Origin of the sequence: Parvularcula dongshanensis (assembly GCF_014199615.1) — a bacterium.
Classification (GTDB): domain Bacteria; phylum Pseudomonadota; class Alphaproteobacteria; order Caulobacterales; family Parvularculaceae; genus Parvularcula; species Parvularcula dongshanensis.
Genome location: NZ_JACHOB010000002.1, coordinates 410,001 through 467,189, shown reverse-complemented (window position 1 = coordinate 467,189; position 57,189 = coordinate 410,001). Strand labels below are relative to the sequence as shown.

General features: G+C 68.5%; 44 protein-coding genes (1 of these 44 cut by a window edge). 20 read left to right on the top strand and 24 right to left on the bottom strand.

Features of this window, described 5'->3' with window-relative positions:
- The 4 genes from purU to GGQ59_RS07905 form a co-directional block, all read right to left on the bottom strand.
- Positions 1-517, bottom strand: partial view of a formyltetrahydrofolate deformylase gene (gene purU, locus GGQ59_RS07920; protein ID WP_183817260.1) — the 5' portion only. 329 nt of this gene lie to the left of the window's left edge; only the first 517 of its 846 coding nucleotides appear in the window; its start codon is at positions 515-517; its stop codon lies beyond the left edge, outside the window.
- 13 nt (positions 518-530) lie between these two features.
- A complete protein-coding gene (serS, locus tag GGQ59_RS07915) occupies positions 531-1,805 on the bottom strand; it encodes a serine--tRNA ligase (protein ID WP_183817258.1) in 1,275 nt (424 codons plus the stop codon).
- 69 nt (positions 1,806-1,874) lie between these two features.
- A complete protein-coding gene (folD, locus tag GGQ59_RS07910; protein ID WP_183817255.1) occupies positions 1,875-2,756 on the bottom strand; it encodes a bifunctional methylenetetrahydrofolate dehydrogenase/methenyltetrahydrofolate cyclohydrolase FolD in 882 nt (293 codons plus the stop codon).
- Positions 2,753-3,097 carry a YggT family protein gene (locus GGQ59_RS07905; protein WP_221400933.1) on the bottom strand — a complete coding sequence of 115 codons (345 nt, stop codon included), beginning with the start codon at positions 3,095-3,097 and terminating at the stop codon, positions 2,753-2,755. Before GGQ59_RS07905 ends, folD begins: the two co-directional genes overlap by 4 nt.
- Positions 3,098-3,199: 102 nt before the next feature.
- On the opposite strand from GGQ59_RS07905, the gene GGQ59_RS07900 reads away from it, so the two are divergent.
- Together GGQ59_RS07900 and trxB are read left to right on the top strand one after the other, a co-directional pair.
- Complete coding sequence (locus GGQ59_RS07900; RefSeq protein WP_183817251.1) at positions 3,200-4,183, top strand: mitochondrial fission ELM1 family protein; 984 nt, start codon at positions 3,200-3,202, stop codon at positions 4,181-4,183.
- Positions 4,184-4,230: 47 nt separating this feature from the next.
- The gene (trxB, locus tag GGQ59_RS07895) at positions 4,231-5,187 is read left to right on the top strand and encodes a thioredoxin-disulfide reductase (protein WP_183817249.1); all 957 of its coding nucleotides are present in this window, start codon (positions 4,231-4,233) and stop codon (positions 5,185-5,187) included.
- Between the two features lie 360 nt (positions 5,188-5,547).
- On the opposite strand, the gene GGQ59_RS07890 is transcribed toward trxB, so the two are convergent.
- Positions 5,548-5,898 carry a hypothetical protein gene (locus tag GGQ59_RS07890; RefSeq protein ID WP_183817247.1) on the bottom strand — a complete coding sequence of 117 codons (351 nt, stop codon included), beginning with the start codon at positions 5,896-5,898 and terminating at the stop codon, positions 5,548-5,550.
- 148 nt (positions 5,899-6,046) lie between these two features.
- Between GGQ59_RS07890 and GGQ59_RS07885 the strand changes: the two genes are divergently transcribed.
- Positions 6,047-6,994, top strand: a complete 948-nt coding sequence (locus GGQ59_RS07885) for a calcium/sodium antiporter (protein WP_183817245.1) — start codon at positions 6,047-6,049, stop codon at positions 6,992-6,994.
- On the opposite strand, the gene surE is transcribed toward GGQ59_RS07885, so the two are convergent.
- From surE to glgX, 5 genes are all read right to left on the bottom strand, one after another.
- On the bottom strand, positions 6,985-7,746 hold the full coding sequence (gene surE / locus GGQ59_RS07880) for a 5'/3'-nucleotidase SurE (RefSeq protein WP_183817243.1): 762 nt from the start codon (positions 7,744-7,746) through the stop codon (positions 6,985-6,987). The two genes, GGQ59_RS07885 and surE, sit on opposite strands and share 10 nt — an antisense overlap.
- 78 nt (positions 7,747-7,824) lie before the next feature.
- Positions 7,825-10,065 carry a malto-oligosyltrehalose synthase gene (gene treY / locus GGQ59_RS07875; RefSeq protein ID WP_183817241.1) on the bottom strand — a complete coding sequence of 747 codons (2,241 nt, stop codon included), beginning with the start codon at positions 10,063-10,065 and terminating at the stop codon, positions 7,825-7,827.
- Positions 10,062-11,825: a 4-alpha-glucanotransferase gene (malQ, locus tag GGQ59_RS07870; protein ID WP_183817239.1), complete on the bottom strand. Its 1,764-nt coding sequence runs from the start codon at positions 11,823-11,825 to the stop codon at positions 10,062-10,064. Before malQ ends, treY begins: the two co-directional genes overlap by 4 nt.
- On the bottom strand, positions 11,822-13,609 hold the full coding sequence (gene treZ / locus GGQ59_RS07865) for a malto-oligosyltrehalose trehalohydrolase (protein WP_183817237.1): 1,788 nt from the start codon (positions 13,607-13,609) through the stop codon (positions 11,822-11,824). Before treZ ends, malQ begins: the two co-directional genes overlap by 4 nt.
- On the bottom strand, positions 13,606-15,750 hold the full coding sequence (gene glgX / locus GGQ59_RS07860; RefSeq protein WP_221400932.1) for a glycogen debranching protein GlgX: 2,145 nt from the start codon (positions 15,748-15,750) through the stop codon (positions 13,606-13,608). The genes treZ and glgX overlap by 4 nt, the downstream gene beginning before the upstream one ends.
- Before the next feature lie 167 nt (positions 15,751-15,917).
- Here glgX and GGQ59_RS14760 point away from each other — a divergent pair, with 167 nt between their 5' ends.
- From GGQ59_RS14760 to GGQ59_RS07835, 5 genes are all read left to right on the top strand, one after another.
- Positions 15,918-19,187, top strand: a complete 3,270-nt coding sequence (locus tag GGQ59_RS14760; RefSeq protein WP_221400931.1) for a maltotransferase domain-containing protein — start codon at positions 15,918-15,920, stop codon at positions 19,185-19,187.
- On the top strand, positions 19,187-22,393 hold the full coding sequence (gene treS, locus GGQ59_RS07850) for a maltose alpha-D-glucosyltransferase (RefSeq protein ID WP_183817235.1): 3,207 nt from the start codon (positions 19,187-19,189) through the stop codon (positions 22,391-22,393). The genes GGQ59_RS14760 and treS overlap by 1 nt, the downstream gene beginning before the upstream one ends.
- Positions 22,394-22,438: 45 nt before the next feature.
- On the top strand, positions 22,439-24,610 hold the full coding sequence (gene glgB, locus GGQ59_RS07845; protein ID WP_183817233.1) for a 1,4-alpha-glucan branching protein GlgB: 2,172 nt from the start codon (positions 22,439-22,441) through the stop codon (positions 24,608-24,610).
- 104 nt (positions 24,611-24,714) lie between these two features.
- A complete protein-coding gene (locus tag GGQ59_RS07840; protein WP_183817231.1) occupies positions 24,715-27,432 on the top strand; it encodes a S8 family serine peptidase in 2,718 nt (905 codons plus the stop codon).
- An 80-nt stretch (positions 27,433-27,512) separates the two neighbouring features.
- The gene (locus GGQ59_RS07835; protein ID WP_183817228.1) at positions 27,513-29,987 is read left to right on the top strand and encodes an ATP-binding protein; all 2,475 of its coding nucleotides are present in this window, start codon (positions 27,513-27,515) and stop codon (positions 29,985-29,987) included.
- Positions 29,988-30,046: 59 nt separating this feature from the next.
- Here the strand turns inward: GGQ59_RS07835 and GGQ59_RS07830 are convergent, their stop codons facing one another.
- From GGQ59_RS07830 to GGQ59_RS07815, 4 genes are all read right to left on the bottom strand, one after another.
- On the bottom strand, positions 30,047-31,045 hold the full coding sequence (locus tag GGQ59_RS07830; protein WP_221400930.1) for a ParB/RepB/Spo0J family partition protein: 999 nt from the start codon (positions 31,043-31,045) through the stop codon (positions 30,047-30,049).
- A gap of 82 nt (positions 31,046-31,127) precedes the next feature.
- Entirely contained in the window at positions 31,128-32,345 is a 1,218-nt protein-coding gene (locus GGQ59_RS07825) for an AAA family ATPase (RefSeq protein WP_183817226.1), read from the bottom strand.
- Positions 32,346-32,502: 157 nt separating this feature from the next.
- A complete protein-coding gene (locus GGQ59_RS07820) occupies positions 32,503-32,667 on the bottom strand; it encodes a hypothetical protein (RefSeq protein WP_183817224.1) in 165 nt (54 codons plus the stop codon).
- 69 nt (positions 32,668-32,736) lie between these two features.
- Positions 32,737-33,738: an LLM class flavin-dependent oxidoreductase gene (locus GGQ59_RS07815; RefSeq protein WP_183817222.1), complete on the bottom strand. Its 1,002-nt coding sequence runs from the start codon at positions 33,736-33,738 to the stop codon at positions 32,737-32,739.
- 710 nt (positions 33,739-34,448) lie between these two features.
- On the opposite strand from GGQ59_RS07815, the gene GGQ59_RS07810 reads away from it, so the two are divergent.
- The gene (locus GGQ59_RS07810) at positions 34,449-35,555 is read left to right on the top strand and encodes a replication initiator protein A (RefSeq protein WP_183817220.1); all 1,107 of its coding nucleotides are present in this window, start codon (positions 34,449-34,451) and stop codon (positions 35,553-35,555) included.
- A gap of 2 nt (positions 35,556-35,557) precedes the next feature.
- Here the strand turns inward: GGQ59_RS07810 and GGQ59_RS07805 are convergent, their stop codons facing one another.
- Entirely contained in the window at positions 35,558-36,670 is a 1,113-nt protein-coding gene (locus GGQ59_RS07805; RefSeq protein WP_183817218.1) for an FAD-dependent oxidoreductase, read from the bottom strand.
- Between the two features lie 353 nt (positions 36,671-37,023).
- Here GGQ59_RS07805 and GGQ59_RS07800 point away from each other — a divergent pair, with 353 nt between their 5' ends.
- The 8 genes from GGQ59_RS07800 to gor all read left to right on the top strand — a co-directional run bounded on the left by GGQ59_RS07800 (position 37,024) and on the right by gor (position 45,904).
- Positions 37,024-37,635: a hypothetical protein gene (locus tag GGQ59_RS07800; protein ID WP_183817216.1), complete on the top strand. Its 612-nt coding sequence runs from the start codon at positions 37,024-37,026 to the stop codon at positions 37,633-37,635.
- A 194-nt stretch (positions 37,636-37,829) separates the two neighbouring features.
- Positions 37,830-39,290: a cell division protein FtsZ gene (gene ftsZ / locus GGQ59_RS07795; RefSeq protein ID WP_183817214.1), complete on the top strand. Its 1,461-nt coding sequence runs from the start codon at positions 37,830-37,832 to the stop codon at positions 39,288-39,290.
- Between the two features lie 171 nt (positions 39,291-39,461).
- Entirely contained in the window at positions 39,462-40,220 is a 759-nt protein-coding gene (locus tag GGQ59_RS07790; protein ID WP_183817212.1) for a HEAT repeat domain-containing protein, read from the top strand.
- A gap of 48 nt (positions 40,221-40,268) precedes the next feature.
- Positions 40,269-40,952, top strand: coding sequence for a ribose-5-phosphate isomerase RpiA (gene rpiA, locus GGQ59_RS07785; RefSeq protein ID WP_183817210.1), 684 nt, complete (start codon positions 40,269-40,271; stop codon positions 40,950-40,952).
- Entirely contained in the window at positions 40,942-41,907 is a 966-nt protein-coding gene (bioB, locus tag GGQ59_RS07780; RefSeq protein ID WP_183817208.1) for a biotin synthase BioB, read from the top strand. The genes rpiA and bioB overlap by 11 nt, the downstream gene beginning before the upstream one ends.
- Positions 41,908-41,917: 10 nt before the next feature.
- Positions 41,918-42,430 carry a hypothetical protein gene (locus GGQ59_RS07775; protein WP_183817206.1) on the top strand — a complete coding sequence of 171 codons (513 nt, stop codon included), beginning with the start codon at positions 41,918-41,920 and terminating at the stop codon, positions 42,428-42,430.
- An 89-nt stretch (positions 42,431-42,519) separates the two neighbouring features.
- Positions 42,520-44,469, top strand: coding sequence for a S9 family peptidase (locus GGQ59_RS07770; protein WP_183817205.1), 1,950 nt, complete (start codon positions 42,520-42,522; stop codon positions 44,467-44,469).
- A gap of 64 nt (positions 44,470-44,533) precedes the next feature.
- Entirely contained in the window at positions 44,534-45,904 is a 1,371-nt protein-coding gene (gene gor, locus GGQ59_RS07765; protein WP_183817204.1) for a glutathione-disulfide reductase, read from the top strand.
- Here gor and GGQ59_RS07760 read toward each other — a convergent pair.
- From GGQ59_RS07760 to GGQ59_RS07740, 5 genes are all read right to left on the bottom strand, one after another.
- Positions 45,901-46,857, bottom strand: a complete 957-nt coding sequence (locus GGQ59_RS07760) for a DUF4238 domain-containing protein (RefSeq protein ID WP_183817203.1) — start codon at positions 46,855-46,857, stop codon at positions 45,901-45,903. The two genes, gor and GGQ59_RS07760, sit on opposite strands and share 4 nt — an antisense overlap.
- Before the next feature lie 72 nt (positions 46,858-46,929).
- Entirely contained in the window at positions 46,930-48,156 is a 1,227-nt protein-coding gene (locus tag GGQ59_RS07755; RefSeq protein ID WP_183817202.1) for a M24 family metallopeptidase, read from the bottom strand.
- On the bottom strand, positions 48,153-48,794 hold the full coding sequence (locus GGQ59_RS07750) for a gamma-glutamylcyclotransferase (protein ID WP_183817201.1): 642 nt from the start codon (positions 48,792-48,794) through the stop codon (positions 48,153-48,155). Before GGQ59_RS07750 ends, GGQ59_RS07755 begins: the two co-directional genes overlap by 4 nt.
- Before the next feature lie 27 nt (positions 48,795-48,821).
- Complete coding sequence (locus tag GGQ59_RS07745; RefSeq protein WP_183817200.1) at positions 48,822-49,643, bottom strand: inositol monophosphatase family protein; 822 nt, start codon at positions 49,641-49,643, stop codon at positions 48,822-48,824.
- Complete coding sequence (locus GGQ59_RS07740) at positions 49,627-50,508, bottom strand: diacylglycerol/lipid kinase family protein (RefSeq protein WP_183817199.1); 882 nt, start codon at positions 50,506-50,508, stop codon at positions 49,627-49,629. The genes GGQ59_RS07745 and GGQ59_RS07740 overlap by 17 nt, the downstream gene beginning before the upstream one ends.
- Positions 50,509-50,616: 108 nt before the next feature.
- Here GGQ59_RS07740 and GGQ59_RS07735 point away from each other — a divergent pair, with 108 nt between their 5' ends.
- Together GGQ59_RS07735 and GGQ59_RS07730 are read left to right on the top strand one after the other, a co-directional pair.
- Positions 50,617-51,420 (top strand): hypothetical protein, encoded by an 804-nt coding sequence (locus GGQ59_RS07735; RefSeq protein WP_183817198.1) that lies wholly within the window; start codon positions 50,617-50,619, stop codon positions 51,418-51,420.
- A gap of 107 nt (positions 51,421-51,527) precedes the next feature.
- Positions 51,528-52,937: an outer membrane protein assembly factor BamB family protein gene (locus GGQ59_RS07730; RefSeq protein WP_183817197.1), complete on the top strand. Its 1,410-nt coding sequence runs from the start codon at positions 51,528-51,530 to the stop codon at positions 52,935-52,937.
- Here the strand turns inward: GGQ59_RS07730 and GGQ59_RS07725 are convergent.
- From GGQ59_RS07725 to GGQ59_RS07710, 4 genes are read right to left on the bottom strand one after another with little or no spacing between them, the layout of a single operon-like run.
- Complete coding sequence (locus GGQ59_RS07725) at positions 52,921-54,237, bottom strand: ATP-binding protein (protein ID WP_183817196.1); 1,317 nt, start codon at positions 54,235-54,237, stop codon at positions 52,921-52,923. The genes GGQ59_RS07730 and GGQ59_RS07725 overlap by 17 nt on opposite strands.
- Positions 54,238-54,243: 6 nt before the next feature.
- Complete coding sequence (locus GGQ59_RS07720; RefSeq protein WP_183817195.1) at positions 54,244-54,954, bottom strand: response regulator; 711 nt, start codon at positions 54,952-54,954, stop codon at positions 54,244-54,246.
- 58 nt (positions 54,955-55,012) lie between these two features.
- Positions 55,013-55,537, bottom strand: coding sequence for a GYF domain-containing protein (locus GGQ59_RS07715; RefSeq protein ID WP_183817194.1), 525 nt, complete (start codon positions 55,535-55,537; stop codon positions 55,013-55,015).
- Positions 55,538-55,545: 8 nt separating this feature from the next.
- Positions 55,546-56,157 carry a PilZ domain-containing protein gene (locus GGQ59_RS07710; RefSeq protein WP_183817193.1) on the bottom strand — a complete coding sequence of 204 codons (612 nt, stop codon included), beginning with the start codon at positions 56,155-56,157 and terminating at the stop codon, positions 55,546-55,548.
- Positions 56,158-56,203: 46 nt separating this feature from the next.
- On the opposite strand from GGQ59_RS07710, the gene GGQ59_RS07705 reads away from it, so the two are divergent.
- Positions 56,204-57,085: a rhomboid family intramembrane serine protease gene (locus tag GGQ59_RS07705; protein ID WP_183817192.1), complete on the top strand. Its 882-nt coding sequence runs from the start codon at positions 56,204-56,206 to the stop codon at positions 57,083-57,085.
- The last annotated feature ends 104 nt before the right edge of the window (positions 57,086-57,189 follow it).

The window sequence follows — 57,189 nt, the reverse complement described above, 5'->3', positions numbered from 1 at the left end:
ACAGGATCTGCATGTAGCGCGCGAGGACGACGAGCTCGGCGCCCGTCTCTTCGATCAGCGTACGGATCTGCGCTTCTTGCTTTTCCTTCGTCGCCGCCGTGACCGGCAGGTGGTGGAACGGGACGTCGTCCGCGAGGCTATGCGCCAGCGCGTCCTTCGGATGGTTCGACGCGATGGCGACGACGTCCATCTTCAGCTCGCCGATCCTCTGGCGGTAGAGGAGGTCGATCAGGCAGTGGTCGAACTTCGAGACGAGGATCAGGACGCGGGCCGGGACGGACGGGTCGCGCACCGTCCAGTCCATCGAGAACCGCTCGGCGACCGGCGCGAAGGCGCCGCGGACCGCGGAGAGGTCGCCCGCGAAGACGACGCGCAGAAAGAAGCGGCCCGTCTCCTCGTCGCCGAACTGCTGCGCCTCGAGGATGTTCGCGCCTTCGCGCGATAAGGTGCCTGCGACCTCGGCGACGATGCCGGGCCGGTCCTCGCAAGAGAGGGTGAGAAGCCCCTGCGCGGTCATCCCCCGGGCCGCCTCACCGTGCCGCTTCGATGCGGTCCTTGCCCATGAGGGGCTGAAGGACGGCCGGGACGGCGATCGAGCCGTCTTCGTTCTGGTAGTTCTCGAGCACGGCGACGAGCGTGCGGCCGACCGCGAGGCCCGAGCCGTTCAGCGTGTGGACGAATTGGGGCTTCTTGCTGCCCTCGGCCCTGTACCGCGCGTCCATGCGCCGGGCCTGGAAGTCGTGCGTGTTCGAGCAGGAGCTGATCTCGCGGTACTTGCCCTGCGCGGGCAGCCAGACCTCGAGGTCGTAGGTCTTGGCCGCCGAGAAGCCCGTGTCGCCCGCGCAGAGGAGCATGGTGCGGAAGGGAAGCTCCAGGCGCTTCAGGACCTCCTCGGCGCAACCCGTCATGCGCTCGTGCTCCTCTGAAGAGGCGTCCGGTGTCGTGATCGAGACGAGCTCGACCTTGGAGAACTGGTGCATACGGATCATGCCGCGCGTGTCGCGGCCCGCGCTGCCGGCCTCCGCGCGGAAGCACTGCGTCCAAGCGGTCATGCGCTTGGGGAGTTCGGTCTCGGAGAGGATGGCCTCGCGGACGAGGTTGGTTAGGGTGACTTCGGCGGTGGGGGAAAGCCAGAGGTCACCTGCCGCAAAGAGGTCTTCGGCAAACTTGGGAAGCTGGCCGGTCCCAACGAGGGGATCGCCGAGCACCAGAACCGGCGGCGCCACCTCCTCGTAGCCGAACTCCTCCGTGTGCAGGTTCAGCATGAAGGTCGCGAGGGCGCGCTCTAACTTGGCGAGGTCGCGCTTGAGGACCACGAAGCGGGAGCCCGAGAGCTTCGCCGCCGCCTCGAAGTCCATCATGCCGAGCGCCTCGCCGAGGTCGACGTGGTCGCGGGCGCCCGCGATCTCCTTGGGCGTGCCCCAGCGGCGGACCTCGACGTTCTCGCTCTCGTCGGCGCCGTCCGGCACGTCCTCCGCGAGGACGTTGGGGATCGGCAGCAGCGCCTCGCGCAAGTCCTCGGTCAGGCCCCGGTCGGCTTCTTCGAGGCGCTTCACCTCGTCCTTGAGGCCTGCGACCTCGGCCAGGATCGCCTGCGCGCGCGCCTCGTCGCCCGAGGCCTTGGCGGCACCGATCTGCTTGGAGAGCGTCTTTTGCTGCGCCTGCGCCTCGTTCATGGCGCGGGTGTTGGCGACGCGGCCCTCGTCGAGCGTCAGGATCTGCTCGGCGGTGACGTCCGATCCGCGGCGGCGCATCGCGCGGTCGAAGGCTTGCGGGTCGTCTTTGATCGCGCGGAGGTCGTGCATGTCTCAGGTCCTGTTCCGCGCGCGCCCTACCCTTGCGGCGCGCTCGGCGGCAAGGCCAGAGACCCCCGATCAGAGGCCGCGCGGGTCTTCGAGCCCCCTGCGGCGGGCTGCGGCGAGGACGGTGTTCCGAAGCAGGCACGCGATGGTCATCGGGCCGACACCGCCGGGGACGGGGGTCATCCAGCCCGCGACCTCCGCCGCCTCGGGCGCGACGTCGCCGACGAGCTTCGTCTTGCCCTCGCCCTTCTCGGGCGCGTCCACGCGGTTGATGCCGACGTCGATGACGACCGCGCCGGGCTTCACGTGCTCCGCCGTCAAGAGCCCCGGCCGCCCGACGGCGGCGCAGAGGACGTCCGCCGTGCGGCAGACGGCGCCTAGGTCCTTTGTCCGCGAGTGCGCCATGGTGACGGTCGCGTTCGCGGCCTGAAGGAGGAGCGCGAGGGGCTTTCCGACTAGGATTGAGCGGCCGACGACGACCGCCGTCTTGCCGGTCAGGTCCGGCAGCGCGAGGCCCGCGAGCAGCATCGAGCCCTGCGGCGTGCAAGGAACGAGGCCGCGCCTGCCGAGGAGGAGGCGGCCGGCATTGGTCTCGGTCAGCCCGTCCACGTCCTTGTCCGGGTCGATCGCCGCGATGACGCGCAGCGCGTCGATCCCTTCTGGCAGCGGCATCTGGACGAGGATGCCGTCGACCGCCTCGTCGGCGTTGAGCCGTTCCACGAGCGCGACGACGTCCGCCTCGGGGGTGTCCGCGGGCAGGCGGTGGACGAAGCTCAAGAGGCCCGCGGCCTCGGCCTCCCTATGCTTGTTGCGGACGTAGACCTGGCTCGCCGGGTCCTCTCCGACGAGCACCACGGCGAGGCCGACCTGGCCCGGCAGGGTCTTCGCCGCCTCGCCCGCCCGAGCGCGGACCTCCGCGCCCAGCGCCTTGCCGTCGAGAAGACGCGCGCTCATCGCACGTAGCCGCTATGGACCGGCGAGAAGATCGTGTTGTCGAGGAGGACGACCAGGAACTGAAGGCCGATCAGGACGATGATCGGCGAGATGTCGATCCCGCCCATGTTCGGCAGGATGTTTCTGATCGGCCGCAGCAAAGGCTCCGTCAGGGCGTAGCAGGTGCGCAGGACCGCATCGACGAACTGGTTGTGGCGGTTCACGACGCCGAACGCGATCAGCCAGCTGGCGATCACGGTCGCGATCAGGATGAAGATGTAGAGCTGGACGACGGCGTGAACGAGGAAGTCGAGGGCTGCTAGCACGGGCGTGTCCTTTGGGGCGTCTGCTGCAGCGGACATATCCATGGGCTTCGGTTGTCACAAGGTTAGGGCAGGGGCGGGGAGGGCGCCCGCGGCTGCGACGGCCTTCTGATCTTCGCGCTTTCTTCCTACACCGGCGCGATGACACCGCCTCTTACCCTCTGGGCGCTCTCCGACGGGCGGGCCGGGATGCGCAACCAGGCGCTCGGCCTCGCAGAGGCGGTCGGACGGCGCGTGCCCTCCCGCGTCGTCGAGAAGCGGATCGCGGTCCGGCAGCCCTGGGACCGCTTGCCGCGCGCCCTGTGGGGCGACCCCTTCGCGCGGCTCTCCGCGTCGTCCGATCCGTTGGAGCCGCCCTGGCCGGACGTCCTCGTCGCCTGCGGGCGCAGGACGGTGCCGTTCGCGCTGGCGCTCGGGGACCGCTGCTTCACCGTGCAGACCCAGGACCCGCGCGTCTCGCCGGGCCGGTTCGGCCTCGTCGTACCGCCCGCCCATGACGGGCTCGAAGGGGCGAACGTCGTGCCGATCCTCGGCAGCCCGAACCGGCTGAGCGAAGCGCGGCTGGCGGGGGAGGGGGCGGCGCTCGAAGCGGCGCTGCCGCCGCTGCCCCGGCCGCTCGCCGCGGTCCTGATCGGTGGGCCGTCCAAGGCCTATCGGATGACGCCCGCCGCCGTGGACGGCATCGCCGCGCGGCTCGAGGAGGCGGCTGCAGCGGGCTTCGGCCTTCTCGTCACCTTCTCGCGCCGCACGCCCAAGGATACCGAGGAGGAGTTGCGAAGCAGGCTCGCGGACCTGCCCGCCTGGGTTTGGGACGGCGCACCGATCGGCGGCGTCGAGAACCCTTATCCCGGCCTTCTCGGGCTCGCCGAGGTCGTCCTCGTCACCGAGGAGTCGGCCAACATGCTGACCGAAGCGGCCTTTACGGGGCGCCCCGTCCACCTTCTGCGCCTCGAAGGCGGATCGCCCAAATGGCGGCGGCTGCACGAAGACCTCGAAGGGCGCGGCGCGCTGCGACCCGGCGCCCCGCTTTCACAGCGCTGGTCCTACGAGCCCCTTCGCGAGACCGACCGCGCGGCCGAGGCCGTGCTCGCGGCCCTTCGCCTCTCAGGGAAAGTCCGCGGTTGAACCCTCGGCGGCGCTCAATACATTGCCCTCTCCCAAACGAGGCCGCCATGCACACCCACACCAAGCTCCTCATCATCGGCTCCGGCCCCGCAGGCTACACCGCCGCGATCTACGCGGCGCGCGCCATGCTGGAGCCTGTCATGGTGCAGGGCCTGCAGCCGGGCGGGCAGCTGACGATCACGACCGACGTCGAGAACTATCCGGGCTTCGCCGACGTGATCCAGGGCCCCTGGCTCATGGAGCAGATGCAGAAGCAGGCCGAGCACGTCGGCACCACGATGATCCAGGACATCATCACCGAGGCCGAGCTGACCGAGCGCCCCTTCCGCTTCACCGGGGATTCGGGTCGTACCTACACCGCCGACGCGGTCGTCATCGCGACCGGCGCTCAGGCGAAATGGCTGGACCTTCCCTCCGAGCAGAAGTTCCAGGGCTTCGGCGTCTCGGCCTGCGCGACCTGCGACGGCTTCTTCTACCGGAACAAGACGGTGGCGGTCGTCGGCGGCGGCAACACCGCCGTGGAAGAGGCGCTGTTCCTGACCAACTTCGCCAAGAAGGTGATCCTGGTGCACCGCCGGGACTCGCTTCGCTCCGAGCGTATCCTGCAGGAGCGCCTCCTCAAGCACCCTAAGGTCGAGGTGATGTGGAACCGCGAGGTCGAGGAGGTCTTGGGCACCAACCAGCCCCTCGGCGTCACGGGCGTGCGCCTGCGCTCGACGGCGGGGGCGGAGACGGTGGACGTCGACATCCACGGCCTCTTCGTCGCCATCGGCCACGCGCCGGCGACCGAGCTCTTCCGCGGCAAGGTCGACATGAAGGACTCAGGTTACATCCTCACCGCGCCCGACTCGACGGCGACCTCGGTCCCCGGGATCTTCGCGGCGGGCGACGTGACGGACGAGACCTACCGCCAGGCGATCACCGCGGCGGGCATGGGCTGCATGGCCGCACTCGAGGCCGAGCGCTACCTCGCCACGCTGGAGATCGCGGAGGCGGCGGAGTAGGTGGGTGTCAGCCGCGTACCGGAACTCGGACCATGACGCGCCGGCGACACCGTTCGCCCGCTAGAGCGAAGAGATCGTCCGATAGCTTGCCCAGACCGAGGTAAACTTCGTCGGTTTCCGCTTCCGGAACGGCTTCAAGGACCGCTGTTTCCCGCTCTTCCTCCGGTCTTGGAAGAGCCAGGATAGTCTCCGTCAACGCCTCGCCGTGAAGGCGCTCTCGCAGCCAAAGACCCTGCAAGAAGGTGGCGTCCAGCGCCGCCTGACATAAGCGATCGGTCTTGGAAGGCTCAGTCTTCGCGGTTACTTCGGGCGATGTTGTGCAGGATGCCAGGAGCATCGCTGCCACCGCCAGGGCAAGCCTCATATGATCCCGAAGGTCGCCCAGCCGAGGCCGAAGAACAGGACGGTCGTCACGGCGCCGACGCCGAGGACGTAGATCCACTCCTTCTCCTTGTCCGCGAAGAGCGCGAGCGTGATCACCCGCGCGAGCGAGCCCGCCGCGAAGGGCAGGACCGAGAGGCAGAGGACGGCGAGGAAGTTGAGCGGCGGGCCTTCCGCGGCAACGCCCGACAGCATCAGGCCGCCGATGAAGAGCACGATCGAGGCGACGAGGAAGACGATCGCGACGGGCATCCGCTTGGTCGCGAACGGCAGGCCGAAGCCGCACAGGAAGATCATCGCGAAGCAGACGACGTAGAGGAAGACGGCCATGGGCACTCCGGATCGGAAACGGTCGAGGGGCCTCTAGCGCGGCTTTCGCGCGAGGGCGAGACCCGGCGGGGCTTGTGGACGCACCGAGGGCTCTCCATCTCGGCGCGCACCGGCCCGCTTCTCGTGTCCGGGTCCGGGAGCGCCCTTCTTGTCCTTCCTCCTCATCGCGGTCGGCCTCGTCGGCCTCCTCTTCGGCGGCGAGATGCTCGTTCGCGGCGCGGTCAGCCTGGCAAAGCGCTTGGGAATCTCTCCGCTCGTCATCGGGCTGACCCTTGTCGGCTTCGGCACCTCGACGCCGGAGCTGGTCACCAGCATCCAGGCTGCGCTCGCAGGCTCGCCGGGCGTCGCCGTCGGCAACGTCGTCGGCAGTAACATCGCCAACGTGCTCCTGATCTTGGGCATGGCGGCCTTGATCGCGCCCGTCGCGGCCGACCCGCGCGCGTTCAGGCGGGACGGCGGCGCGCTGATCGCCGCGACGATCCTCGGCGTCCTCACCATCCTCCTCGGCACGATCGAGTGGGAGCTCGGCCTCGTCCTCATCTGTGGCCTCGTTCTCTACCTCGCTGCCGTCCTGATGATCGAGCGGCGGGACGTGGAGGCCGGGCGGCTGGTCGAAGAGAGCGAGACGCTGACCGAGGCGCCGGGCGGCGCGGCCGTCGCCTTCTTGTTCTTCTTGGGCGGCCTCGTCGTGACCGTCCTCGGCGCACGGTTCCTCGTCACGGGGGCGGTCGACATCGCACGTAGCTTCGGCGTGTCGGAGGCCGTCATCGGCCTCACCCTCGTCGCCGTCGGCACCTCGCTCCCGGAGCTCGTCACCTCGGTGATCGCGGCGCGCAAGGGTCAGGCCGACGTCGCGCTCGGCAACGTCGTCGGCAGCAACATCTACAACATCCTCGGGATCCTAGGGGTGACCGCCCTCGTGCGACCGCTCGAAGTACCGCCGGAGATCGCCCGCTTCGACGTCTGGGTGATGGCGGCCTCGACGGTCGCGCTGGTCGTCGCCGTCGTCAGCGGCTGGCGCGTGACGCGGACCGAAGGCGCGATGCTGCTCGCGGCCTACGCCGCCTACATCGCCTGGCTGGTGCTTCAGCTCTGAGAGAAGCGCTTCTGTAGGGCACGCTGCGCCGCCTCGTGCGTCAGGCTGAGGTGGAGCGGCGTGACCGAGACGCGGTTGTGTTCGAGCGCGTGGACGTCCGTGCCCGCTTCCGCCTCGGAAGGGTGCCCGTGAAAGCCGAACCAGTAGTAGGCCTGCTGACGAAGGTCCGTGCGCTCCTCGGCGTAGAGCTCGAGGTTCTCGCGGCGGCCCTGACGGGTCACCTCGACACCCGCGACCTCCTCCGGTCCGCAGTCGGGGAAGTTGAGGTTGACGACCACGTCCGACGGCCAGCCCTCCTCGAGAAGCGTGCGGATGACGCCCGGCGCGTGCGCCTCGGCGGTCTCCCAGCGCGCCTCGAAGCGGCTCGTCCTGGCCAGCGAGAGCGCGATCGACGGGACGCCCAGCGTCATGCCCTGGAACGCCGCGGCGATCGTGCCGGACATGGTCACGTCCTCGGCGATGTTCTGGCCGTTGTTCACGCCGGACAGGATGAGGTCGGGGCGCATGTCCTTCAGCACCTGATGGATGCCGAGGTGGACCGCGTCGGTCGGCGTGCCGTCGACCGCGTAGCGGCGCTCGCCCGCCTGACGGATGCGCAGGGGCCGGGTGATCGTGATCGACCGCGCCATGCCGGAGCTGTCCTGCTCGGGCGCCACGGTCCAGACGTCGTCCGACAGCTTCGCCGCGATCGCCTCCAGCGTCTGCAGGCCTTCGGCGTTGATGCCGTCGTCGTTGGAGAGAAGGATGCGCATAGGGATTCCGTTTCGTTGCCGCCGACCTGCCGCGGCGGTTCTGCCGAGACAAGGCAGCGGCGGCGCGGCTTGGCCGGATCAGGTCAACGTGACGATCGCGGCCGGGTCGCTGAACACCACCTCGCCAGCCTGCGGCGGCAAGGAAGCGCCCGGCCTTACCGCGAGCGCGACGCGCAACACCTCGTCGCCGTGTCGTCGTTCGAAGGCGAGGGTGCCATCCGGCGCCCCTATCGGCACGTAGGCTCCCTCATCGAAGAGGGCGGGCCTTTCCCGCCGCAAGGTCAGCATGGCTCGCGTCGCGGCGAACTTGCGGCCCGAGGGGTCGTCGCCCGTGTCGCGCTGCCTCTTCTGGAGGGCGTGCCAGTCCACGGGGCGGCGGTTGTCCGGATCGACGAGCGAAAGGTCCGTCAGCTCGCGGCCTTGATAGGTGTCGGGCACGCCCGGGATCGCGGCCTTGAGCACCGTCCTCGCGACGCTCAGATCAGCGGCAGGTTCCGCTAACGTCGTAGCCGCTCTTCGCGCGTGCCCTGCGAGCTCGCCCTCGCAAGCCTTGCGGGCGAGCCGTTCGAGGGCGCGCTCATAGGCCTCGTCTTGATCCGTCCACGACGTGTCCCGCTTGCGCTCACGCGCGGCTTTGAGCACGTACTCGGCGAGGCGGTCGGCGAGGTCCGCCTCGCCGTCCTCGCCGTTGACCGGCCAGAAGCCGACCAGGGTCTGGAAGATCAGGTAGCAGGTATTGTCCGCGAGGCCGCTCCGAAGGTCCGTGCTCGCTTCGAACCAGTCCCGCGCCCACCCGGCCCACTCGTCCGGCCTATGCGTCGCGGCGGCGAGGCGCATGCGCACGTCCTCGCCACGCTTGGTGTCGTGGGTCGCGGTCGCGGACAGGGCCAAGGGTTCGATCCGGGCCCGCTCGACCATTCGGTCGTGGAAGGCCGTCGCCGTCCTTCCGAAGAGGGCCGGATCGCCGCCGACCTCGTTCAGCATGGACCAGCGATGCCACCGGTAGAAGCTCGTGTCCTCCACCGCCTTGGCGGTGACGGGGCCGGTCATCTGCTGGAAGGTCAACGCCTCGGAGCGGGCAGGATCGGAGAGGACGGCGAGGACCGCCGCGTGCGTCTCGTCACCCTCGCCGGCGAAGCGGCGCAGGCGCTCGGCGTCGGCCGCGTCGCCGCCTCGCAGATAGGTGCGGTAGACGGGGAAGCTGCCCGCGATGTCCTCAAGCGCCCGCAGGACGGCGTCCCGGTCCAGCGTCTCGGCCTTCGCGATGATGGCCGCGAGCGCGCCGAACTCGTGCGCGAAGGGGCCTTCCATGACCTGGCGCTTCGCCTCGGCGACGACCTCGTCGAAGACGCGCTCGTCGCTACACAGCTCGGCATAAAGGTGCGTGAGCGGCCCCTCCGCCCCCGTGTCCACCATCACGCCGTCGAGCCAAGGCATCACCGCGTAACCGGTCTCGCCGCGCACGGGCCAGCTTTCGGGCAGGCGCTCTTCGCTCTCGACGATCTTCTCGACCCAGACGGGCGGGACGGAGACATCGGGGAAGAGCCCCGCCAGGCGTTCGAGGTAGCCCTGCGGGTCGCGCATGCCGTCGACGTGGTCGACGCGGAGACCATCCACGAGCCCGGCTTCGACCAGCTCGCGGATCAGACGGTGCGAGCGTTCGAAGACCGCCTCGTCCTCCATCCGCACGCCGATGAGGTCGGTGATGTCGAAGAAGCGCCGGTAGTTGAGCTTCTCCAGCTCGCGCCAGAAGGACAGCTCGTAGGCTTGCGCCGCGACGGTCTCGGCGATGTCCCCCTTCTCGGACCCTTCGGCCAGCGGGAAGCGCGCGTCGTAATAGGCGAGCGCGCGGCCGAAATCGTCGTCATCGACGACGGACAGCTCGCCGTTCTTCAACACCTCTTCGAGCGGCGCGCCGAGGATCGGCAGGACGATGCGGCCCTCCGCCTTGTCCCAGTCGATGTCGAAGGTATCCGCATGCTCGGACGCCCGGCCCTCGCGCAGCACGCTCGCGAACCAGGGGTTCTTCGGGTGCGCGGCCATGTGGTTCGGCACGATGTCGAGGATCACGCCGACGCCGTGCTCGTTCAGCGCGCGGACCATCGCTTCGAAGGCGTCGCGGCCACCGAGTTCGGGGTTGAGCGCGTTGTAGTCCGTGACGTCGTAGCCGTGGGTCGAGCCCGGCCCCGCGGCGAAGACGGGGCTCGCATAGAGGTGGCTGATGCCCAGGCCTGCGAGGTAGGGCGCCAGCTCGCCAGCGCGAGCGAACGTCGTCTCGCCGCCGAACTGGATGCGGTAGGTGGCGGTGACGGGTCTCATCGTGCGGCTGCGAGCGCGAGGCGGCGCGCGCCCTCGTCCTTCGTCCAGTCCTCGAGGTCTGACGCGTAGCGCACGGCCCAGTTGGGGTGCTCGTCCATCGTGCCGGGCATGTTGACCTGTTCTTCTTGCAGCAGGACGTCCTCCAGAGCCGCCATGACGACGGCGGCGTTCGAGCGTGCGAGGAAGCGGTGCGCCGCCTCGACGACCTCTTCGGGGCTGTGTCCGTCGTGTACGCCCCAAACGCCGAAGAGGCCGCGGCGTTCCGCGTCGCGCTCGCCGCGCGTCCAGGCGCGCTGGTCCTCCGTCTGGTCCTCGATCGCGGCGCGCGCCTCGATGTCGGTGCCCGACAGCCAGCCCGGGATCGGTGCGATGTCGTGCGTACTCGCGACGGCGAGGCAAAGGCGTGGGTAGTCCTCCGCCGTCTGGAAGTTGCCTTCTTCGTCGCGAGTCCAGCGCGCGACCTCGTAGGAGAGGATGTTCGCAGCATGCAGGGCTTCGGTCAGCCCTTCGGGCACGGTGCCCAGATCTTCGCCGATGACGAGGCAGTGATGCGCCTGGCTCTCCTCCGCCGTCGCGGCGATCATGTCGCCGCGCGGAAACTTGACGTAGCCGCCGGTCGTCGCCGTGGCGTCCTTCGGAATCCAGAACTGCCGGTCGTAGCCGAGCACGTGATCGATCCGCAGCGCGCCGGCATAGGTCATGGAGGCCGCGAGTACCGCGCGGAGCGGGGCGTAGCCCTGAGCCGCGAGCATGCGCGGGTTCATCGGCGCGAGGCCCCAGTCCTGGCCCGAAAGCGCCATCGGGTCCGGCGGCGCGCCGAGGCGGACACCCCGGGCATAGGCGTCCGCCCCCGACCAGACTTCGGAGCCGTCGGGGGCCGCGCCGACCGCGAGGTCGAGGTAGAGCGTCGTCGCCGGCTGCGCGGCAACGCCGGCGCCGGCGGCGTCGTCGAGTTGCAGCTTGGCGATCCACTGAAGGTAGGCGTGGAAGCGGATGCGATCCTGATGCTCAGCCGCGAAGGCGGCGACGGCATCGCTCTCGGGGTCTTGGTACTCTTCGGGCCAGGCGTGGAAGCCGCCCCAGCACGCCTTCGCGGCGTGATGCTCGGCGAGCGCTTCGAACAGGGCGTGGCGCTCGAGCGCCTGGCCGCCCGCCTCCCTGAACTGCGCGAACATGGTGCGGCGCGCATCGATGGCGTTCGCTTCGAAGGCCGCGAAGAGGGCTTCGAAGGCAGGCTTCTTCGCCGCCGCGACCGACTGGTAGTCGATCCGGTCACCAGCCCGCGCCTCCGCGATCAGGGCCTCCGTCTCCGGCGTGCGAAGCTCAGCGGCTTCCTCGCCGACAGCTGCCGCCTCGGGATCGATGTAGAGGACGTTCAGGAACAGCCGCGAGGACGGGTAGTAGGGGCTTCGCCGGGCGGGATCGGCGAGGAAGAGCGCGTGAAGCGGGTTCACGCCGACATAGTCCGCGCCGAGATCGGCGGCCCAGCGGACGACGTGAGCGAGGTCGGTGAAGTCCCCAATGCCCCAGTTCCGCTTCGAGCGCAGGGCGTAGAGCTGCACCGCGACGCCCCACGCCTTGCCGCCGTCCTGCAGCTGCGGCGGCATGTAGGCCTTCGCTTGGGACAGCGAAGCGGGCGGAGCGTCGTAGCCGCGCAGGATCTCGGCCAGCGCTTCGAGCGTGCTTTCCGGCACCTCGCGCCGCTCGCCGCCGACGATGTGATAGCTCGTCGGCAGGCCGAGGCTCTCATACTCGGTCATCGTGCGATGCTCGCGGTGAGGGACCAAGGGGGCATAGCGCTCGGCACGAGCGCGTCGTGGGTCGAGAAGATCACCTCGCCAGGCATGTCGCCGTGAACGCCGCCGCCCTCGGGCGAGAGGTTGGCGCAGATCGTCAACGTACCTTCGCCGAAGCGGTAGCGGGCGAGGACCGTGTCGCCCTCGTTCTCAGCCTCGGCCCCCTGTCCGCCGCTTTTGAGGAGCGGGACCACGTGCTCGTGCCGCAAGGCGAGGAGCTCCTTGAAGAGAGCGATCCTGTCGGCATGGCGGTGCCGGCCCATCTCCTGCCAGTCGAGCTTGGCCGCGAGGAAGGTCTCTTGCGCGTTGGGATCGGGGATGACCTCGCGCGCGGCGGGGTCGCGGAACGCTTCGAACCGCCCGAACTCTTCGCGCCGGCCGTTCCGCACCGCCTCTGCGAGCTCGCCGTGAAAGTCGCAAAAGAAGGGGAAGGTCGAGGACGAGGCCCACTCCTCGCCCATCCAGATCATGGGGATCTGAGGCCCGAGGAGGTAGAGCGCGGTGGCCGCGACGACGGCCTCTTCGGGCGCCGCCTCGTCTATCCTGTCGCCGAGCGCGCGGTTGCCGACCTGGTCGTGGTTCTGGATGAAGTTGACGAAGGCCGTGGTCGGAAGGCCGCCCGACGGCGTGCCCCGCGCCTTGTCGCCCCGGTGGTGGGAAGGCTGGCCCTGATAGTCGAAGCCCTCGCGCAGGACCTTCGCCAGGCGCTCACCCGGCGCGGGGTAGTCGGCGTAGTAGCCATCGGTCTCGCCGGTGATCATGCGGTGGACGACGTGGTGGAAGTCGTCGTTCCACTGTCCGTCGTAGAAGACCGCCTCACCGTCCTTGCGGACCAGAAGCTCCGACGTGTTGTCGTCGTTCTCGAGGATCAGGTGAACGTGGCGGCCTTTGGTGCGTTCGCGGATCGCTTCGGCCATCTCCTCCAGGAAGTGGCCGCGCCCCTCCGCCGCCGCCATGCCGCTGATCGCCTGCACCGCGTCGAAGCGGATGCCGTCGAAGCGGTACTCGGTCAGCCACATGACCGCGTTCTGAATGAAGAACTCGCGCACCGGCGCACGCCCGAAGTTCAGCGCCGCGCCCCAGGGCGTGTGCTTCTCCTGGTCGAAGAAGTCCTGGGCGTAGGCACCGAGGTAGTTCCCGTCCGGGCCGAAGTGGTTGTAGACCACATCGATCAGCATCTGCAGGCCGAGGCCGTGCGCCTCGTCGATCAGGCGCCGAAGGTCGTCGGGCGTGCCGTAGGACGTGTCCGGCGCGAACTGCAGGACGCCGTCATAACCCCAGTTCCGCGCCCCCGCGAACGAGGCGACCGGTAGGATCTCGATCGCCGTGACGCCGAGCTCCTTGTAGTGGGAAAGCTTGCGCCGCAGCCCGTCGAAGGTGCCTTCCGGCGTCGCGGCGCCGACATGGACCTCCTCGATGACGGTGTCTTCCCACGGGCGGCCGCGCCACTCGGTGTGGCGCCATTCATAGGCGCCTGGATCGACGATCAGGCTCGGTCCGTGCACATCGTCCTTCTGCCCGCGCGAGGCGGGGTCCGGAACGCGCAGATCGCCGACCTGATACTGATAGGTGTCGCCCGCCTTCGCACCTTCGACGAACGCTTCGCGCCAGCCCTCCTGGGCCGCCGCCATGTCGACGGAACGGCCCTGATACAGCAGCGCCACGGCGTCGGCGTTGGGCGCCCAGAGGCGAAAGCGCGCGCCGCCCTCTTCGAGCGTCACGCCGTGGGGGATGGGTCCGAGGCTCATTCTTCCTCCGTCTCTTCGTCGTCTTCCTCGACCCGCTTCACGAACAGGCACAAGGAACGCGGACCGATCTGACCGCTCTCTGCGAGGGGCGCGTCCTCGTCCTCCTCGGCGAGGAAGCCCCCAGCGACCGTCGTATCGATCAGCTGCCGCCAGGGGGCCGCGGACGCGACGTCCTGGGGCAGGATGTAGTCGACCGCGTCGGGGCTGGCGTTCATCAGGATCAAGAACGTATCGTCCGTCTCCTTCTCGCCGCGGGCCGTCAGGTGGACCTGGCCCGCCTCTCCGGAAAGAAGGAGACCGAAGCAGCGGTTCTCGCCATTGTCCCAGTCCGCCTGCTGCATGTCATTCCCGTCGGGGCGCAGCCAGCGGACGTCCTGGACCTCCGTGCCCTCGATCTTGCCGCCCGAGAAGAAGCGGTGACGGTGGAAGACGATGTGCTCCTTCCTGAGGCGGATGAGCCGCTTGACGTAGCGCAGGAACTGATCGCCTTCCTTGGTCTCGCTCCAGTCGATCCAACCGATCTCGCTGTCTTGGCAGTACGCGTTGTTGTTCCCGCCTTGGGTCCGGGCGCGTTCGTCGCCGGCCAGGATCATCGGGATGCCCTGGCTGAGGAGGAGCGTCGCGAGGAAGTTGCGACGCTGCCTCGCGCGCAGCTCCTTGATCTCGGGATCGTCCGTCGGTCCCTCGGCGCCGTGGTTCCAGGACAGGTTGTTGGAGTGCCCGTCCTTGCCCCCCTCGCCGTTCGCCTCGTTGTGCTTCTCGTTGTAGGAGACGAGGTCCTGAAGCGTGAAGCCGTCATGGGCGGTGATGAAGTTGACGCTCGCCCACGGCCTGCGCCCTTGGTGGTTGAAGAGGTCGGGGCTGCCGGAAACCCGCGTGCCGAGCTCGCCGAGCTGTCCGGGGTCGCCCTTCCAGTAGCGGCGGACGGTGTCTCTGTACTTGTCGTTCCACTCGGACCATCCGGGCGGGAAGCCGCCGACCTGATAGCCGCCCATGCCCGTGTCCCAGGGCTCGGCGATCATCTTGACCTTGGACAGGACCGGGTCCTGCGCGATCGCGGTCAGGAAGCCCGCATATTGCGAGTAGCTGCCGTTCACCCGCGCAAGCGTGGTCGCGAGGTCGAAGCGGAAGCCGTCGACCCGCATCTCCTGCACCCAGTACCGCAAGCTGTCCGTCACCATACGGAGCACCGAGGGGTGGCGCAGCTCGAGCGCGTTCCCCGTGCCGGTGAAGTCGTTGTAGTAGCGGCGATTGTCGGTGAGGTAGTAATAGGCAGTGTTGTCGATGCCGCGGAAAGACAGCGTCGGCCCCAAGTGATTGCCCTCGGCGGTGTGGTTGTAGACCACGTCGAGGATCACCTCGATGCCGTTCTCGTGCATCACCTGGACGAAGGTCTTCACGCCGGAGACGCCGCCGTCCGAGGTGTAGTCCGGGTTCGGCGCGAAGAAGCCGATGGAGTTGTAGCCCCAGTAGTTACGAAGACCCTTCTCGAGAAGGTGGCTGTCCTGGACGAAGGCGTGGATCGGCAGGAGCTCGACGGCCGTGACGCCGAGGTCGCGCAGGTAGCGCACCACCGCAGGGTCGGTCATGCCGAGGAAGGTCCCCCGGCGCTGCTCGGGCATCCCCGGCCACTGCATCGTGAAGCCGCGCAGATGCGTCTCGTAGATGATCGACTCGTGGCTGGGACGCCGCGGCCGCGTGTCGGTCCAGGTGAAGGCCGGGTCGATCACCTCCGCCTTCGGCACGTAGGGCCCCGAGTCCTCGTCCGAGAAGCTGAGGTCCTGATCCTTGTGGCCGAGCTTGTAGCCGAACACGGCGGGGTTCCACTCGACCTCGCCGACGATCTTCTTCGCGTAGGGATCGAGGAGCAGCTTGTTCGGGTTGAAGCGCAGGCCCTGGTCCGGCTCGTAAGGACCATGCACGCGCCAGCCGTAGAGCTGTCCGGGGCGGACCTCGGGCAGGTAGGCGTGCCAGACTTCGTGCGTCACCTCCGGCATGGCGATGCGTTGCGTTTCCTTTCCGTCAGCGCCGAAAAGGCACAGCTCCACCTTCGTCGCGGCCGCTGAGAACAGCGCGAAGTTGGTGCCGGACCCGTCCCAAGTCGCGCCCAGCGGATAGGGGGCACCCGGCCAAACTCGCATGGAAGAACTCCTGAACGATGAGACATCGGCGGTAAGCGCCCGCTCATCGCGTGCCAAGCCTGCCACCATTGCAGTTGCGAACACGAGCCCGTGGGGACCGTTCCGAAGCGCGTGAGCTTCTGCACTTCGCGCTTTGTTGTGGCCGCGCGCGCCGTTAGCCCGGAGATATGAGCGAGACCAAGCCCCTGCCCGGACCCAAGCGCAAAGCCCGAGCGAAGAAGGCCCCTGCCGGCCCCAGGGCCGACGCGCCCGCCAAGCGGAAGGCGCGCTCGGTCAAGAAAGGCGCAGAACCGCAAGCGCCTGTAGTCGTACCCTCGAAAGCGCCGCTGATCCTCGCTGCGGGCAGCCACGCCCCGGGGGCAGCGGCAGAGATGGCCTCGCGGCTCGGCTTCACCGCGATCCTCGTCTCTCCCTATGGCCCGATGGGGAAGCCGGTACGCGACGTACCCGACGACACGGCGGCCGCCGTGATACGCGAGGCCGGGACGGGGGGCGCCGCCGTCATCGCGGAGATGCCCTGGCTGCTGCACGCGCGGAGCTCCCCGCTGATCGAGGCGCATCCCGACTGGTTCGAGGGCGGGGCAGGCCGACCCGAAGGGCCGATCGCCGATCCGCGGCTACCCAGCCAGCGCGAAGCCCGCCGGCTGCTCATTCAGCGGCAAGAACTGTGGGAACCGCTCGGCCAATGGTTCGCCGAGCGGGCGAAGCGGCTGGCGGCGGTCGGCGCGACCGGCGTCCGCCTGCCCGACTTGGCCTCGGCGCCCGCTCCCTTCTGGTCGGTCGTCGTCGGTCACCTGCGCGAGGCTCTCCCGGACCTTCTGATCCTCGGCGACGCGCTCGGCGGCGCGTTCTCGGGCGTCGCGGCGGCGCAGGACGCCGGGTTCGACTACATCCTGGCGTCCGACGCTTGGTGGGACGGCCGGGCAGGGTGGTTTTGGGACCAGAAGGCCGCGCTGCGCGTCCCCACGCTCGGCATGCCGCAGGGGCCGGACGGCGACGAGCTGAGGACCAGAATGCCGGCGGGCGAAGGCTTCGCGGGCTTCGCGGCGTCGCGCACGGCGCGGTCGCTCCTCACCAGCGAAGCGCTCCTGGTGCCGGCGAGCCTGATCGATCAGGCGGGCGAGGACTACGAGGCTTCGCTGAAGGCGCTTCTCGCCGCGCGCAAGGCGGCCGGCTGGCTCGACGTACCGGGACCGCTCGTCCCTGCCGGCACGCGTGGGCTTCTCCGCGCGAGCGGCGATCTTCGCTCGGCCGAGCACGCCTGGGCCTTGGCGCCGGGCGAGGGCGAGGCGCTGACGGCGGCGGGTGGCCTGATGGTGCCGTCCGGGCGGGCCATCGTCTTGGGCACCGATCGGCTCGTCGCGCTGACGCGGCGGGACGGAACCGGCGACAAGGCGCTGCCTGAACGGCAGTCGCGCAAGCTGCTCGACGACCTGGCGAGCCGTCGGGTGGCGATCGAGGACGTCTACCCCGTCGTGAATGCCGGCCGCTTCCCCGCGAAGCGCATCGTAGGAGACACGCTCGCCGTTGGCGCCGACGTGTTCGTGGACGGTCACGACATAGTGGCCGCCGACCTCGTCCTTACGGAACCCGGCGCCGATCCGGTCCGCGTGCCGATGAGGAAGGGACTGAACGACCGCTTCGGCGCGCAGGTGACGTTGACGCGGATGGGCAGCGCCTCCTTCGCCATCGAAGCCTTCAAGGATCGCTATGCGAGTTGGCTCGACGAGGTGACGAAGAAGCGCGCCGCGGGCGTGAACGTCGAGGTCGAGACCATCGAAGGCCAACAGATCGTCGAGGCGTCGCTGAAGGTCGCCGAGGACGCGAAGCTGACGGAAGACGAGGCCGAAGCGCTGCGCGTGACGCGCGAGGCGATGAGGGCCTCGAAGGGCGAGACCGAAGCGATGCTCGCCGCGCTCACGAACCCCGCCCTCGGCGAAGTGCTGCGGCGGCACGGGGAGCGGGCCTACCTGACGCGCAGCCGTGACTACCCCCTGACCGTCGACCGCCGTCAGGCGCGCTTCTCCTCGTGGTACGAGCTCTTCCCCCGATCCCAGTCGGGCACCACCGAGCGTCACGGGACCTTCGACGACGTAATCGGCCGATTGCCTTACGTGAAGGATCTCGGCTTCGACGTCCTCTACTTCCCGCCGATCCACCCCGTCGGGAAGACGAACCGGAAGGGCAAGAACAACTCGCTGAAGGCCGAGCCCGGCGATGTCGGCTCGCCTTACGCCATCGGCTCGGAGGAGGGGGGCTACACCTCGGTCCATCCGGAGCTCGGCACGATCGAGGACTTCGACCGGCTGGTGACGGCGGCGGCCGAGCACGGCCTCGAGATCGCGCTCGACATCGCGCTCAACTCCTCGCCTGACCATCCGTGGATCAAGAGCCACCCTGAATGGTTCGACCACCGCCCCGACGGCACGATCAAGTTCGCCGAGAATCCGCCTAAGAAGTACGAGGACATCGTCAACCTCCACTACTACGGCGAGGCGATCCCCGGACTCTGGTACGAGCTGCGCGACATGTTCCTATTCTGGTGCGAACACCGCGTACGGATGTTCCGCATCGACAACCCACACACCAAACCCTACCCCCTTTGGGAGTGGATCATCGCCGAGGTGAAGCGGCAATATCCCGACGCGCTCTTCCTGTCCGAGGCCTTCACGCGGCCCAAGGTGATGAAGCGGCTCGGCAAGCTCGGCTTCACGCAGAGCTACACCTACTACACCTGGCGGAACACGAAGCACGAGCTTCAGACCTACGTCGAGCAGCTGACCCAGACCGACGACCGCGAGGTGATGAACCCGAACTTCTTCATCAACACGCCGGACATCAACCCGATACCGCTGCAGACCAACAACCGCACCGCGCACGTCGCGCGGACGATCCTGGCCGGCACGCTCGCCTCGTCCTACGGGCTCTACAACGGCATCGAGATCGTCGAGTCGACCGTGCTCCCCGGCAAGGAGGAGTATCTCAACTCCGAGAAGTACGAGATCCGCGTCTGGGACATGGACAGGCCGGGGCACATCAAGGACGACATCAGGCTCCTGAACCGCCTGCGCCGCTACCATCCCGCCCTGCAGGACCACTGCACGGTTCGTTTCCTGACCGCGTGGAACGATCAGGTCATCTGGTACGCGAAGCGCACGCCGGACCTGCGCGACTACCTCCTCTTCGCGGTGACCTTCGACTATCACGGCGATCAGCGTGCGCCTTGCGAGCTGCCCCTGTGGGAGTTCGGCCTGCCCGACGATGCGTCCATCGATGCGCAAGACCTCGTCACCGGCAGCAGCTTCACCTGGCACGGCAAGATGCAGGACATCACGCTCGGGCCCGACCGGCCCTACGCCGCCTTCCAACTCTTCGGCCCGGAGGATCGCCTGCCGCGCGACCCGGCCCCCCTCTACAACGACCCCAAGGGTGCCTGATGATAGACCGTGAACAAACAGATTGGTACAAGGACGCGATCATCTATCAGACCCATGTGAAGGCCTATGCCGACGCCAACAATGACGGCATCGGCGACTTCAAGGGGCTGACCTCGAAGCTCGACCACATCCAGGAACTGGGCGCGACGGCGATCTGGCTTCTGCCCTTCTACCCCTCGCCCTTGCGCGACGACGGCTACGACATCGCCGACTACATGGGCGTGAACCCCTCCTACGGGGACGTCGACGACCTGAAGGAGTTCATCGACGCAGCGCATGAGCGCGGCATCCGCGTCATCACCGAGCTCGTGATCAACCACACCTCGGATCAGCACGAATGGTTCCAGCGCGCGCGCCACGCGCCCAAAGGCAGCCCCGAGCGCGACTGGTACGTCTGGTCGGACGATCCGACCAAGTACGACCAGACGCGGATCATCTTCCTCGATACCGAGCCGTCGAACTGGAGCTGGGACCCGGTCGCGGGCCAGTACTACTGGCACCGCTTCTTCCACCACCAGCCCGACCTCAACTTCGACAACCCCGAGGTGCTCAAGGCCGTCATCGACGTCATGCACTTCTGGCTCGAGGCGGGCGTCGACGGTCTCAGGCTCGACGCGATCCCCTACCTGATCGAACGCGACGGTACGAACAACGAGAACCTTCCCGAGACCCACGACGTCCTCAAGGCGATCCGCGCCGCGCTCGACGAGCGCTGGGGCGACCGGATGCTCCTCGCCGAGGCCAATCAGTGGCCGGAGGACACGGCCGAGTACTTCGGCGAGGGGAACGAGTGCCACATGGCGTTCCACTTCCCGCTGATGCCGCGCATGTACATGGCCGTGGCGCAGGAGGACCGTCACCCGATCACCGACATCATGCGGCAGACCCCGCAGATCCCAGAAGGCTGCCAGTGGGCGATCTTCCTTCGCAACCATGACGAGCTCACGCTCGAGATGGTGACGTCCGAAGAGCGCGACTACCTCTGGCGGACCTACGCCGAGGACCGCCGCATGCGGATCAACCTCGGCATCCGCCGCCGCCTGGCGCCGCTCTTGGGCGGTGACCGGCGCAAGATCGAGCTGATGAAGGGCCTCCTCCTGTCGATGCCGGGGACGCCCGTCCTCTATTATGGCGACGAGATCGGCATGGGCGACAACATCTACCTCGGCGACCGCGACGGGGTCAGGACGCCCATGCAGTGGTCGCCCGACAGGAACGGCGGTTTCAGCCGCGCCGACCCGCAGCGCCTTTACAGCCAGCCGATCATGGATCCGGTCTACGGCTATCCGTCCGTGAACGTCGAGGCGCAGGGCAAGAACCCCGCGAGCCTCCTCAATTGGACGCGCCGCCTCCTTGCCATCCGCAAGAACCACAAGGCGTTCGGGCGCGGCAGCCTGCGCTTCTTGATGCCGCGCAACCGGCGCGTCCTCGCCTATCTGCGCGAGCACGAGGACGATACGATCCTCTGCGTCGTCAACCTCTCGAGCCGCGCCCAGTCGGTCGAGCTCGACCTGTCCGAGTTCGAAGGCGACGTGCCGGTCGAGCTTTCGGGCCGGGCGGCCTTCCCGCCCGTCGGCCAGCTGCCCTACCTCCTGACCATGCCGGGCTACGGCTTCTACTGGTTCAGGCTGACGGACGCGGAGGACATTCCCTCCTGGCACGAGACGCTGCCCGAGCCCGTGCCGGACCTCGCCACGGTCGTCCTGCGCAAGGAGGAGACGCGGCTCGACGCCGGCGCCGCCAAGCAGACGCTCGAGAGCGACTCCCTCCGCCGCTTCCTGCCGAACCAGCGCTGGTTCGCGGACAAGACCGGCACGATCTCCAGCGTGACGATCCGCGAGGCGGGCATGGTCGGACCGGAGGACAACCCGGTCCACCTTCTGACCGCGGACGTGAAGAGTACGAGCGGCACGACGACCTACTTCGTCCCGCTGACCTCTCCGCAAGAAGAGGACGGCGGGCCGATCTCGGCCTACTGGGTCGCGAAGCTGCGCCGCGTCGCCGACGTGCGGCCGCTCTACGACGCGCTGTCCGACGACAGCCTCGCCTGCGCGACGCTCGAGGCGATGCGCGAGGAGACGGTCGCGGGCCGCGTCGCCTTCCGCAAGACGAAGGCGCTCGACGAGGTCCACCTCGCGGAGGACGACACCGTCGCCCGCCTGCTCGGCGAGCAGTCGAACAGCTCGGTGCGCATGGGCCGTTCGGCGATCCTCAAGGGCATTCGCCAACTTCACGCCGGCATCCACCCCGAGGTCGAGGTCAGCCGCTTCCTCACCGAGGTCGCCGGATTCGAGAACAGCCCCGCCCTTCTCGGGTGGGCCGAGCTTCAGGGCGAAGGCGACGAGACGACGGCGCTGATGGTGCTGCACGGTTTCGTCGAGAACCAGGGCGACGCCTGGACACGCTTCACCGACAGCCTCGTGCGGCGCCTTGAGACCGAGAGCTTGCACGGGGAGGACCGCGAGGACGACTACGCGCCGCCGCCCGTCCACGATCCCTTCCGCACGCTGGGCACGCGGGTCGGCGAGCTTCACGCTGCGCTGCGGACGCAGACGGACGATCCGGCCTTCGCCGCCGAGCCCGTCACCAAGGAAGACCTCGCCCATTGGAAGGACGGCGCGCGCGCCTTCGCCGAGGAGGCCTTCTCCGCGGGCAGCGGCGAGATGATGGACGCCTTCCGCGGCCGCCGGGACGAGGTCATGTCGATGATCGACGCCGTCGCCGCGCTGGAACCGAAGGGGCTCAAGTCCCGTATCCACGGCGACCTGCACCTCGGCCAGGTTCTCGTCGCGCAGGACGACTTCTACATCCTCGACTTCGAGGGCGAGCCTGCCCGCGCGCTCGAGGACCGTCGCCGCAAGACCTCGCCGCTGCGGGACGTCGCTGGCATGCTTCGCAGCTTCGACTACGCCGCCGCCTTTGCCGCGAGGCGCGCGTCCGAGGCCGGGCTGGTCGATGCGGACGAGGCACGAGCGCAGTCGCTGCGCTGGCGCGACGAGGCCGGCATGGGCTTCCTCAAGGGCTACTACGCGGCCGTCGAAGCGGCCGGGGTGCGCGAGGAGGACCGCGCCTTCGAACGCACCCTCCTGCGCTTCTTCACGCTCGAGAAGGCGCTCTACGAGGTCGCCTACGAAGCCAACAACCGGCCCGACTGGCTGCCGATCCCCCTCGGCGGCGTCCTCTCCATCCTGGACGGCGAGGCGTGATCCGCGCCCGCCGTCCCTCATGAGACAACGATAAGGAGCTGCCCCATGGACGCTTCCGGTTCCCCCCTAGACGGCGCCTTCCAGGCGATCGCCTATGCGACCCACGGCGACCCCTTCGCGGTCCTAGGGCCCCATGGCGACGTCGTGCGCGCCTTCCTGCCCCAGGCGCAGAAGGCGACGCTCGTCACCAAGGACGGCCAGCACGTCGCCGAGATGAGCCGCGTGCACTCGGACGGCCTCTTCGAAGGCCCCCTCAACGGCACGCCGGCCGACGGCTACCGCATCGCCTGGGAGACGGGCGGGCAGAGCCATACGATCGACGATCCCTACAGATTCGGTCCGCTCCTGGGCGAGCTCGACGTCTACCTCCTCGCCGAGGGGCGCCATCAGCGGGCCTACAACGTCATGGGTGCGCACCCGATCGAGCATGAAGGCGTAAAGGGCGCGAGCTTTGCCGTCTGGGCGCCGGGCGCGGCGCGCGTCAGCGTCGTCGGCGCCTTCAACGACTGGGACGGCCGCAGGCACCCCATGCGGGCGCGGCGCGAGTGCGGCGTGTGGGAGGTCTTCATCCCCGGCCTCGAGCCGGGCGTTCCGTACAAGTACGAGATACTCTCGGGCGACCATCGCCTCCTGCCGCTCAAGGCCGACCCCTACGCCTTCTACATGGAGATGCGGCCCGCTACGGCCTCGATCCTGACGGAGGCGCCAGCGCTGCCGGTCGACGAGGCCTGGACCCGCGAGCGTGCGGCGCGCACCGCCCACAACGCGCCCGTCAGCGTCTACGAAGTGCATCTCGGCTCCTGGATGCGGGGCGAGGGCAACAGCTACCTCACCTATGACGAGCTCGCGGAGCGGCTGATCCCGTACGTCCTCGAGATGGGCTTCACCCACCTCGAGCTGATGCCGGTGTCGGAGCACCCCTTCGACGGCTCCTGGGGCTACCAGCCGATCGGCCTCTACGCGCCGACCTCGCGTCACGGCGACCCGGAGAGCTTCGCGCGCTTCGTCACCGCCTGCCACGAGGCGGGCATCGGCGTCATCCTCGACTGGGTGCCGGGGCACTTCCCGACCGACGCGCACGGGCTCGGGCGCTTCGACGGCACCGCGCTCTACGAGCACGAGGACCCGCGTCAGGGCTTCCACCAGGACTGGAACACGCTGATCTACAACTACGGCCGGACGGAGGTCTCGAACTTCCTGACCGCCAACGGCCTCTTCTGGTTCGATCGCTATCAGATCGACGGCCTTCGCGTGGATGCCGTCGCTTCCATGCTCTACCTCGACTACTCGCGCGAGCACGATCAGTGGGTGCCGAACAAGTATGGCGGGCGCGAGAACCTCGAGGCGATCGAGTTCCTGCAGTCCACGAACTATGCAGGCCACGTCAACTTCGGCGGCATCGTGACGATCGCCGAGGAGTCGACCGCCTGGCCCGGCGTCTCGAAGCCGACCGAAGAAGGCGGCCTGGGCTTCGACTACAAGTGGAACATGGGCTGGATGCACGACACGCTCGAGTTCATGAAGACCGATCCTCTGTACCGGAAGCACCACCACGACCAGATGACCTTCGGGCTCGTCTACGCCTTCTCGGAGAACTTCGTCCTGCCGCTCAGTCACGACGAGGTCGTGCACGGCAAGGGATCGCTTCTGAACAAGATGCCTGGCGACGCCTGGCAGAAGTTCGCGAACCTGCGCGCCTATTACGGCTTCATGTGGGGGCACCCCGGCAAGAAGCTCCTCTTCATGGGTGGCGAGTTCGCGCAAGGGGGCGAGTGGAACCACGACCACTCTATCGATTGGCACCTCCTCGAAGTGCCCGAGCACCAGGGGATGCAGAAGCTCGTCTCCGACCTCAACAAGCTCTACCGGAGCCGGCCCGCCCTTCACCAGCTCGACACCAAGCCCGAGGGCTTCTCCTGGGTGGTCGGCGACGACCGTGAGAACTCGGTCTTCGCCTTCCTGCGGCACGGCGAGGGCGCGGCGAAGCCGGTGCTTGTGATCTCGAACATGACCCCCAACGTGGTCCACGACTACCGCCTCGGCGTGCCGTCGGGCGGAACGTGGGTCCGGCTCCTCTCGACCGACGATTCGTCCTACGGCGGATCAGGGGTGGGTGAGGACCGCATCGAGGCGGCGCCGGAGCCAAGCCATGGGCGGGAGCACTCGATCGGCGTGACCCTACCGCCGCTCGCGACGGTTTTCTTCGAGGTCGAGTGAACTTGCCCCGGACAGGGTAAGCGCGCGTTAATCGCGTTCCTTACCCGGAAGGTAACGGGCGACGGCGAATTTCGGTCCCAGTGAGAAGACCGAGGCGCGCCGTTATGTCCAAAGCCCTGCTTCGCGCCGGGACCGCGCTCTGTGCCGCCGCGGCCGCCATGCATACGCCCGCCGCCAGCGCGGACGACGCGTTCTTCCTGTTCGCGCCCGCGGCCCCGGAGACGACTCTCCAGCCCCGCTACGGCGACATCGAAGCGTTCTATGGGGACATCGAGGCCTTCTGGGGGGACGCGTCCCCCTTCTGGGGCGACATCGAGCCCTTCTGGGGTGATATCGAAGCGTTCTGGGGCGACCGAGAGGCGTTCTACGGTGACATCGAACCCTTCTACGGCGACATCGAGGCGTTCTATGGCGACATAGAAGCCTTCTGGGGCGACATCGAAGCGTTCTGGGGCCCTGACGAAGTCTCCATCGGCGGGGGCGATTTCGCATCGGCCCATGACGGCCTCGTCGCCATGACGCAGGAGGCCGAGCGGATCTTCGGACCCGCAGTGGAGGGCCGGACCGGCGAGAGCTTCGAGGCGGCGTTCCTGACGCCCTTCTTGGACCGCTACGGCATCGATCTCGACGATCCGTCCAGCCTGCAACAGCTAAGCCTCGCTCAGCGCGCGCGGTTCATGCTCGAGTTCTACGACGGGCTGATGGCCTATTCGGGCCGCGACGCCGTCGACTGGTGGATGGGCACGTCCCGCTGGTCCCCCGCCCTGGCACAGACTCAGGGTTCGAGTTACGCGCCCGTCATCGGCGTGATCGACAGCCGTATCAGGACCAACGCGGGCTACGACGTCCTCAGTCAGACCGGCTATCAAGCTGCGGGGCAGGCGCAGGGCCACGGTACCGCGATCGCCTCGCTGATCGCCGCGCCGCATGACGGCAGGGGCGTGATGGGCGTCTCCCCGAACGTCCGCCTCGTCGTTCACAACCCGTTCGACTTCACGGGAACCACCAATTGGCGGGACGTCCAAGCCGGCGTCAGGCGGGCCGAGCGGGCCGGTGCGCACGTCATCAACCTCTCTCTTGGCACGGGCGGCGAGGTGCTAGATGGCGGCTGGGCCAACGTCATCGGTCACGCCGCGCGTCGCGGCGACATGGTCGTCGTCAAAGCCGCCGGGAACGAAGGGGTCAGCGCGCAAGGCAGCGCGTGGTGGGACCCGCAGGCCATAAGCGCGCTCCTGCTCGTCGGCAGCGTAGGCGTGGACGGTGAGATCTTGGGCTTCTCGAACCGCCCGGGCACGGCTTGCCTTCTGGGCTGGCACCGTTGTGCGCCGGGCGCGCGCCTCATGGACCGGTTCATCGTCGCGCCCGGCGAGTTCCTGCTGGCCGAGGACGAAGAGGGCGGCACGCACCGCGTCTCGGGTACCTCCTTCGCGGCGCCGCTCGTGACCGGCACGGTCGCCCTTCTGCAATCACGTTGGCCCTGGCTCCAAGGCTTCGCAGGCGAGACGGCGGAGATCGTCCTGTCCTCCGCCCGCGACCTCGGGGCGCCCGGGACCGACCCCGTCTACGGCCGCGGCCTCCTCGACATCGAAGCGGCCCAAGCGCCGCTCGACTGGGACGCGCTGACCTTCTTCGCGCCGGAGATGGGCCGCGTTCGAAGCGCCGGCCGCTTCAGGCATGCCTTTCTCAGCCCGGGCGTTCTCGACCGAGTGGACGACGATGCCGTCGTCTACGCCTATGAGCGGATCGGGCGGACCTTCCGGGACTTCCAGATTCCGTTGAAGAGCCGTGTACGAATGGACGTTCCGTCCTTGGGCGGGGCCCAGCCTGCGCAGGACTACCTGACGGCACGCCTTCAAGATTGGGCGGCGGGGGCGGGCTTCGCCTCGCCGATCACGGAAGTCGTCAGCCGGCCGGGCTACTCGCTAAGCGTCACCCGGAAGGGCGACGACGGCGCCATGACCTATCGTCAGGCGGACGGCCTCGACCTCACGGTGGGGGCGGGGACGAACGCGCCAGGCTCGCTCCTGTTCGCGGGCGCCGAAGACTCGGACCCGCGTACCGGCGCCGTCGCGCCGCTCGCCGCCTTCGCTTCGGGGGGCGGGTTCGCGGCGGCATCGCTGCCCGCGGGCGGCCTCGGCACGGTCACGCTCGGCTTCTCCGCCAGCGACGCGGCGGCACCGCGCTTCGGCTTCGCGCAGGATCCGGTCGCGGGGCCGGGCGTCCCCGCCTACCAAGCCCGGACCGCCAGCCTCGGCGTGGCCCAGACGCTCGCCGGCGCGAGGCTCGGCCTCTCCTACAGCAGGCTCGACGAGGACAACGGCGTGCTCGGCACGCAAGGCACGGGCGCGCTCTCGCTCGGGGCGCACGCCGTCACGCGCGGCGTGACCGCCGAGGTCGTCCTCCCCGAAGCGTTCGGCGTCACCCTCGCGGCGACGGCGAGCCGGGCACGCACCGAAGCCGCCGAAGGTTCCGGCCTCCTGACCTTGTCGGCGGGCGGCGCGCTCAGCACCGCCTACGCCCTTCGTGCCTCGAGCGAGGGCGCCATCGTGCGGGGCGACCAGGTCGTCCTGACCCTGTCTCAGCCCTTGGCGCTCGCGGAGGGCGGGATAAGCATCTCCCAGTACGAGGTCGTAGACCGGATGTCGGGCGAACTCGGGCTCGTTCGCCGCCCGGTCGGCTTCGATGCGCCCCGTCCGATGATTACGGAGACGTCCTACGCCTTTCCTGTCGCCGAAGGGCAGGGGGCGGTCGCGGCGCTCCTCGCGCACGACGCTGCGGCAGGGACGGTACAGGCCGGCCTCTCTTTCCGGAGGCGCTTCTAACGGCGCCCGCATTTTAGTCGTCGGCTTCACCGGCCCGTAAGCGGGTACGGCTATACTGGCGGGGAGAGGGAGAGGTGAAGATGAGCGGATTCCGCAGACGTCTATCCGGCGCCAGCGCAGCCTTGTTCGTTTTCGCCCTCGGTCCCGCGGCCGCGCAGGACGAAGCGCCTGCCGAACGCATCGGCGCGGCCGAAGCGTCGATGATGACCGACCCGGCGCACGCCCTGTCCTTGACGGACGGCTTGGAGAGCGCGCCTCTCTCAGCACTCGACGCAGCCGCCGTGCTCAGGCTCAAAGCCGAAGCGTTGATGCGGCTCGGGCGGGCGGCGGAAGCCGAAGGTCTGCCCGAGCGCGGCCTCGCCCTCCTCGGCGATGCGGAGGTCCCAGCGCTGCGCGGCGACCTTCACCTCGCCCGTGGCCGCCTGGCCCGTGCCGCGGGCCGGACCGGCGAAGCCCTCGGCGCCTACCATACCGCGTACGAGTACTACGTGCGGGCGGACGAGAGCCGGGACCAGGCGATCGCGCTGCAGTCGATCGGATCGGTCTACAACGACGCTCACGCCCATGAGCGGGTCCTGGACTACTACGCGCGCGCCGCTGCGACCTATCAGGGCGATCCGATGCTCACCCTGTCGGCGCAGAACAATCAGGCCAACGCCCTCAAGGCTTTGGGGCGTTCGGACGAAGCGTTGGCGATGTTCCGTGCGGCCTTGTCGATCGCGGACGAACTCGGCAGCGACCTCCTCCGCCTGCGGATCCTCACCAACATCGCGGACCTCCAGGTCGGCATCGGCGCGCTGGCCGACGCCGAGGGGACGCTCGAGAACGCCTCTGCCCTGCTCGGCAAGGTCGAGGGGGCCACTTGGGCCGACTTCGTCTCCGGCGTCCATGCCCAACTGCTCGCCGCTCAAGGGCGCGACGCGGCGGCGCTCGCCGAGATGGAGAGCCTCTTCGCCGGCAAGGCGCTGAACGCGACGCCCGCGGCCTACCGGGCCTTCCACGAGGAAGCGTCGCGCCTCTACGAAGCGGCGGGCGAGGAGGCGATGGCGCTCGCTCACCTCCGGGCGTTCATGCGTCTCGACACGGCCGCACGCGAGGCGGCGGCGTCCGCCAACCTCGCCTTGCGTGCCGCCGAGTTCGACTTCGCGACCCAGGAGCTGGAGATCGAACGATTGACGAGCCGGGGCCTGCGTGACCGGCTCTCTCTCGTTCAGGCGGTTCAGGCCCGCCGCCGCCTGCTTCTCTACGCGCTCGTCTGGGGCGTCGGGGCGGTGGTGGTCGGCAGCTTCCTGACGATCCGCCTCCTCCGCCGGAAGAACACGGCGCTTCAGGACATGCACGACGAACTCGCCGTCAGCCACGACGACCTTACGGATGCGAACGAGGCGCTGGTCGCGGCGAACGAGTCCAAGATGCGCTTCCTCGCGGCGACCAGCCACGAGATCCGCACGCCGCTGAACGGCATCATCGGCATGACCGAGGTGGTGCTGCGCGACATGGACGAGGGCGACGAGAACCGGTCTCGGATCCGCATCGCGCACGAGGCCGGGCAGAGCCTCCTCGTGATCGTCAACGACCTCCTCGACATGGCGAAGATCGAGAGGAACGAGACGGACATCGTCCGCTCCGAAGTGGTCGTTCAGGGTCTGCTCGGCGGCATCGCCGCGCTGTGGCAGAAGGCTGCCGACGACAAGGGGATCGACCTCGTCCTTACCCTAGAGGACTGCCCCGAGCGCGCCGTGCTGGACGAGAAGCACACGCGTCAGATCGTCAACAACCTTCTCAACAACGCCATCAAGTTCACCGAGGCGGGCAGCGTCGCGGTCACGGCCCGCGTGGCGGACGACACGCTGTCGGTCGAGGTCCGCGACAGCGGCATCGGCATCGCCGAGGCCGACCAGGAGCGCGTCTTCCGCATGTTCGAGCAGGCGCAGGGCGGCGCGTCGCGGCGTTACGGCGGGACGGGGCTCGGCCTCGCGATCTGCCGCCGGCTGGCCCGCCTCATGAACGGCGATGTCGTCCTGGAGAGCGTACCGGGGGAAGGCTCGGTCTTCACCTTCACCCTGCCCCTCGGAAAGGCGGCGATGCGCCCCGCCGCGGCGCCCCAGCCCGCCCCCCGGGCGGTTCCGCAGGACATCAGCGACGTGCGCGTCCTCGTCGCGGAGGACAACACGGTGAACCAGATGGTCGTGAAGGCCTACCTGTCGAGCCACGTCGCCTCGATCGAAGTCGCGCCGGACGGCCAGGCGGCGCTCGAGGCGGTGCAGGGCGGGGGGTACGACCTCGTTCTGATGGACAAGCAGATGCCGCGCATGGACGGCGTCGAGGCGACCTTGGCCATACGGGCTCTGACCGGACCGGAAGGCGCCGTGCCGATCATCGCTGTCACGGCCGACGCCTTCCAAGGCGCGAAGGATGAGATGATCGCGGCCGGGTGCGACGGCTTCGTACCGAAACCCCTGTCGGAGGCACACATAATCGCCGTCATCGAGCAGGTGCTGGCGGCGCGGAAGGCCGGCGTCCTACCTGCCGGCGTCAAGGCGCGCGCTGCCTGACGGCTATTGAGAGTAGAGGAGTCCGCCGAAGCGTGCGCGTGTGCACGCTCCGGCGCCCCTCAGCTCAGCTCGTCCTTGAGACTGCCAAGCACCTCCTCCAGCGCGGCGAGACGCTCGCGCGGGATCGTCACCACGACGCTGCGGGCGCGGTGCTCGAGGCGGAACAGCGCCCGGCCCGCCGTGTCCCGCCGGGCGACGACTCGCTCGTCGCGCTTGCCCTCCGCCGCTTCCTTCAGACGGCAGAGTACGGCCCGCGGTTCGATCAGGGTACGACCGGTATGGCTGCGGCCGTTCTGCTCGAGGGCGATCCGCATCGCTTCGTCCACGACCCGCGTCCGCTGGCCCGGCTTCGAGAGCAGCGGGAAGAGCTCGCTCGCATGACGGATACCGAGGCGGCGGGCGTCGCCGTAAGCCGACACGACTTCCTCCGGTAGCGCGGCGATGCGGACGAAGCGCGAGAGCCAGGTGCGGTCGACGCCGATGCGCTCGGCCATCAGCGCCTTGTTGCCGTCGTAGTAGAGGCTCAGCGCGCGCGCGTAGTCGGCGGCGCGTTCGTAGTCAGAGATGTCCTCGCGGTCGCGGTTCTCCGCGTCCGAGATCCGGAACGCCTCCTCGTCCGACACCTCGCGGACGTCGACAAGGTAGCGAAGGTCCGTGCGGTGCTCGACCTCGCGCAGATGGCTGACGGCGAAGTGCCGCCGCGCGCCGCAGATCACTTCGTAGTCGTAGTCGGGATCGCCGGAGACAGGCCGGACGATCGCAGGCGTCTCCTGGCGCCCCAGCGCCTTGATCGAATCGATCAGCGTGCCGCAGCTCTTCGGGCTCAGAAGGTGGTAGAGCCTATTGTGTCCCGCCCACATGCGGCAGCGCCCGGGATCCACGAGGCGGATCTTGCCGTTCTGCAGCCTGCCGTCGCCTAGGTCCTGCAACAGCCCCTCGCGCGAGGCGGCGTAGGCCCGCTTCTTGGGCATCGGTGCGGGCGTGTCCTTCGCCCCGTCTTCGGCGATTTGCGACGCGATCGCGTCGGCGAGCGCGAGCGACTTCTTCCGTGCTGGCATCTTCGTCCCTTCCTGAAACTGAGGCGTGCACCGGTGCACGCCGATCACTCGCTGTCTCCGAGGAGCGTGCACGGGTGCACGCTCAGGCGATGCCCTCGGCGCGAAGAGCCGCCCTGTAGCTCGGCCAAGTCCTGCGGATTTGGGTCTCGAGGTCGCCCATCACCGCGGCGAGGTTGTTGCGGCAGCGCTTGTGCGTCTTCGTAGTCGCGCCATCATGCTCGTAGACGGTGCGCATCTCGACCGACGCCGTGTCGAACTCCGCCGAGTCGAGGAGGGCGGTCGGCAGGATGTCCCGGCCGAAGCAGTGGCCCATCACCTCGCGCATCGCCTCGTGGGCGCCCTTGGCGGGCGTGATCTTGGTCGCGAGGAGCGAGACGAAGCTGTAGGCGACCGGCAGACGCAACGTCTCGACCAGGGTCTCGACGACCTCTTCGAGCATGGAGAGGTAGGCGGCGGTCGATGCGAAGTCGATGGAGCTCGGCGGCGTCGGGATCAGGATCGCGTTCGCGGCCTGCAAGACCGAGAGCGAGATCATGCCGAGCGCGGGCGGCGGGTCGATGACGACCACGTCGTAGTTCCGCGCGACCTCGCGCAGGCCCGTCTTCATGCGCGAGAGGAGCGCGACGTTGCCCTTCACTTGCTGACTGATGATGTACTCGGCCGAGTAGAGCCCGAGGTTCGCGGGGATCAGGTCGAGCCCGTCCCAATGGGTCGCGCGCGCCGCGTAGCCTAGCCCGTCGGCCCGGTCTCCGATCAGGTAGGGCAGCAGCGTGTCCTCGACCTCGATGTCGCGGTCCGGGTTGAAGCCGAAGAGCGTCGTGGTCGAGGCCTGGCTGTCCGCATCCACGATCAGCACACGGTAGCCGCGCTCGGCGAGGTGCTGCGCGGCGTGCACGGCGATGGTCGACTTGCCGACCCCGCCCTTGAAGTTCTGGACCGCGAGGAGAACGGGCTCGTCGTCCGCCGCCCGCCAAGGCCGGCGCCCGAAGTGGTCCCGCATCCGGTTCACCTCGGCGAGGGTGTAGCCGAGGCGCTGCCCGGACGGCCTGAACTCGGGCTGGGGCAGGAGGCCCGCCGCCTCCGCGCGCCGGATCGCGTCCACGGACTTGTCCAGCATCTCCGAGACTTCGGTCAGCTTGTAGCGCCGCCCGCTCGTCTCGCGCTGCCGCTCATCCGCGATCTGCCGCATGGAGCTCAAAATGCCGTCGGCAACGCGGACCAGCCGTCGGATGCGCTCCAACGACGCGTCGGCAGCGGGGGTTTCTTCTGTAGCGGCGTCGAGCTTCGGCGCGGCGGACATGGCGGGTCCTCGGCAGCGGGTTCACCCGCTATTAACCAAGGTAAAGATGAACGCCGCCTTAACGCTTTGCGGCGCTTCGAGGGGACGCGCCCTGCGAACCGCAGCAGGCCCCGACGAACGCGACGGCGCGCCGAGGCTTTCCGTCCGTTCGCAAGCGCTAGCTTCGCAGCGCGACCATCATGATGCCGGCGCCGATAGAAAGACCGAATACGACGCCGCTAACGAAGTCAGGAGCGCCAATTTGTATAAGCATCACGCCGATCGCTAGCGCCGAACCCCACACGCCCGTCAAAGCGTAGCTTCGCTTCGTCTTTCCGCCCATGGTCCCCTCCTTCTTCAACGCCCCATCAGCATGTAGAAAGACCGGTTCGGTGCCACAAGGCGCGGACGCTTAAGCGGCGGCTGCCTTCACCCCTCGCATCGCTTCCATCGCCAGGCTGAACGAATGTCGGCGGGCCGCCTCGTCGTGGATGTTCCCGGTCAGGATGATCTCGTCGGGCGCGTAAGCCTCGGCGAGCCGGGACAGATCCGCGCGGACGTCTTCTACCGTGCCCGTCGCCGAAACCGAGAGGGCCTTCCTGACCGAAGCGAGGATGCCCGGATCGATCCGATCCGCGAAGTCCGCGTCGGGCCGGGGGAGGGGGCCCGGCCTGCCGCTCATGAGGTTCGCGAAGGCCTGTTCGGCCGAACTGCGAAGGAAGAGCGCCTCGTCATGGGTGTCCGCCGCGAAGACGTTCGCGGCCAGCATGAAGTACGGCCGGGACGCGTGTGAGGACGGCCGGAAGCTCCGGCGGTAGACGTCGAGCGCTTGAGACAACGCGGCCGGCGCGAAGTGCGAAGCGAAGGCGTAAGGCAGGCCCAACGCGGCGGCGAGCTGCGCGCCGTAGAGGCTGGAGCCCAGGATCCAGACCGGCACCTTCGTCCCTTCGCCGGGGATCGCCCGAACCACGGCGCTGGAGCGCCCGTCCGCGAGGTAGCCGAGCAGTTCCTGGACATCCTGGGGGAAGCTCTCATTCGCCGTGCTGTTCCTGCGCAGGGCTTTCGCCGTCGCGAGGTCGCCGCCGGGGGCGCGGCCGAGGCCGAGGTCGACCCGGCCGGGATACAAGGTCGCGAGCGTCCCGAACTGCTCCGCGATGGTGAGGGGCGCATGGTTCGGCAGCATGACGCCGCCCGCACCGATACGGATCCTGTTCGTCTGGCTACCGACGTAGGAGAGCGCGACGGCGGTCGCCGCGCTCGCGACGCCCGTCATGCTGTGGTGCTCGGCCATCCAGTAGCGCGTGTAGCCTTCGCCCTCCGCATGCTTGGCGAGGCGCCCCGACGCCCTCAGCGCGGATTGGGCGTCGCTGCCTTCAACGATCGGGGCGAGGTCGAGGATGGAGAGGGGGATCATGGCGGGCTCCCGAAGCGGTCGAGGGGAACAGATAGGAAGCCGAGTCCGTCATCGCACGAAGACGATTCGGTTCGTGGGTTCGAGGACTTGTCTGGGTAGAACCTGGTTCGTGCGAACGGGGACCGCCGGCGGCTGTCCTTCGTGACTTCGCGGATGGGTGCTCGTGTCATCACGGATCGTCCCTTCGTGGCAACGCGGACCGTTCTTCGTGGGAACGGGGACGTAGTCCGCGAAAGAATCTCGCAAGATCAGTGCGTTAACCGACTGCTAACCTTTTAACCTTCCTAACCCTAGATTCTAAATCCCGCTGCGCGGCCGGAGGTTTCCCTTCGGGAGGATGAGGGGGAACGCACCCCGCCGCTCGTGCTTTCGGGGACGACCCACCGGTCCAGGCACGACCGTTCCCGGTGCAAAACGAAGCGTGCGATTCGGGCTTGATCGAATCGCGGACTCGGTGAGTCCCCAAAAGCACGACTGAGTCGCGCCGCCCCCGCCGATTCGTCCCCGAAGGCACGAATCGAGTCGCCGAACCGCCCTTTTGGGGGAAACTGAGCCCCCCAAGCCCGCCCTGGGCGTGCATAGGCTCGTGCTTTCGGGGACCTGTCCTCGAAAGCACGAGCCGAATCGGATGACTCCGTCCCGGAGTGAGTCAGTCTGGGACACATGCGACTCAGGGCTCGTGCTTTGAGGGACGAAGACGGAAAGACGCCATGCAACTCGCCCTGCCGGAACTCGACAGCCCGCTCCACGGCAAGGTGAAGGGCGAACGTTCGGTCATGGCCTTCCCCTTCTTCGCGCTGTCCAAGGGCCGCCGGATGACGCCGGTGACCTATCAGGACGACTGCGTCACGATTGAGGTGCGCCCCTCGCAGACCGGGGTCGCGACGATCTACGACAAGGAGATCCTGCTCTACATCGCCAGCCTCCTCGTCGCGCAGATGAAGCGCTGCGAGACCCCGAGCCAGGACTACGCCTTCACCGCGCACGACTTTCTTCGGGTCATCGGCGGGAACCGCTCGGCCCGCTCCTACGACAGGATCCAGGGCGCGCTCGAGCGGCTGCAAGGCACGCAGATCAAGACCAACATCGAGGCGGGCGGCGAGGGCGAAGACGGCTACTTCTCCTGGCTGTCCGAAGCGCGCCTCAGCTACTCCAAGGACGCGAACGGCAAGAAGCGCCTGACGGCGGTGAAGGTCCGGCTTTGCGACTGGCTCTACCGGGCGCTGATCAAGGATCAGAAGATCCTGACCTACGACCTCGCCTACTTCTCTCTCTCCCCGATCGAGCGGCGCCTCTACGAGATCGCCCGCGTCCACTGCGGCCAGCAGCGCTGTTGGCACGTCGGCCTCGAGAAGCTGCAGCTGAAGGTGGGCTCGGAGGACCGGGCCGCGAAGTTCAAGGCGGCCCTGCGCGAGGTCGCCGAGCGGCAGTCGATCCCCGAATACGACGTCGCCATCATCGAGGTGCCCGATTGCGACGGCGCGCGGATGATCCAGGCCGAAGGCTTCAACCCGAAGATCACGAAGAGGACGCCGCAGGTCCTCTTCACGCCGAAGGGGCGGCCGGGCCGGGGCCCGGCACGGATCGAGGTCTTGGAACCCGAGGCCGCGACGCCAATGCGGGCCAGGCCCGCGGACCTTCACGTCACGGGCGAGGCGCTGACGCGGGCGGGCGCCATGTTCCCGGGCTACGACAAGTACTTCGTGCTCGAGGAGTGGAAGCGGTGGGCCGAGGGCAAGGAGGCGCCCCGCAAGCCGGACGCGGCGTTCCTGGCCTTCTTCACGACCTACGCGAAGAACAACCCGATCAACGCCTGAGCTCAGCGCGGCGGGGTCAGGCTGCTCACGAAGCGCCGGTCGATCTCGTCCTTGAGGCGCCACGCCCAGCCACCGGACACCGAGAGGAGGCCGCGTTCGAGCACGGCCCGCCGCTCGCCCATCGAGACCAGCTTCATGTAGTTCCGCTGCGGCCGGTAAGGCTTGAGGTCGCGCCTTCCCTCCACGGCCCGGCAGAGGTTGACCGCGAGCACCGGCGCCTCCCGCACGGCGTAGACCCCGGCCTTCTCTCGAGGGCTGCGCGTGAGGTGAGCGCAGTCCCCGGCCGCGAAGATCCGCGCCTGCCCGAGCGCCCGAAGGCAGCCGTCGACCGAGACATATCCGTCTTCGAGCGTCAGCCCGGTCGTCTCGAGCCAGGGGTAGGGCACGGGGCCGGTGGCCGCGACGGTGAGGCTCGCCGGGACGAAGCCGCCGCCTTCCAACCTCACGCCGCGCTCCGTGACGGCTTCGACCGCTGCGCCCGTCAGCACCCGAACGCTCCAGAGGTTCAGCGCGGCGGCGAGCCTTCGCCGCGTCCGTCCGTGCGCGCCTTCGAGGAGGCGCTCGGACCGCTCGATCAGCGTGACCTTGGCCCGCCTTTCGTTGCGCAGGCGGAACGCCATCGCCAAAGCGAGCTCGACGCCCGCCACGCCGCCGCCGATCACCGCCGCTTCGGGCGCCGCGCCCCCTTGCGAGACGTCGCGGAGAAAGCCGTCCCAAGCCGTCGAGAAGGGGCCGAGCGGCTTTGCGCCGACGCCGTGCTCGCGAAGGCCGGGCAGAGCGTCCGTCCGCCCGTGAATGCCGATGTCGAGCGACAGGACATCAAAGGGAAGCAGACGCCCGTCCTCCAGCCGAACGGTCTCCGTGCCCTCGTCGAGGCCGCAGGCCCGCCCCTCGACGAGACGGGCGCCGATCGCGGCGCAAAGGCGGGAGAGGTCGATGCGCAGCGCCTCGCGCGGGTAGTGTCCGGCGACGTAGCCAGGCAGCATGCCTGTATAAGGCACGCTCCGCTCCGGCGTTACGAGGGTGACCCGCGACGCCGGACGGGCCCCTCGCGCCCAACGCGCGAGGACGAGCGCGTGGGCATGCCCCCCGCCGACGAGGACGATCTCAGCCATGCCGGTGCGTCGGTGTCGCGCCGGCGCCCTGTCGGCGCCCCGCACTCTCATCGGCACGGCGGATCGGCGGGGGGGCGGGGAAACTTCGAATCACGGCCCTCACGATAACGGAGTGTGCGTTGGGGACGAAGCTGATCCGTAACAAAGGCCGGCCGTTCTCTCTCCTCCAGTGTTCGTGAACTCCCACAGGAGTGAACTTCGCAGTATTGAAGTTTAGATTAAGGCACCTTCATCCAAGCCAAGGCGAAAATATCAAGAAGACAACGTAGTTCGGACAGAAGCCTTCCCTACATACTTCATCGTAGCGATAGGGCCCCCATGGCGGGGCGAGTTGCACTTCGGAGGACTAAGTCATGAACAAGTTTCTCGCAATGACCACCGCCGCTGGCTTCGTGCTCGTCGGCGCCGCCCATGCGCAGCAGGACGACGCGCTCGATCAGCGCGCCGCGGACGCCGGCATCCTCTCCGAAGAGGGGACCGCCATCGACCCGACGGCGCCGGTAGAGACGGCCGAGACGCAGCCCGCGGCCAGCGGCTTGTCCGAAGAGGACGCTCTCACCCAGGCCCGCAACGAGTTCGCCGAGGCCGATGCCGACGGCGACGACCTGCTCACCCAGGAAGAGTTCGTGGCGATCATGTCGGCGGCAGGAGATGCGGGCGTATCGGCCGCTATGACGACCTCGGCTGATGCCGAAGCCGGTATGTCCGACACCGTCGTCGCGGAGGCCGATGCGGCCGACGAGGGTTCCGACGTGACGCCGAGCGAGAGTGGCATGACCGCTTCGGATTACCTGGTGGCGAAGTTCGCGATGATCGCCGGGGACGACGGCTCGCTGAGCCTCGACGAGTTGGAGGACGCGCGCCGTTCGGACTTCGCCGACGCCGACATGGACGGCAACGCCATGCTGGAAGACGACGAGGTCGAAAACTTCGCGGCGCTGAAGTCGGGCCGCGGGGTCTACTAGGACCCTGTTGCCCGCGCTCCGGAGAGGAGCCTTGCAGGACGCGCCTCGGCACCGCCGGGGCGCGTTCCTTCGTGCAGGCCGGACAGGCTGCAACGCTGCGATTCGGGGTGCATTTCGTTAACGGCGTTAACCGTCCGCTAACCTCGCTGACCGATCCTTTAACCCTGATACCGCCACCAGCTTCGGGGTCTCCCATGCCGCTCAACATGAACGCTTCCGCCTTCACCGACCTCACCCCTAAAATCACCGTGATCGGCGTGGGCGGGGCTGGCGGCAACGCGGTCAACAACATGATCCAGGCGCAGCTCGAAGGCGTCGAGTTCGTCTGCGCCAACACCGACGCGCAGGCCGTCGCCCTCAACAAGGCGACCCACAAGCTGCAGCTCGGCACCGACGTGACCCGTGGCCTCGGCGCCGGCTCGCGCCCTCAGATCGGCGAGGCGGCCGCCGAGGAGTCGATCGAGGACGTGATGGGCCTGATCGAAGGCTCGAACATGCTCTTCATCACCGCCGGCATGGGCGGCGGCACCGGCACGGGGGCCGCGCCCGTCATCGCCAAGGCCGCGCGTGAACTCGGCATCCTGACGGTCGGCGTCGTCACCAAGCCCTTCCACTTCGAAGGCGCCCGCCGCATGCGGATCGCCGAGGAGGGCATCGAGGAGCTGCAGCGCCACGTCGATACGCTGCTGATCATCCCGAACCAGAACCTGTTCCGCCTCGCCGACGAGAACACCACCTTCCAGGACGCCTTCGCCATGGCGGACGAGGTCCTGCACGCTGGCGTGCGCGGCATCACCGACCTGATGATCGTCCCCGGCCTCATCAACCTCGACTTCGCCGACGTGCGCGCGGTCATGTCCGAGATGGGCAAGGCGATGATGGGCACCGGCGAGGCCTCGGGCGAGAACCGCGCCGCCGCCGCCGCTGCCGCCGCGATCTCGAACCCGCTCCTCGACGAGACCTCGATGAAGGGTGCCAAGGGCGTGCTCATCAACATCACTGGCGGACTCGACATGAAGCTCTTCGAGGTCGACGAGGCGGCCAACCGCATCCGCTCCGAGGTCGATCCCGACGCCAACATCATCGTCGGCTCGACCTTCAGCCAGGACCTGCAGGGCACGATGCGCGTCTCGGTCGTCGCGACCGGCATCGAGCGGACGGCCGAAGAGGCTGTCCCGACCGCACCGCGCACCGGAACGGCCGCGAAGGCGGCGCCTGCCGCGGCCGACGCCGTCAAAGCCCCCGCCGCGGAACCCGCGCCTGCTCCCGAACCGGTCGCAGAGGCGCCCGCGCCTGCCCCCGAGGCCGCGGACGAGCCCTCGGTCGTCGCCTTCGACGCGGGCAGCCTGTCCGCGGAAGCCGCGGCCAACCCGGTCGGCGACGTGCACGAACGGATCCGGCGCCTCCTGACCGAAGACCAGCCGACCCCGATCCGCCAGTCCGTCACGCCGCAGCAGCGACCCAACCCCTTCCGTGGGCAGAAGGCCGCGAGCCCGGTCTCGGACGCGATCGGCGCGCTGCGGGGCGCCCTCGGCAAGACGCTGACGCCGCAACCCACCGGGCCGGCCCCCCGCCGCCCCCGCGCCGACGCCGATGTCTTCGGCGAGACGCCCGAAGACCTGGAGATCCCCGCCTTCCTCCGCCGCCACAACTAAGGCGAAGGAGCGAGCTGTCCTGACGCCCAACGCTCCCTCGGGCCGAAGGGCAAGAAAGAGAGGGCCCGGCACCACGAGGTGCCGGGCCCTCTGACGTTTGGGCTTGGCTGACGAGACTGGTAGAACGATCCGATGACCGAGATCGTTCCCGTTCCGACGCTCGACGCAGTTGTGGCGCACCGCCGCGCGGGGCGGGACGATGCAGCTTGGGAGTTGCTAGCCGTCCTCCATCGCCGCGGTGCGCCGACGGATGTGGAAGCGGCTGTGGGGATGGCGGACAGCGAGGATCCGATCGAGCGCGAGGCCGCAGCCGATTTGCTCGCTCGAATAGGCTGGAGTGCGAGGCCGAGTGGCTTCACATCGAAGGCCGTGCCCGTCCTGTCCCGTTTGCTCGCTGACGTCTCACCAGCCGTTCAGGCCGCCGCCATTCATGGTCTCTACCATCAAGACGCAGCAGAAGTTCTCCTCGACCATCTCCAGCTTGCTTCGCACGAGGACGCCGAAGTTCGTCACGCTGTCGCGAGCTGCCTACCGGGTGACGAGGAGGCGGGCTGGCAGACGCTCATTCTGCTCAGTGCGGACGAAGACGCGACCGTGCGGGACTGGGCGACTTTCTCTCTCGGCGCGCAAAGTGATGCGGACGGTCCGGAGATCCGGGCCGCTCTCACAGCACGTCTTTCCGATGAGGACGAAGATACGCGCACGGAAGCGATCTACGGCCTAGCGAAGCGGCAGGTGCCGGAAGGGATCGAAGCCTTGAAAGCAGCCCTCTGCGAGAAGGAGCCGCTTACGATCTTGCTAGAGGTTGCCGGACTTTCTCGCGTGCCGGAGCTTATCCCCTTCCTGGAAGCGAGGCTCGGCGAGTTTGAAGATGACGCCGACCTCAACGCAGCTTTGGAGATCCTGCGCGAGGCCGCCTCAGCCGACTAGCAGCCCCTACGCTTCCCCCCGCTTCGCCCGCCCGCTAACCCGGCTCTCATGAGCACCCTTAAAGAGAACGCCGCCCGCGCGGCGCTGGCCGAGGTCGAGGACGGCATGACGCTGGGCCTCGGCAGCGGATCGACGTCCGAAGCCTTCCTTCGCCTCCTCGCCGCATCGGGCCGGGACGTTCAGGGCGTGCCGACCTCCGACGAGGTCTCAGGCCTGGCGACCGAACTCGGGATCCCCCTCACCGTCCCGGACGAGGCGACCGTGATCGACCTCGCGGTCGACGGCGCCGACGAGGCCGACCCGCGCGGCGACCTCATCAAGGGCGGCGGCGCGGCGCTCCTGCGCGAGAAGATCGTCGCGAGCGCGGCGCGAAGGTTCGTCGTCATCGCCGACGCCTCGAAGCGCGTCGGCCAACTCGGCGCCTTCCCCCTGCCGGTCGAGGTCGAGCGCTTCGCCTGGGGCTTGACCGTCCGGCGGATGCGCGAGGTCCTGGCCGAACACGGCTACGCGGAGGCCGAGCTCACCTTGCGACCCGCGCAGGGCGGCTTCCGCCTCACCGATGGAGGGAATTACATCGTCGACCTCAGGCTCGGACGGATCACGGACGCCGCCGCGCTCGACCGCGCGCTCACCATGATCCCCGGCGTCGTCGGCACCGGCCTCTTCATCGGCGTTGCGGACACGATCTACTTCGGTACCGAAGCGGGGGCGGAGCGGCAAGATGTACGATAGCGCGCCCGCGGCCGTGCGAACGGATTGGACGAAGGCCGAGGTCCGTGCCCTGATGGACCTGCCCTTCATGGAACTCGTCTTCCGCGCCGCCGAGGTGCATCGCGCGAACTTCGACCCTTCCGAACTCCAGATGTCGCAGCTCCTATCCATCAAGACGGGCGGCTGCGCGGAGGACTGCGGCTATTGCAGCCAGTCGGCGCATTGGGAGACCGGGCTCAAGGCCTCAAAGCTGATGCCGCGCGAAGAGGTGGCGAAGAAGGCCCGCGCGGCGAAGGCGTCCGGTGCGCAGCGCTACTGCATGGGCGCCGCCTGGCGCGAGCTGAAGGATCGGGACCTGCCCGCGATCTGCGGCATGATCGCCGACGTCAAGGCGATGGGCCTCGAGACCTGCATGACCCTCGGCATGCTGACGGATGCGCAGGCCGAGGCGCTGTCCGAAGCCGGCCTCGACTACTACAACCACAACATCGACACCTCGCCGGCGTTCTACGGCGAGGTCGTCACGACCCGTACCTTCGAGGACCGCCTCGCGACGCTCGGCCGGGTTCGCTCTGCCGGTATTCAGGTCTGCTCGGGCGGCATCCTGGGCATGGGTGAGGGACGCGAGGACCGCGCGGGGATGATCCACGCGCTCTGCACCCTCGAGGAGCATCCCGGCTCGGTGCCGATCAACGCGCTCATTCCGGTCGAGGGTACGCCGCTCGAGGGGCGGCGCCGGATCGACCCCTTCGAGTTCGTCCGTACCGTCGCCACCGCGCGGATCACCATGCCACGAAGCGTGGTGCGCCTGTCCGCCGGCCGGGACGAGATGACCGACGAGTGCCAGGCGCTTTGCTTCCTGGCGGGCGCGAACTCCGTCTTCGTCGGCGAGGTCCTGCTGACGAAGGACAACCCCGAGCCTTCGGCCGACGCGCGCCTGTTCGAAAGGCTGGACCTGCGGCCGTCGAGCCGCTGACCCTTTCCGAATGGCGAATCATACCCCTTACGAACAGCTTCGCGCCGCGATCCACGACTATGGCGACGCGGCGATGGAGAACTTTCTTCGCTCCCGCGCCTTCGGCCTCGCCGTCGTGGAAGGCTTCGCTGCCTATCTCGGCTGCGATCCGTCCTGCGTCTCCGCCGTGCCCGCCGAGGGACCGTTCGATCCGGCCAAGGACTACGGCGACCAGGCCTTCGGTTTCGATCCGGCCAAGGTCATCCGGCTGGAGCCCGTGACCTTCGGCGTCTGCGTTACCGTCCCGCACGAGGAGGATTCGGGCTCGCTCTGGCTTCGCACTGGCGTGCGGGTCGAGGTGACGGGGGACACATTCGACGTCTTCGTCGCGAACCAACCCATGATCCGCGTGCCGTTGGAGTTCGAAGATCAGCTGACGCCGGTGCACGAAGCGCTTCACCGCGAGCTGATGTCGCTGTTCCGGCGCGACCTCGCGACCTTCAGGGACGAGCGCTACGAGGGCGGCATCGGTTTCATGCCGTAGGCCTTTGCATGGCCGATTTCACCCAATCGCAAAGATTTGCGCATCACCTTTCAACTCGGTAAGCTTCGCCGAGGGGAGGGGGGGACGTGATGAAGGTGCTTCTGACGGCCGGACTTTGGCTCGTGGCCACCACAGGGGGGTGGGCCGCCCCCATTCCTGCCGAGACCCTCTTTCGCAGCGACCTCGTCGGCACGGTCGCGATGGCGCCGTCGGGGGACAAGATCGCCTACACCGTCCATGACGGCGACGACTCCATCCAAGTTCGTGACCTCGCCACGAACGAGGCGGTGCGGACCATCGACCTCGGCGACTACCCCGTCCGAAGCCTGACCTGGGTCAACGACCGGCGCGTGCTCCTGACCATCGACATCCTCGACGACTATCGAAGCGAGACCTACCGCGTCGGTCAGCGGACCCTGACCGTCGACATCACGACGGGCGACGTCGCGGTCATGTTCGAGACGGAGCGCGGCACGCTCAGGCGCAACCGTTTCCTGGGCCGCGTCACCGACATGCTGCCGGACGATCCTAACCACGTGCTGATGCCGGCCTACAGCGTCGGCGGGAACCACCTCTGGCGGGTCAACGTCGAGACGGGCGAAGCCGAGCGCGTCGAGCGCGGCGACGACGACACGGTGGCCTGGTTCACCGACGCCTCCGGGCGGGCGGTCCTGCGTGCCGACCTGACCAGCAGCCGCCGCTACGTCCGCATCTACGCCCGCGAGGAGGGCGAGGAGAAGTGGCGCAAGATCCGCTCGGTTCGTCTCGGCGGCAAGAAGGACGAGGAGGAACGCGACTTCTGGCCGGTCGCACCGGCGGAGGGGAAGTCCCGCTACTACGTCCTCGCCCATCCGGAGGACGAGGAGTTCTCGAGCATCAAGCTCTACGACTACGAGACGGACGAGTTCGTCGAGACGGTGATCGAGGCTGACGGCGCCGACGTGATCACGGCGCTGACCGACGCCCGTGACGGCAGCCTCCTCGGGGCGCGGGTCCAGCGCGACCGGCTCGAGACGCTGCTTCTCGACAAGAAGGCGCAGGCGCACATCCGCGGCCTCGACGTCTACTTCGAGAACGACGCGAACGTTCACTTCTGGGGCGGCTCGCGCAACGGCCGCTTCGCGGTGCTCTACGTCCGCTCGCCGACCATGCCCGGCGAGTTCCACGTCTACGATTACGACAAGGCGCGGCTGACCTACCTCTTCGACGACAAGGAAGGGATCGACCGGACCGCCCTCGGGCGCACGACGATCGAGCCTTACATGGGACGCGACGGCACCGCGCTGACCGCCTATGTGACGCACCCCGCAGGCCTCTCGGAGGACGCGCCCGCCCCGCTCGTGGTGATGCCGCATGGCGGCCCCGAGGCGCGCGACGTCTACGACTGGGATCCCATGGTCCAGTTCCTCGCCTCGCGCGGCTACCGCGTGCTGCAGCCCTACTTCCGCGGCTCTTCGGGCAAGGGGCGCAGCTTCGCCGAGGCGGGCTACGGCCAGTGGGGCGGGGTCATGCAGGACGACGTCACCGACGCGGTTCTGCACCTTCAATCGAGGGGCCTCGCCGAGCCGAAGCGGACCTGCATCGTCGGGGCCAGCTATGGCGGCTACGCGGCGCTCTACGGCGGCGCGACGACGCCGCAGCTCTACGCCTGCGTCGCGAGCCTCGCGGGCGTGACCGATCTGCGCGGACAGCTCAAGGCCGACCGCAAGGCTCACGGTCGGAGGTCGGAGGTCTACGACTACTGGCTGAAAGCGATCGGTGATCCGGATCGGGACCGGAACCGCCTCGAACGGACCTCGCCTCTCAGCTACGCGGCCAGCTATCCGCTACCCGTCCACCTCGCGCATGGCGAGGCAGACGACAACGTACCGGTCGAGCAGTCGCGCGACATGGAGAAGGCGCTCAGGAAGGCCGGCCGCCCCGTCGAGTACCACGAGTACGAGGACGAAGGGCACACCTTCTACGAATGGGAGACCGACATCGCCTATGCGAAGTCGCTCTCCGCCTTCCTGCACGGCCACATCGGCGGGGCGGATTAGGGCGCGGGGTTCTAACCCCGCCCCGGCTCTGTCATGAGGGCGCTGCGGCAGCGGAGCGCGCTTCATGGCTTACGACTACGACCTCTTCGTTCTCGGCGCGGGCTCCGGCGGGGTCCGCGCGGCGCGCATGTCGGCGCAGCTAGGCGCGAGGGTCGCCGTGGCCGAGGCGTCCCGCGTCGGCGGTACCTGCGTCATCCGCGGCTGCGTGCCGAAGAAGCTGTTCGTCTACGCGTCCGAGTACGCCCACGCCTTCGAGGACGCCAAGGGCTATGGCTGGACGGCGCAGAACGTGTCCTTCGACTGGAACGTGCTGAGGGACAACAAGGACGCCGAGATCGACCGGCTGAACGCGATCTACAAGCGCATACTCGCCTCCAACGGCGTCACGCTGATCGAGGAGCGCGCCGTCCTGAAAGACCCGCACACGGTCACCCTAGCGGGCGGCCGCGAGGTGACCGCCGAGCGCATCCTGATCGCGGTCGGCGGCGAGCCCATCCGCGATGAGACCATCCCCGGCCACGAGCACGGCATCGTCTCGGACGACGCCTTCGACCTGCCAGAACTGCCCAAGCGCGCGGTGATCGCGGGCGGCGGCTACATCGCGGTGGAGTTCGCCTTCATCATGGCCGGTCTCGGGGTCGAGACGACTCTCGTCTACCGGGGCGAACGCCTGCTGCGTGCCTTCGACAAAGAGGTGTCGGCGGCGGTCGAGACCGCGCTGCGCGAGAAGGGGATCACCTACCTCAACGAGCGCGTCTTCACGAAGATCGAGGCGGTCGGCGACGCCCGCCGCGTCCACCTGACCAAGGGCGAGCCGATCGAGACCGACCTCGTCTTCTGGGCCGTAGGTCGCCGGCCGAAGACCGCCGGGCTCGGCCTCGAAGCCGTCGGCGTCGAGACCGGCCGCTACGGCGAGATCCTCGTCGACGAGCACAGCCGGACCAACGTGGCTTCCGTCTGGGCGATCGGGGACGTGACGAACCGCATCAACCTGACGCCGGTCGCGATCCGCGAGGGCGCGGCCTTCGCGCGGACCGAGTTCGGCGGGGTGCCCACCCGCATGGACTACCGCTTCGTGCCCAAGGCCGTCTTCAGCCAGCCGCCCGTGGGCTCGGTCGGCTACACCGAGGACGAGGCGCGGACGCATTGCGCCGAAGCCGGCCACGCGGTCGACGTCTATGAGACCGACTTCCGGCCGATGCGGAACACGCTGTCGGGCAACCCCGAGCGCATGCTGATGAAGCTCGTGGTCGAACGCGAGACCGACCTCGTCATGGGCTGCCACATCGTCGGCCACGAGGCGCCCGAGATGATCCAGGCCCTCGCCATCCCGATCAAGCACGGGGTCACCAAGCGCGAGTTCGACGAGACGTGTGCGTTGCACCCGACGAGTGCGGAGGAGCTGGTGACGCTGACGAAGCGGAAAGAGAGTTAAGCGTGCGATTTCTGAGCGCGATCTAATATAGATTTGAGGTATTCCTGGGAGTTTGCGAATGCTTGCTCGTGGCTGTGTTTTAGAGTGTCTATATTCAGTTCCATTACTTCCTCGCAGGAGAGAAGGGTTCGATTGTCAAATATTCGTTGATTCGTGACCTTCTCGAGAAGCAAGGCACTTTTCGGTGAAATAGGGTAGAAGAGGCAAAGATGATCGTGGCCTTCGCCTGATAACAAATTCCGGGTTGGTTGATCGCTCGTAATAAACACTTCGTCGGTGTTTGTGGTTATTATTCTTATGTCCCATAAATCTCTTTCTGCGCAGATGCTTCTGGCGAATTTCTGAGACAAGATCGCTCTCATTATTGGCAGTAGCCTGACAGCAAAAGTCGGGTCGCTGTGTTGACGGAATTGTTCTACGACTGAATCCCGTATACGTTTTGTACGAAGGTGCTGATGGCACAGAAAAGAAACGAACTTGGTGGCCGACGCATCGTCATTCCAGAACTGAAGATTGCCAGACCTTAAGGCATCTAAGTGCGGTATATTATCTGATTCTATTAAGCTGTGGTATGTTTCTTCTAAAGCTATTTCCATATTTTCTATAAACTTTTCAGCGTCTAGGTCTTCTATTCCCCATTCAGCAAAATACTTCTTGAAAAGGGATGGCATGAAGAACTGATCGAGGAACCTCATATATAGCTGTCGCATATGTGGCTCGCTTTCCGTACGAGCGATAAATTCTTCTATGATTTGTCTATCGCCTGAACTCATCTCGGACAGGCGATAGAAATCTTTCTGTACCGCCAGATTGATCGGATTTGTAGCGAACACGTCTTGATCACGAACGACGCTGACAGCCCCATCTACTGCCCATGCTTCTAGATAATATCGCCAGACGTAATGATGCCGACGCGGTACAGTATTTGTTACTTTGTTACTATCTTGTGTCATAGAATAAAAGAACTTATTGATTTTGACTATACAATCGAGCGATAACGAATTTGCAAGAGTCTACGACTGCATTCAAACTGGCCGCCCGATCTCCGGCTGGAACGGCGAGAACGCGCGCGGGCCGTCCTCCGTCACGACGAAGCAGTCTTCCAGCCGCACGCCGAAGCTTTCGAAGTCGTACAGCCCCGGCTCGTTCGAGAAGCACATGCCGGGGGCCAGCTCGGTCGTCTCGTTCCCGACCAGGTTGATCGGCTCGTGCCCCTCCATGCCGATGCCGTGGCCGAGGCGGTGGGACAGGCCTGGCGTCTTGTAGCCGGGCCCCCAGCCTTCGGCCTCGTAGTAGTCGCGTACGGCCTTATCGACGGCGCCCGCCGGCACCCCCACCTGCGCCGTCTCCATCGCGATCTGTTGTCCGCGCCTGACCGTGTCCCAGACCTCTTGCTGGCGCTTGGTCGGCTCGCCGAGGACGAAGGTGCGGGAGACGTCGGACTGGTAGCCGCGCAGCGTGCCGCCGCAGTCCATGAGGACGATGCCCCCCTCGCGTACCGTCTGCGGCGCCTCCGTCCCGTGCGGGTAGGCGCTCGCTTCGTTCAGGAGCACGAGCGCGAACTCCGGCTCCAGCCCCTCCGCCTGCATCGCCTCGCGCATGATCCCCGAGACCGCGCGCGCCGCCATGCCGACGCGGATCTGCTCGAAGGTCGCTCCGTACGCCCGCATCGTCGCGTCGGTCGCCGCCTGCATCAGCGCGAGCTCTGCGGGCGACTTGATCATGCGGCAGGCGCGGGTCATCGGCGCCGCCGGCACGACCTTCACCTCGGGCAGGGCGCCGCGCATCCCGTCCGCGATGAAGAAGCGCACCGTCTCCTCGATTCCGATCCGCTTCGGCTCGCCCACGAGGCGCGCGGCCAGCGCGAAGGGGTCCTCGTCCTCCTGCCAGACCGAGACCTCCGCCGGGACCAGCAGGCTCTCGCGGACGGACGGCGCCTCGAAGCCCGGCGTGACGACCTGCACGTCGCCCTCTTGCGGGACCAGCGCCAGGGTCGGCCGCTCGGACCGCCACCAGCGCAGGCCGGTGAAGTAGGTCATCGGCGCGCCGGGCTCGAGGACGACGAGGTCCGTGCCCGCTTCGCCCATCAGACGCTGGAGCTTGGAGAGCCGCGCCCGGTGCTCCTCCGGCGTGATCGCGGGCGGCACGGGACGGCTCGCGCGGACCGCGGGCCCCGCTGTGGCCGACGCATTCGCGAGCGGCGCTGCGGCGAGGGCGGCGGCGCCTTTGAGAAGGCTGCGCTTGTCGATCATGACGGCTCCTCGTCGAGATAGCTGTAGGTGTTCCCCGCGCTCGCGTCCCAGTCCGGGGTCTCGGCCAGATAGGTGCGGATCGTCGTCTCGCCGTCCGCGAGGAACGTCGTGTCGAGGAAGTCGTCATAGACCGCTTCCGACACCGACCGGACCGCGCGCAGGACGAAGGCGAGGTAGGTGGGGAAGGGCAGCACGTCCTCGCGCCAGAGCTTGCCCCGGTAGAACCGGCCGACCCGCCGCTCGTACTCCGCCTCGGTGACGCACTTGTTGAGCAGATAGTCCTCGTCCGTCGTGGCCGTCGTCATCCGTGCGGGCGTGACCGTGCCGTCAGGCCCGACCGTCTCGGCCATCACCCAGCGGTAGCGGTGCTCGCGCTCGAAGAGGGCGGGGAGGGAGGCGTCGGGAACGTGGAACCTGCAGCCGACCATCTCGAAGCCGGGCGCGGGGCGCGTCGAAAGCGCTGCGATGTCGCGCCTATCCGCCGTCGCGCCGTGGCGCTCGAAGAACACCATCGCGACCTTGTCGAAGACGCGCTTGTAGCCGCGAATGCGGCAGAGCTCGAAGCCTGAGAGGTCCGGCACGGTCTCGCGCGCGGAGGCTTCGGAGAGGAGTGAACCGTAACCTGCGATCAAGGGCATAAGGCGGGCGTAGCGAGGCGCGAGGGCTCAGGCCAGTCCGCCCGGCGGCCCCAGGATCAGCCCGCCGCGCCAGAAGCGAAGGTCCGGCGCCGCGCCGCCGCGCGCCATCGGCTCGAACCGCTCGAAGGGCGCCATTCCCTGACCGGTATCGGCGCGCACCTCGATCCCCGCCGCCTGCGCGAGGCAGACCCCGCCCGCCACGTCCCAGAGGTTCAAGGGCTGGAAGCGCGCGGCGGAGAGGAGGCCAGCGGCGACGAAGGCGCACTCGATCGCGGCCGAGCCCGTCTTGCGCAGGTCGCCGGGCAGGCCTTCGCGGCCGAACAGCGCGTCCGGCGCGCCGATCAGGCGACGCTTCACGCCGGGGTTCTTCGGCGGCGCGTAGGGCTCGCCGTCGAAGCGCAGGCGCCCGCCCCTGTGCGCGGAGTAGACGCCGGGCCGCAGCGCGTGGCTCGTCGAGCACCACACCGCGCCCGCGACCGGCTCGCCGCGATGAAGCACGCCGATCGTGCTCGAGAACATCGGGAAGGCGTTGACGAAGTTCGTCGTCCCGTCGATCGGATCGATCGCCCAGACGAAGTCGTGCCCGCGCCCGGGGCGCTCGTCCATCTCCTCGCCGATGACGTCGTGCTCCGGGAAGTCCTCGGCGAGCCGGGCCCGCACGAGCCGCTCCACGTCCTGGTCCACCTCCGAAACGGGATCCTTGAACCCGGCCGCGACGGGGTCTTCGTCCTTGTACGCCACCCGCACCACGCGGCCGAAGGCGGCCTGCGCCTCGGCGCCCGCAAGCCTTGCGAGGTCGGCGGCGGCCGCCTCGATGCGGGCGAGGTCGTCTTCAGTCGGCTTCGTCATGAGTAGGTCCCCCGCCATCGGGTACGAGGACGCGCAGCGCGCCTGTCAGCACGCGCAAGCTCGTCTCGCCGGCGGTTTCCAAGAAGGTGTCGCCGACGCGAAACGGGTCCCCCTGGCCCCGGATCGTCATCGTCCGGGCGCGGCGCGACCGGCCCGGCGGCGCGCCCCGGCCCGCGCGCAGCCAAGCGGCGAGGTCCCGCCGCTCATCGTCCTGGACGAGGAGCACGTCGAAGAGCCCGTCCTCCGGATCGGCGCGCGGCGCCAGCGTCAGGCGGGGGCCGCAGCCCGTGAGGTTCAAGACCTCGATCGCCAATAGGCAACCAGGCAGAACTTCGCCGTCGAGGCTGACGACGCTGCCGATCGGCGGCGCCTCGCGCACCGTCTCTGCCGTACGGTTTCGGCCGAAGGCGAGCTTGTCCTCGCCCCCCTCGTGGTCCTCTTCATGCGCCGCGCGGAGACCCGCCGTCACCGCGCCGAGCCCGGCGGATTCGATCGTCAGGACGCGGCCCGCCGCGCTCTTCGCCTCGATCATGTCGAGCGTTCGCACCGCCGAGCAGGGCCAGCTCGCCACGGCCTCGTCCACATCGAGCGGGACGCCCAGGCAGCGCGCGATGTTGTTGGCGGAGCCGGCCGGAAGGATGGCGAGGGGCAGGCCCGTCTTCGCCAACAGGCGCGCGACGGCGTCGACGGTGCCGTCGCCGCCGACCGCGGCGACGAGGTCGGTCTTCGCGTCGAGCGCGTCGTCCATGTCCTCGCGCCTCGTCAGGCGCGCTTCGTGGCCGTGCCGGCCGAGGAGGCGCACGAGCTCGTCGCCGGACGATTCGCCGTCACCGGCATTCTCGTTGTGGACGACCGTAACGCGCATCAAACGAGAAACAGCGCGTGAGCTTTCTCGGTTCGGCCGAACGCTGCACGGCGTTGCCGCCTCGCCCTGGCGTCGCTACACCCCCCGCTCACGCAAGACAGGCAGCGCATGACCACCGACGACGACGTCTTCCTGCGCGAGGTCGACGAGGACCTCCAACAGGACCGCCAACTCGCGGCCCTGCGCCGCTACGGACCCTACCTGGCCGGGCTCGCGATCCTGGTGCTGATCGGGATCGGGGTCCACCAGGTGCTCGAGGGACGGCGGCACGAGACGCGGGCCGAGGCCGCATCCGCCTACACCGCCGCCCTAGAGGCCGGAGAGCCCGATGCGCTTCGCGAGGTCGCCGCGCGTGCGCCTGATGGCTACGCGGCGCTCGCCCGGATGGCGGCGGCGGGCGCGCTGGCGCGGTCGGGAGACCGGCAGGCGGCGCTCGGCGCCTATGCCGAGGTCTATGACGACGAGCTCGCCTCCCCGCCGCTTGCCGACCTCGCCAGGGTCCGCGCCGGCTACCTCGCGCTCGAAGACGGCGGCACGGCCGCGGACACGCTCGTCGCGAACGTGACGACCGAGCGTCTCCTGCCCTTCGCCCGTGAAGTGACGGCGCTGTCGGCCATGGCGCGCGGCGACTTCGCCTCCGCCGAGACGAGCCTCGAGGCGCTCGCCGCTGCGCCCGAAACCCCCGCCGGTCTGCGCAACAGGGCGAACCTCCTCGCCGCGCTCGCCGATGCGGGGGCGCAGGGCGTCCCGCTCGAGGCGCAGGGCAGCCAGTCCGAGGACTTCATCGAGACCTTCGGTCGTCAGCTGCGCGAGTCGGGCGCGATCCCGGGGGCGCGGCCGGCGCCGGTGCCCGCTACGCAAGGCGAGGCCACGACCGAGGCGGCGCCGGACCAGAACGAGGGCGCCGAGTGAGACGCTTACCAAGCGCTCAGATGCCAGCACCGGCCTCGGTCGGTACAAGCGCCGCCGGGCGACCAGAGGACGACGGAATGGGCACGGGGCGACGAGGCTGGATGCGGATGGGTAGAAGAAGCGGAGAGGTGGCGGCGCTGTGCCTCCTGCTCACGGCCTGCGCGTCGAATCCGCTCTCGGGCCTCTTCGGGAACCGCGACGCCAGCGAGATAGACGAGGACCCCGAGAACGAGCGCATCGCCGTCCTCGCGACCGACCAGGCGCTTACGCCGGACCCGGCCTACATCGCCGTGCCGATCGTCCTGCCGCCGCCCTACGCCAACGCCGAATGGACCCAGCCGGGCGGCGAGGCCGACCACACCATGCACCACCTGGCCGCGCCGTCGAGCTTCGCGCTCGCCTGGCGGGCGGACATCGGCGCGGGCGGCACGGACCGCTCGCCCCTCACCGCGCCGCCCGTGGTCGGCGGGGGACGGGTCTTCACCGTCGACAACGCGGCGCAGGTCACCGCCTTCGACGCGGGGACCGGGAAGGTCGCCTGGCGCACCGCGCTGACGCCGGACGTGTCGGAGGAGGGCGGGAAGTTCTGGAAGTTCTGGGGCGGCAACGATCCTAAGGAGATCGGCTTCGGCGGCGGCGTCGCGCTCGATGGCGGGCGCGTCTTCATGGTCACCGGCTTCGCGACGGCCGCGGCGCTCGATCAGGACACGGGCGAAGTCCTCTGGAAGGCGCAGCTTCCCGCCCCCGTGCGGAATCCCCCCACCGTCGCGGACGGACGGGTCTTCGCCGTAACCGTCTCGAACCAGATCGTCGCGCTCGATCAGGCGACGGGCGAGACGGTGTGGACCTATGAAAGCTTCGAGGAGACCGCGCGCTTCTTGTCTTCGGCCAGTCCCGCCGTCGACGGCGACACGGTGATCGTGCCCTTCAGCTCGGGCGAGGTCGTCGCGCTCCAGGCCGAGAACGGCCGCGTCCTCTGGTCCGCCACGGTGGGACGCGCCTCGCGCATGAACGCGCTCGCCGACCTCAACGACATCGCCGGCGCCCCGGTCGTGGACAGGGGCGCGGTCTTCGCGGTCAGCCATTCCGACCAGATCAGCGCGATCGACCTGCGCACCGGCCAGACGGCCTGGGAGAAGCCGGTCGGGGGGCTCAACATGCCCTGGGTCGCCGGCGACACCGTGTTCATGGTCTCGACGAGCGGGAACCTCGTCGCGCTCGCTCGCAACGATGGGGGCGTCCGCTGGGTCCGCCAGCTGCCCGCCTACGAGAACGAGAAGAAGCGCAAGAAGCCGATCAGCTGGTCGGGACCGGTCCTTGCGGGCGGGAACCTGATCCTCGCCTCCTCGCGCGGCGGCCTCCTCCTGGCCTCGCCGCTCGACGGGGCGACGGTCGCCGAGTTCAAGGCCGAAGAGACGACGGTGCCGCCGGTCGTGGCGGGCGGCACGCTCTACCTTCTCGACGAGGAGGGGCGCCTCTCGGCCTACCGGCAGGCAGGGGTCAGCGCGGCAGACTGATCGTCGCGCGCAGGCCGCCGATCGGTGCCTCGCTCAGGATCAGCTTGCCGCCATGGCTACGGGCGAGGTCGCGCACGATGGCGAGGCCGAGGCCGGTGCCGGACGCGCCCGTCCGCGCCTCTTCCAAGCGGCTGAAGGCGCGAACCGCTTCGGCCCGGCGCTCCGCAGGGATGCCTGGGCCGTCGTCGTCGACGTGGATCAGAACCTCCTCGGGCGCAGCCTCGACCGTGATGGTCACGGTCCGCGCGTGGCGCAGCGCGTTGCCGACGAGGTTGTCGAGCGCCCGGCGCAGCGCCGTCGGCTTCGCCTCGACCGTGAGGTGAGGCGGCACCCACATGGTGACGATCCGCCCCGCCCGCGCCGCCGCGGCGCAGACCTCGTCGGCGAGGGCCGCGAGGTCGACGCTCTCGAACGCCGCCTCCGCCTCGCCGCTCGCGAAGGTGAGGTAGTCTTGAAGCATTCGCTCCATCTCGGCGACGTCGGTGCGAAGGTCGCGCGCCTCCTCGCCGTCCGGCAGCATCTCGAGGTTCAGCTTCATTCGGGTCAGCGGCGTGCGCAGGTCGTGGCTGACCCCGGCCAGCATCTCGGTCCGCTGGCGCACGTAGCGGCGGATACGAGCCCGCATGGCGAGGAAGGCGGTCCCCGCCTGGCGGACTTCCCGCGCGCCCGTCGGCTTGAAGTCCGGAATGTCCCGCCCCCGCCCGAACGCCTCGGCCGCCTCTGCGAGACGGGTGATCGAGCGGACCTGGTTGCGAAGGAAGACGAGCGCCGCGTAGCCGAGGAGGACCGTGGCGCCGACCAGCCACAGAACGAAGAGGTGGCCGTCCGTCGCCAGCACCCGCTTGCGCGGCACGCGGTAGGTCAGGACCCCTTCAGGCAGCTGTATGCCGACCGTGATCACGCCGGCTTCGCTCTCCGCATCGTAGGCGTAAGGGTGGCTGAGGTGGCGGCGCAGCTCCCGGTTCAGGCGCTGGTCGAACGGCTCGAAGATCGCACGGTTGTTCTCGGGCGGCAGGACCTCCCCGCGCACGAAGCCCATGTCGAGCTCGAGCTGCTCGCGCGCGCGCAGCACGATCTGCGCCCGCTCGTCCGCGTCGTCGGCCTCTTCCCAGAGCTCGGTGAGAAGGGCGAGCTCGCCTGTCGTTCCCTTGGCGAGGCGGGAGGTGACCTCCTCCCAGTGCCGGTCGAAGAAGACGATCGTGACCACGACCTGCATCAGGAAGATCGGCAGCACGACGATCAGGATCGTCCGCCCGTAAAGGCTCTTCGGCGCGAAGGTGCGTAGGCGCGGCCGCCGCATGGGCGGTCAGTCCACGATCAGCGCGTAGCCGATGCCCCGCACGGTCTGAAGGTAGGTCGGCACGCGCGGATCGTCCTCGATCTTTCGCCGAAGCCTCGTGACCTGGACGTCGACCGAACGGTCGAAGCCGCCGGTCTTCTCGGCCAGCGCCGCCCTGTCGATCGCCGCTCCCGGCTTCGCCGACAGGGTTCTGAGCAGGGTCAGCTCGGCGCCGGTCAGACGCACGGGCTCCCCGTCCCGGCGCAGCTCTCCCTTGCGCGGGTTGAAGACGTTGGGCCCGAACCGGATCTCCTCGGCCCGGCCCGGCCGCGACCGGCGGGAGAGGAGGCCCTGCAGCCGCAGGAGGAGCTCGCGCGGCTCGAAGGGTTTGGCGAGGTAGTCGTCGGCACCCGCTTCGAGGCCTTCGATCCGATCTTTCGAGTCGCCGCGCGCGGTCAGGATCAGGATCGGCACGTCCGAGACGGCGCGTATGCGCCGGGTCATGGAGATTCCGTCCTCTCCCGGCATCATCAGGTCGAGGACGAGCGCGTCGAAGGTCAGCCCGTCCATGACCTTGGAGGCCTCGGCCGCGTTGCGGGCGACCGAGACCATCAGGCCGTTGGTGCGTAGGTAGCGGGCGAGGAGGCGCCTGATGCCGTCGTCGTCGTCCACGACCAGGACGTGGGGAACGTCGTCACCGACCTCGGCGGGGCTCGATAGCGGGTCTCTTTGGCTCACAAGAAGGGACTACACGTCCGCCGCGTCCGCGTCCAAGGGGCGCGGGCAGGGCGCCCTGTCAGCTCTTGATCCAGGATCGGGTCAGCTTGGAGTGCGTCTCGGGGCCGAAGTTCTGCCAAACGGTGCGTCCACGCACGCAGTCGACGACGAAGACCGCCTCGCGCGCCTGGAGGTGGGTGACGAGCGCATTCTTCACGCCGGTCACCGACTGTGTCGTCGCTAGCGCCCAGACGTTGTCCGTCAGGCGGAACGCGGTGCCGAGCTCGCTCAGGATCGGGGCGAGGCGGCCTGCGGCGCCCGAGGCGACGTCGAAGACGACGACGAAGTTCGACAACTCGCCTTCGCTCGGCACGCCGCCCTTGCGTTCGGTCGACTTGCCGAACGGCTTCGTCTGTCCGCGTTCGAGAAAGGCGGAGAGGGCGGGGTAGGCGCGCGCTTCGCGCCAAGTCCGCCCGCCGGCGGGCGCGACGAGCGAGGAGGGCGAGAGCCGGCCTTCAGAGGCGAAGGCGCTCATCTGTTCCTGGGTGTAAGGACCGTAGACGCGTTGCGCGACTTTGATGCACCAATTGTCCGTTGCCAGCATCGTCTCTCTCAGCTCCGGCTCGTTCCAGCCTTCGCTGCAAAGATCACGCCAACGCCCTCTTCGTGATGGCGGACGACCTCGGCCACCATGCGCCCGATGACGACGCGGCTGCCCTTGGGCGGGCGTTCTTCGGTTCCCACCGAGGCGCCGGTCGTGGAGATGTCGAGGATCCGGCAGCCGATCACGCGCCCGCAGGGCAGGACCATGCGGGCCGGCTTGTCCTGCGGGTAGCGGCGGGCACGGCGCTTGTCCGCGCCCGAGGCGGGCATGTTGACGAGCCAGGTCAGGGTATCCGCGAGGCGTTTCGCCCGCGGTGCCTTGTGCGTGAACCGAAGGGCGAAGCCGAACCTGTCGGTGCGGACGACTTCGCCGGTCAGGCGTCCGAGCTTCTCGCCGTAAAGAACGATGGTGTCGCCGACCGCGGTGACGGTGCGTGCCTCGATCCGGGCGCCGCCGGCGGAGACGTTGACGATCCGGCCTTCGCCCTCCTGCCCGTCGGGCAGCATGAAGCGCGCCTTGACGCCGAGCAGCGTCCGGCGGTGCCGGCGGTGTTCGGCCGGCTCGCTCGCCATCTCGGGAGCGGGAAAGGTCTCGGTCTCGCTCGACGCTGGCAAGGTCATGCTGGCCTTCGGACTCCTACGGCCCGCAAGGCCTAGCCCGATCCGGATGAACAAACCCTTGAAGGAAGCGTACCAAGACGGGCTCGTGCGTGGGGATGCGCATTCCGGCCGGACGCCCTATCTGAACGGGATGCCGGCATCCCCCTTCGACAACAGGCGCCGCCTCGAGGCCAGGCTCGGGCTGACCCGGGGCGCGGCCTCCGGCGGGCGCGAGCCCGCGCTGATCGTTCCGGGCGTGGTCAGCGGGCTCCTCGCGGTGATCGTGGTCGTCTCTCTGATATGCTTCCTGCCGACCGGCTTCGGCCGGCGCGCGGACTTCGTTCTCGCCTTCATCCCGCTGCGTTTCACGTCGGGCATCACCGGCGGGGAGGGGGGGATCGGCCTTCTCCTGCCGCTCGTTGGCCATCTCTTCGTTCACGGCAACCTCGCTCACCTGCTCCTCAATGCGCTCGGCTTCGTCGTCTTCGGCACCGGCGTCGCCCGCCGCCTGGGCGTGGAGGCGGAGAGCTCGAGCGCGCGGGCATGGAACAGAGGCCTGTTTCTCGCCTTCTTCCTGGCCTGCGGCGTGGCGGGGGCGCTCTTCTTCCTGCTCTTCAACATGGGCTCGCCGGTCATGCTGATCGGCGCGTCGGGGGCGATCTCGGGCTTGATGGCGGCTGCGATGCGCTTCGCGTTGCGGCCGTTCGCGCCCTACGGGCTGACGGAGGGCAGGCTGGCGCGGCCGGGTTCGCGCCCGGTCGTCGTGGCCAGCCTCGTCTATATCGGTCTCAACCTTCTGACGGCGCTCGGCCTCGGCGGCCTGGCCGGCGGCGGACTCGACGTCGCCTGGGAGGCGCATATCGGCGGCTACCTCTTCGGGCTCTTCGCCTTCCCTGTCTTCGACAGGCTCGTTCGGCGCGATCGGGTCGGCACGACCTTCCAGGCCTGAGCTCTTCCTGGGCTGAGCGCTTCCCGGCCTGAGCGGACTGCGCGCAAGCGTTGCGTGCGGCGCGCTTCCCGGCGCATCCTTCCGAAGGCGAAGCGACGGAGGAG

What these genes read in the sequence shown, in the direction of transcription:
- surE (WP_183817243.1), bottom strand. Translation starts at nt 7,746, where the DNA reads ATGCGCATCCTTCTCTCCAACGACGACGGCATCAACGCCGAAGGCCTG.
- GGQ59_RS07810 (WP_183817220.1), top strand. Translation starts at nt 34,449, where the DNA reads ATGCAACTCGCCCTGCCGGAACTCGACAGCCCGCTCCACGGCAAGGTG.
- GGQ59_RS07830 (WP_221400930.1), bottom strand. Translation starts at nt 31,045, where the DNA reads ATGCCAGCACGGAAGAAGTCGCTCGCGCTCGCCGACGCGATCGCGTCG.
- GGQ59_RS07730 (WP_183817197.1), top strand. Translation starts at nt 51,528, where the DNA reads ATGGGTAGAAGAAGCGGAGAGGTGGCGGCGCTGTGCCTCCTGCTCACG.
- GGQ59_RS07900 (WP_183817251.1), top strand. Translation starts at nt 3,200, where the DNA reads ATGACACCGCCTCTTACCCTCTGGGCGCTCTCCGACGGGCGGGCCGGG.
- GGQ59_RS07735 (WP_183817198.1), top strand. Translation starts at nt 50,617, where the DNA reads ATGACCACCGACGACGACGTCTTCCTGCGCGAGGTCGACGAGGACCTC.
- GGQ59_RS07825 (WP_183817226.1), bottom strand. Translation starts at nt 32,345, where the DNA reads ATGTCCGCCGCGCCGAAGCTCGACGCCGCTACAGAAGAAACCCCCGCT.
- GGQ59_RS07760 (WP_183817203.1), bottom strand. Translation starts at nt 46,857, where the DNA reads ATGACACAAGATAGTAACAAAGTAACAAATACTGTACCGCGTCGGCAT.
- glgX (WP_221400932.1), bottom strand. Translation starts at nt 15,750, where the DNA reads ATGCGAGTTTGGCCGGGTGCCCCCTATCCGCTGGGCGCGACTTGGGAC.
- GGQ59_RS07835 (WP_183817228.1), top strand. Translation starts at nt 27,513, where the DNA reads ATGAGCGGATTCCGCAGACGTCTATCCGGCGCCAGCGCAGCCTTGTTC.
- ftsZ (WP_183817214.1), top strand. Translation starts at nt 37,830, where the DNA reads ATGCCGCTCAACATGAACGCTTCCGCCTTCACCGACCTCACCCCTAAA.
- GGQ59_RS07715 (WP_183817194.1), bottom strand. Translation starts at nt 55,537, where the DNA reads ATGCTGGCAACGGACAATTGGTGCATCAAAGTCGCGCAACGCGTCTAC.
- GGQ59_RS07705 (WP_183817192.1), top strand. Translation starts at nt 56,204, where the DNA reads ATGAACAAACCCTTGAAGGAAGCGTACCAAGACGGGCTCGTGCGTGGG.
- glgB (WP_183817233.1), top strand. Translation starts at nt 22,439, where the DNA reads ATGGACGCTTCCGGTTCCCCCCTAGACGGCGCCTTCCAGGCGATCGCC.
- GGQ59_RS07815 (WP_183817222.1), bottom strand. Translation starts at nt 33,738, where the DNA reads ATGATCCCCCTCTCCATCCTCGACCTCGCCCCGATCGTTGAAGGCAGC.
- treS (WP_183817235.1), top strand. Translation starts at nt 19,187, where the DNA reads ATGATAGACCGTGAACAAACAGATTGGTACAAGGACGCGATCATCTAT.
- GGQ59_RS07840 (WP_183817231.1), top strand. Translation starts at nt 24,715, where the DNA reads ATGTCCAAAGCCCTGCTTCGCGCCGGGACCGCGCTCTGTGCCGCCGCG.
- GGQ59_RS07890 (WP_183817247.1), bottom strand. Translation starts at nt 5,898, where the DNA reads ATGGCCGTCTTCCTCTACGTCGTCTGCTTCGCGATGATCTTCCTGTGC.
- rpiA (WP_183817210.1), top strand. Translation starts at nt 40,269, where the DNA reads ATGAGCACCCTTAAAGAGAACGCCGCCCGCGCGGCGCTGGCCGAGGTC.
- GGQ59_RS07820 (WP_183817224.1), bottom strand. Translation starts at nt 32,667, where the DNA reads ATGGGCGGAAAGACGAAGCGAAGCTACGCTTTGACGGGCGTGTGGGGT.
- malQ (WP_183817239.1), bottom strand. Translation starts at nt 11,825, where the DNA reads ATGACCGAGTATGAGAGCCTCGGCCTGCCGACGAGCTATCACATCGTC.
- folD (WP_183817255.1), bottom strand. Translation starts at nt 2,756, where the DNA reads ATGAGCGCGCGTCTTCTCGACGGCAAGGCGCTGGGCGCGGAGGTCCGC.
- GGQ59_RS07740 (WP_183817199.1), bottom strand. Translation starts at nt 50,508, where the DNA reads ATGCGCGTTACGGTCGTCCACAACGAGAATGCCGGTGACGGCGAATCG.
- GGQ59_RS07800 (WP_183817216.1), top strand. Translation starts at nt 37,024, where the DNA reads ATGAACAAGTTTCTCGCAATGACCACCGCCGCTGGCTTCGTGCTCGTC.
- GGQ59_RS14760 (WP_221400931.1), top strand. Translation starts at nt 15,918, where the DNA reads ATGAGCGAGACCAAGCCCCTGCCCGGACCCAAGCGCAAAGCCCGAGCG.
- GGQ59_RS07775 (WP_183817206.1), top strand. Translation starts at nt 41,918, where the DNA reads ATGGCGAATCATACCCCTTACGAACAGCTTCGCGCCGCGATCCACGAC.
- treY (WP_183817241.1), bottom strand. Translation starts at nt 10,065, where the DNA reads ATGAGACCCGTCACCGCCACCTACCGCATCCAGTTCGGCGGCGAGACG.
- serS (WP_183817258.1), bottom strand. Translation starts at nt 1,805, where the DNA reads ATGCACGACCTCCGCGCGATCAAAGACGACCCGCAAGCCTTCGACCGC.
- treZ (WP_183817237.1), bottom strand. Translation starts at nt 13,609, where the DNA reads ATGAGCCTCGGACCCATCCCCCACGGCGTGACGCTCGAAGAGGGCGGC.
- GGQ59_RS07905 (WP_221400933.1), bottom strand. Translation starts at nt 3,097, where the DNA reads ATGTCCGCTGCAGCAGACGCCCCAAAGGACACGCCCGTGCTAGCAGCC.
- trxB (WP_183817249.1), top strand. Translation starts at nt 4,231, where the DNA reads ATGCACACCCACACCAAGCTCCTCATCATCGGCTCCGGCCCCGCAGGC.
- GGQ59_RS07725 (WP_183817196.1), bottom strand. Translation starts at nt 54,237, where the DNA reads ATGCGGCGGCCGCGCCTACGCACCTTCGCGCCGAAGAGCCTTTACGGG.
- GGQ59_RS07750 (WP_183817201.1), bottom strand. Translation starts at nt 48,794, where the DNA reads ATGCCCTTGATCGCAGGTTACGGTTCACTCCTCTCCGAAGCCTCCGCG.
- GGQ59_RS07755 (WP_183817202.1), bottom strand. Translation starts at nt 48,156, where the DNA reads ATGATCGACAAGCGCAGCCTTCTCAAAGGCGCCGCCGCCCTCGCCGCA.
- GGQ59_RS07710 (WP_183817193.1), bottom strand. Translation starts at nt 56,157, where the DNA reads ATGACCTTGCCAGCGTCGAGCGAGACCGAGACCTTTCCCGCTCCCGAG.
- bioB (WP_183817208.1), top strand. Translation starts at nt 40,942, where the DNA reads ATGTACGATAGCGCGCCCGCGGCCGTGCGAACGGATTGGACGAAGGCC.
- gor (WP_183817204.1), top strand. Translation starts at nt 44,534, where the DNA reads ATGGCTTACGACTACGACCTCTTCGTTCTCGGCGCGGGCTCCGGCGGG.
- GGQ59_RS07745 (WP_183817200.1), bottom strand. Translation starts at nt 49,643, where the DNA reads ATGACGAAGCCGACTGAAGACGACCTCGCCCGCATCGAGGCGGCCGCC.
- GGQ59_RS07805 (WP_183817218.1), bottom strand. Translation starts at nt 36,670, where the DNA reads ATGGCTGAGATCGTCCTCGTCGGCGGGGGGCATGCCCACGCGCTCGTC.
- GGQ59_RS07770 (WP_183817205.1), top strand. Translation starts at nt 42,520, where the DNA reads ATGAAGGTGCTTCTGACGGCCGGACTTTGGCTCGTGGCCACCACAGGG.